Origin of the sequence: Cryobacterium melibiosiphilum, from assembly GCF_003602235.1 — a bacterium.
GTDB classification, from domain to species: domain Bacteria; phylum Actinomycetota; class Actinomycetes; order Actinomycetales; family Microbacteriaceae; genus Cryobacterium; species Cryobacterium melibiosiphilum.
In genome coordinates, this window is the sequence record NZ_QZVS01000071.1 from 1 (window position 1) to 57,418 (window position 57,418).

At 67.3% G+C, this 57,418-nt stretch carries 50 protein-coding genes and 1 rRNA gene; 39 read left to right on the forward strand and 12 right to left on the reverse strand.

Annotation, left to right across the window (positions count from 1 at the left end; all coding sequences use genetic code 11):
* The first annotated feature begins 125 nt into the window (after nt 1-125).
* Nucleotides 126-242 (forward strand): 5S ribosomal RNA (rrf, locus tag D6T64_RS06235).
* A gap of 184 nt (nt 243-426) precedes the next feature.
* Here rrf and D6T64_RS06240 read toward each other — a convergent pair.
* Entirely contained in the window at nt 427-1,041 is a 615-nt protein-coding gene (locus D6T64_RS06240; RefSeq protein ID WP_119973245.1) for a TetR/AcrR family transcriptional regulator, read from the reverse strand.
* A gap of 123 nt (nt 1,042-1,164) precedes the next feature.
* Here D6T64_RS06240 and paaA point away from each other — a divergent pair, with 123 nt between their 5' ends.
* The 17 genes from paaA (at nt 1,165) to D6T64_RS06330 (ending at nt 18,158) form a co-directional block, all read left to right on the forward strand.
* Entirely contained in the window at nt 1,165-2,142 is a 978-nt protein-coding gene (gene paaA, locus D6T64_RS06245) for a 1,2-phenylacetyl-CoA epoxidase subunit PaaA (RefSeq protein ID WP_119973247.1), read from the forward strand.
* Nucleotides 2,139-2,444, forward strand: a complete 306-nt coding sequence (paaB, locus tag D6T64_RS06250; RefSeq protein WP_119973249.1) for a 1,2-phenylacetyl-CoA epoxidase subunit PaaB — start codon at nt 2,139-2,141, stop codon at nt 2,442-2,444. The genes paaA and paaB overlap by 4 nt, the downstream gene beginning before the upstream one ends.
* Complete coding sequence (paaC, locus tag D6T64_RS06255) at nt 2,441-3,190, forward strand: 1,2-phenylacetyl-CoA epoxidase subunit PaaC (protein ID WP_119973251.1); 750 nt, start codon at nt 2,441-2,443, stop codon at nt 3,188-3,190. The genes paaB and paaC overlap by 4 nt, the downstream gene beginning before the upstream one ends.
* Nucleotides 3,187-3,756 (forward strand): 1,2-phenylacetyl-CoA epoxidase subunit PaaD, encoded by a 570-nt coding sequence (gene paaD, locus D6T64_RS06260; protein WP_377012532.1) that lies wholly within the window; start codon nt 3,187-3,189, stop codon nt 3,754-3,756. The genes paaC and paaD overlap by 4 nt, the downstream gene beginning before the upstream one ends.
* Entirely contained in the window at nt 3,753-4,865 is a 1,113-nt protein-coding gene (gene paaE, locus D6T64_RS06265) for a 1,2-phenylacetyl-CoA epoxidase subunit PaaE (RefSeq protein ID WP_233550870.1), read from the forward strand. The genes paaD and paaE overlap by 4 nt, the downstream gene beginning before the upstream one ends.
* 23 nt (nt 4,866-4,888) lie before the next feature.
* On the forward strand, nt 4,889-5,662 hold the full coding sequence (locus D6T64_RS06270; RefSeq protein WP_119973258.1) for an enoyl-CoA hydratase/isomerase family protein: 774 nt from the start codon (nt 4,889-4,891) through the stop codon (nt 5,660-5,662).
* A gap of 76 nt (nt 5,663-5,738) precedes the next feature.
* Nucleotides 5,739-6,476, forward strand: coding sequence for a GAF and ANTAR domain-containing protein (locus D6T64_RS06275; protein ID WP_119973260.1), 738 nt, complete (start codon nt 5,739-5,741; stop codon nt 6,474-6,476).
* Between the two features lie 17 nt (nt 6,477-6,493).
* Nucleotides 6,494-7,219: a GAF and ANTAR domain-containing protein gene (locus D6T64_RS06280; protein ID WP_119973262.1), complete on the forward strand. Its 726-nt coding sequence runs from the start codon at nt 6,494-6,496 to the stop codon at nt 7,217-7,219.
* Between the two features lie 40 nt (nt 7,220-7,259).
* Nucleotides 7,260-7,925, forward strand: a complete 666-nt coding sequence (locus D6T64_RS22560; RefSeq protein WP_158594833.1) for a hypothetical protein — start codon at nt 7,260-7,262, stop codon at nt 7,923-7,925.
* A gap of 191 nt (nt 7,926-8,116) precedes the next feature.
* Entirely contained in the window at nt 8,117-8,812 is a 696-nt protein-coding gene (locus D6T64_RS06295) for a YcnI family copper-binding membrane protein (RefSeq protein WP_119973268.1), read from the forward strand.
* A 4-nt stretch (nt 8,813-8,816) separates the two neighbouring features.
* Complete coding sequence (locus D6T64_RS06300) at nt 8,817-9,479, forward strand: copper resistance CopC family protein (protein ID WP_119973270.1); 663 nt, start codon at nt 8,817-8,819, stop codon at nt 9,477-9,479.
* A 194-nt stretch (nt 9,480-9,673) separates the two neighbouring features.
* Entirely contained in the window at nt 9,674-11,593 is a 1,920-nt protein-coding gene (gene recQ / locus D6T64_RS06305; RefSeq protein ID WP_119973345.1) for a DNA helicase RecQ, read from the forward strand.
* A 388-nt stretch (nt 11,594-11,981) separates the two neighbouring features.
* On the forward strand, nt 11,982-14,081 hold the full coding sequence (locus D6T64_RS06310; protein ID WP_119973272.1) for an acyl-CoA dehydrogenase family protein: 2,100 nt from the start codon (nt 11,982-11,984) through the stop codon (nt 14,079-14,081).
* 245 nt (nt 14,082-14,326) lie between these two features.
* A complete protein-coding gene (locus D6T64_RS06315) occupies nt 14,327-15,289 on the forward strand; it encodes an ABC transporter ATP-binding protein (protein WP_119973274.1) in 963 nt (320 codons plus the stop codon).
* Nucleotides 15,286-16,146 carry an ABC transporter permease gene (locus D6T64_RS06320; RefSeq protein ID WP_119973276.1) on the forward strand — a complete coding sequence of 287 codons (861 nt, stop codon included), beginning with the start codon at nt 15,286-15,288 and terminating at the stop codon, nt 16,144-16,146. The genes D6T64_RS06315 and D6T64_RS06320 overlap by 4 nt, the downstream gene beginning before the upstream one ends.
* Nucleotides 16,147-16,170: 24 nt before the next feature.
* The gene (locus tag D6T64_RS06325; RefSeq protein WP_119973278.1) at nt 16,171-17,475 is read left to right on the forward strand and encodes a sensor histidine kinase; all 1,305 of its coding nucleotides are present in this window, start codon (nt 16,171-16,173) and stop codon (nt 17,473-17,475) included.
* On the forward strand, nt 17,472-18,158 hold the full coding sequence (locus tag D6T64_RS06330) for a response regulator (RefSeq protein ID WP_119973280.1): 687 nt from the start codon (nt 17,472-17,474) through the stop codon (nt 18,156-18,158). The genes D6T64_RS06325 and D6T64_RS06330 overlap by 4 nt, the downstream gene beginning before the upstream one ends.
* A gap of 20 nt (nt 18,159-18,178) precedes the next feature.
* Here the strand turns inward: D6T64_RS06330 and lhgO are convergent, their stop codons facing one another.
* Nucleotides 18,179-19,390, reverse strand: a complete 1,212-nt coding sequence (lhgO, locus tag D6T64_RS06335; RefSeq protein WP_119973282.1) for an L-2-hydroxyglutarate oxidase — start codon at nt 19,388-19,390, stop codon at nt 18,179-18,181.
* 64 nt (nt 19,391-19,454) lie between these two features.
* On the opposite strand from lhgO, the gene pip reads away from it, so the two are divergent.
* The 11 genes from pip (at nt 19,455) to D6T64_RS06390 (ending at nt 34,509) form a co-directional block, all read left to right on the forward strand.
* Nucleotides 19,455-20,417 (forward strand): prolyl aminopeptidase, encoded by a 963-nt coding sequence (pip, locus tag D6T64_RS06340; protein WP_119973284.1) that lies wholly within the window; start codon nt 19,455-19,457, stop codon nt 20,415-20,417.
* Between the two features lie 96 nt (nt 20,418-20,513).
* The gene (locus tag D6T64_RS23420) at nt 20,514-23,993 is read left to right on the forward strand and encodes a DUF4082 domain-containing protein (RefSeq protein WP_119973287.1); all 3,480 of its coding nucleotides are present in this window, start codon (nt 20,514-20,516) and stop codon (nt 23,991-23,993) included.
* A gap of 61 nt (nt 23,994-24,054) precedes the next feature.
* Nucleotides 24,055-25,149: a Gfo/Idh/MocA family protein gene (locus D6T64_RS06350; RefSeq protein WP_233550872.1), complete on the forward strand. Its 1,095-nt coding sequence runs from the start codon at nt 24,055-24,057 to the stop codon at nt 25,147-25,149.
* Nucleotides 25,146-26,144: an NAD-dependent epimerase/dehydratase family protein gene (locus tag D6T64_RS06355; protein WP_119973291.1), complete on the forward strand. Its 999-nt coding sequence runs from the start codon at nt 25,146-25,148 to the stop codon at nt 26,142-26,144. Before D6T64_RS06350 ends, D6T64_RS06355 begins: the two co-directional genes overlap by 4 nt.
* 14 nt (nt 26,145-26,158) lie before the next feature.
* The gene (locus D6T64_RS06360) at nt 26,159-27,292 is read left to right on the forward strand and encodes a DegT/DnrJ/EryC1/StrS family aminotransferase (RefSeq protein WP_119973293.1); all 1,134 of its coding nucleotides are present in this window, start codon (nt 26,159-26,161) and stop codon (nt 27,290-27,292) included.
* A complete protein-coding gene (locus tag D6T64_RS06365) occupies nt 27,285-27,926 on the forward strand; it encodes a NeuD/PglB/VioB family sugar acetyltransferase (RefSeq protein ID WP_119973295.1) in 642 nt (213 codons plus the stop codon). The genes D6T64_RS06360 and D6T64_RS06365 overlap by 8 nt, the downstream gene beginning before the upstream one ends.
* On the forward strand, nt 27,923-29,047 hold the full coding sequence (locus D6T64_RS06370; RefSeq protein WP_119973297.1) for a DegT/DnrJ/EryC1/StrS family aminotransferase: 1,125 nt from the start codon (nt 27,923-27,925) through the stop codon (nt 29,045-29,047). Before D6T64_RS06365 ends, D6T64_RS06370 begins: the two co-directional genes overlap by 4 nt.
* Nucleotides 29,048-29,070: 23 nt before the next feature.
* Nucleotides 29,071-30,282 carry a glycosyltransferase family 4 protein gene (locus tag D6T64_RS06375; RefSeq protein ID WP_119973299.1) on the forward strand — a complete coding sequence of 404 codons (1,212 nt, stop codon included), beginning with the start codon at nt 29,071-29,073 and terminating at the stop codon, nt 30,280-30,282.
* Complete coding sequence (locus D6T64_RS06380; protein WP_119973302.1) at nt 30,279-31,862, forward strand: lipopolysaccharide biosynthesis protein; 1,584 nt, start codon at nt 30,279-30,281, stop codon at nt 31,860-31,862. Before D6T64_RS06375 ends, D6T64_RS06380 begins: the two co-directional genes overlap by 4 nt.
* Entirely contained in the window at nt 31,859-33,301 is a 1,443-nt protein-coding gene (locus D6T64_RS06385; RefSeq protein ID WP_119973304.1) for a glycosyltransferase family 4 protein, read from the forward strand. Before D6T64_RS06380 ends, D6T64_RS06385 begins: the two co-directional genes overlap by 4 nt.
* Nucleotides 33,298-34,509 carry a rhamnosyltransferase WsaF family glycosyltransferase gene (locus tag D6T64_RS06390; RefSeq protein ID WP_119973306.1) on the forward strand — a complete coding sequence of 404 codons (1,212 nt, stop codon included), beginning with the start codon at nt 33,298-33,300 and terminating at the stop codon, nt 34,507-34,509. Before D6T64_RS06385 ends, D6T64_RS06390 begins: the two co-directional genes overlap by 4 nt.
* A 134-nt stretch (nt 34,510-34,643) precedes the next feature.
* Here D6T64_RS06390 and D6T64_RS06395 read toward each other — a convergent pair whose 3' ends face one another.
* The gene (locus D6T64_RS06395; RefSeq protein WP_233550874.1) at nt 34,644-36,005 is read right to left on the reverse strand and encodes a DUF4082 domain-containing protein; all 1,362 of its coding nucleotides are present in this window, start codon (nt 36,003-36,005) and stop codon (nt 34,644-34,646) included.
* A gap of 598 nt (nt 36,006-36,603) precedes the next feature.
* Here D6T64_RS06395 and D6T64_RS06400 point away from each other — a divergent pair.
* Nucleotides 36,604-37,158, forward strand: a complete 555-nt coding sequence (locus D6T64_RS06400) for a hypothetical protein (protein ID WP_147364496.1) — start codon at nt 36,604-36,606, stop codon at nt 37,156-37,158.
* Nucleotides 37,159-37,190: 32 nt separating this feature from the next.
* On the opposite strand, the gene D6T64_RS06405 is transcribed toward D6T64_RS06400, so the two are convergent.
* Genes D6T64_RS06405 through D6T64_RS06440 form a run of 8 tightly spaced genes read right to left on the reverse strand, consistent with a single transcriptional unit; the run spans nt 37,191 to nt 46,594 of the window.
* Nucleotides 37,191-38,078, reverse strand: coding sequence for a glycosyltransferase (locus D6T64_RS06405; RefSeq protein ID WP_158594834.1), 888 nt, complete (start codon nt 38,076-38,078; stop codon nt 37,191-37,193).
* Entirely contained in the window at nt 38,075-38,974 is a 900-nt protein-coding gene (locus D6T64_RS06410; RefSeq protein ID WP_158594835.1) for a glycosyltransferase family 2 protein, read from the reverse strand. Before D6T64_RS06410 ends, D6T64_RS06405 begins: the two co-directional genes overlap by 4 nt.
* Nucleotides 38,971-40,329, reverse strand: a complete 1,359-nt coding sequence (locus D6T64_RS06415; RefSeq protein WP_119973316.1) for an O-antigen ligase family protein — start codon at nt 40,327-40,329, stop codon at nt 38,971-38,973. The genes D6T64_RS06410 and D6T64_RS06415 overlap by 4 nt, the downstream gene beginning before the upstream one ends.
* On the reverse strand, nt 40,326-41,102 hold the full coding sequence (locus D6T64_RS06420) for a hypothetical protein (protein WP_119973318.1): 777 nt from the start codon (nt 41,100-41,102) through the stop codon (nt 40,326-40,328). Before D6T64_RS06420 ends, D6T64_RS06415 begins: the two co-directional genes overlap by 4 nt.
* 3 nt (nt 41,103-41,105) lie before the next feature.
* A complete protein-coding gene (asnB, locus tag D6T64_RS06425; RefSeq protein WP_119973320.1) occupies nt 41,106-42,983 on the reverse strand; it encodes an asparagine synthase (glutamine-hydrolyzing) in 1,878 nt (625 codons plus the stop codon).
* 1 nt (nt 42,984) lies between these two features.
* Nucleotides 42,985-44,442, reverse strand: a complete 1,458-nt coding sequence (locus tag D6T64_RS06430; protein WP_119973322.1) for a glycosyltransferase family 4 protein — start codon at nt 44,440-44,442, stop codon at nt 42,985-42,987.
* The gene (locus D6T64_RS06435) at nt 44,439-45,023 is read right to left on the reverse strand and encodes an acyltransferase (protein WP_119973324.1); all 585 of its coding nucleotides are present in this window, start codon (nt 45,021-45,023) and stop codon (nt 44,439-44,441) included. Before D6T64_RS06435 ends, D6T64_RS06430 begins: the two co-directional genes overlap by 4 nt.
* Nucleotides 45,023-46,594: a sugar transferase gene (locus tag D6T64_RS06440; RefSeq protein ID WP_119973326.1), complete on the reverse strand. Its 1,572-nt coding sequence runs from the start codon at nt 46,592-46,594 to the stop codon at nt 45,023-45,025. The genes D6T64_RS06435 and D6T64_RS06440 overlap by 1 nt, the downstream gene beginning before the upstream one ends.
* A 574-nt stretch (nt 46,595-47,168) precedes the next feature.
* Here D6T64_RS06440 and D6T64_RS06445 point away from each other — a divergent pair.
* From D6T64_RS06445 to D6T64_RS06460, 4 genes are read left to right on the forward strand one after another with little or no spacing between them, the layout of a single operon-like run.
* Nucleotides 47,169-47,741: a hypothetical protein gene (locus D6T64_RS06445; protein WP_158594836.1), complete on the forward strand. Its 573-nt coding sequence runs from the start codon at nt 47,169-47,171 to the stop codon at nt 47,739-47,741.
* A 30-nt stretch (nt 47,742-47,771) separates the two neighbouring features.
* A complete protein-coding gene (locus D6T64_RS06450; RefSeq protein WP_377012501.1) occupies nt 47,772-49,055 on the forward strand; it encodes an MFS transporter in 1,284 nt (427 codons plus the stop codon).
* Nucleotides 49,055-50,119: a TolB-like translocation protein gene (locus tag D6T64_RS06455; protein WP_119973330.1), complete on the forward strand. Its 1,065-nt coding sequence runs from the start codon at nt 49,055-49,057 to the stop codon at nt 50,117-50,119. Before D6T64_RS06450 ends, D6T64_RS06455 begins: the two co-directional genes overlap by 1 nt.
* 55 nt (nt 50,120-50,174) lie before the next feature.
* Nucleotides 50,175-51,221 (forward strand): dipeptidase, encoded by a 1,047-nt coding sequence (locus D6T64_RS06460; protein ID WP_119973332.1) that lies wholly within the window; start codon nt 50,175-50,177, stop codon nt 51,219-51,221.
* Here the strand turns inward: D6T64_RS06460 and D6T64_RS06465 are convergent.
* Nucleotides 51,218-51,958, reverse strand: a complete 741-nt coding sequence (locus D6T64_RS06465; protein WP_119973334.1) for a type 1 glutamine amidotransferase — start codon at nt 51,956-51,958, stop codon at nt 51,218-51,220. The genes D6T64_RS06460 and D6T64_RS06465 overlap by 4 nt on opposite strands.
* A 149-nt stretch (nt 51,959-52,107) precedes the next feature.
* Between D6T64_RS06465 and D6T64_RS06470 the strand changes: the two genes are divergently transcribed.
* The 5 genes from D6T64_RS06470 to D6T64_RS06490 are packed head-to-tail and all read left to right on the forward strand — an operon-like array spanning nt 52,108 to nt 57,238.
* Nucleotides 52,108-53,673, forward strand: a complete 1,566-nt coding sequence (locus D6T64_RS06470; protein WP_158594837.1) for an ABC transporter substrate-binding protein — start codon at nt 52,108-52,110, stop codon at nt 53,671-53,673.
* 23 nt (nt 53,674-53,696) lie between these two features.
* On the forward strand, nt 53,697-54,800 hold the full coding sequence (locus D6T64_RS06475; protein WP_119973339.1) for an ABC transporter permease: 1,104 nt from the start codon (nt 53,697-53,699) through the stop codon (nt 54,798-54,800).
* Entirely contained in the window at nt 54,797-55,666 is an 870-nt protein-coding gene (locus D6T64_RS06480) for an ABC transporter permease (RefSeq protein ID WP_233550875.1), read from the forward strand. Before D6T64_RS06475 ends, D6T64_RS06480 begins: the two co-directional genes overlap by 4 nt.
* Nucleotides 55,663-56,442: an ABC transporter ATP-binding protein gene (locus D6T64_RS06485; RefSeq protein ID WP_119973343.1), complete on the forward strand. Its 780-nt coding sequence runs from the start codon at nt 55,663-55,665 to the stop codon at nt 56,440-56,442. Before D6T64_RS06480 ends, D6T64_RS06485 begins: the two co-directional genes overlap by 4 nt.
* A 1-nt stretch (nt 56,443) precedes the next feature.
* Entirely contained in the window at nt 56,444-57,238 is a 795-nt protein-coding gene (locus tag D6T64_RS06490) for an ABC transporter ATP-binding protein (RefSeq protein WP_233550876.1), read from the forward strand.
* Nucleotides 57,239-57,418 lie beyond the last annotated feature (180 nt).

The following is a 57,418-nucleotide window of genomic DNA, read 5'->3' on the forward strand; positions in this document are numbered from 1 at the left end:
AACACTACAGTTTGAATAAGCTGCATGCGTCCACTATGTGGTTCTCGATGTACGGTCGAGAACAACGCTCCTTGTCAAGGGGAGCTCTATAACTAAAAATATAGATTCGATTCATCGGAAGATGTTTCGGCGGCTATAGCAAGAGGGAAACGCCCGGTCACATTCCGAACCCGGAAGCTAAGACTCTTTGCGCCGATGGTACTGCAGGGGGGACCCTGTGGGAGAGTAGGACACCGCCGGACTTAACTTGAAACACCAGAAAGGCCACCCGCAAGGGTGGCCTTTTTTGGTTTAACCGGCGCACAGATTTCGCNGAAACACCAGAAAGGCCACCCGCAAGGGTGGCCTTTTTTGGTTTAACCGGCGCACAGATTTCGCGAGTGAGCAAAAAATGCACCACCCAAGCCCGGGAAGTGCAAAAAGTGCTCACTCGCGAGAGGTCGACGGGGTGCGAAGGCCGTTGAGCGCGAGGGCGAGCACGTCGTCGGCGAGGTGGGCGGCATCCGCTGGGCCGGTGGGCTGGTACCACTCGGTGAGGGAGTTGACCATGCCGAAGAGCAGGCGGGTCACGGTGGCAGGATCGATGTCGGCTCGGAGCGAGCCCGCGTCGCGGGCGGCGCTGACGAGCAGCGCCACGCTTCGGTCGAACGACTTTCGGCGTGTGAGGGCGTCGCGTTCCGTCGGGCTGTTTCCGCGCACGCGCAGCAACAGCGTGACGTAGGGCAGGCGGTCGGCCAGCATCAGCACCGCTCCGCGGAGCACGTGCGAGAGCCGATCGATGGCTGGCCCGGTCGTGGCGGCCGGCTCGAGGAGCAGCTCTTCGAGGCCGCCGAGGGCGTGGTTGAGCGCGAACTGCAGCAGCTCTTCTTTCGACGAGAAGTGATGGTAAATCGCAGCCTTGGAGAGGTTCAGGCGGGATGCCAGGACTCCCATCGAGGTGGCGTCGTAACCGTGCTCGTTGAAGGCCAGCACCGCGATCTCGAGGATCGCAGCTCGGTCGTAACCCGGTCGCCCGCGCTTGGGGGTGCTCAGATCCGACATGGTCCCTCAGTCTCTTGGTCCGGAACGGGCTCTCGCCCGGCACGGGGTTGCTGCGCCGAGTCCGGCCTGCCTATACTAACTGAACGATCGGTTAGTAAAGCAGTGCGAACCCGGGAGTCAACGATGACAGCATCCGTCGAAGAGCAGCAGTTCACCGACCTGATCGCCGCCGATTCGCGCATCGAACCGCGTGACTGGATGCCCGACGCCTACCGCAAGACCCTGGTGCGGCAGATCTCCCAGCACGCGCACTCCGAAATCATCGGCATGCAGCCCGAGTCCAACTGGATCACCCGCGCTCCAAGCCTGAAGCGCAAGGCGATCCTCATTGCCAAGGTGCAGGACGAAGCCGGCCATGGCCTCTATCTCTACTCCGCCGCACAGACCCTCGGCACGAGCCGGGACGAGATGACGGATGCCCTGATCGCCGGCCGAGCGCGGTACTCGTCGATCTTCAACTATCCGGCGCCGAGTTGGGCCGACATAGGCAGCATCGGCTGGCTGGTCGACGGCGCGGCCATCTGCAACCAGGTGCCGCTCTGCCGGGCGAGCTACGGCCCGTACGGGCGGGCGATGGTGCGCATCTGCAAGGAAGAGTCCTTCCACCAGCGGCAGGGTTTTGAGATCCTGCTCGAGCTCATGCAGGGCACGGCGGCACAGCGCGAGATGGCCCAGGAGTCGGTCAACCGCTGGTACTGGCCCGCCCTGATGATGTTCGGCCCGCCCGACGACGACTCGCCCAACTCGGCCCAGTCAATGAAATGGAAGATCAAACGCCACTCCAACGACGAACTGCGCCAGCGCTTCGTGAACATGCTCGTGCCTCAGGCCGCCGTGCTCGGGGTCACCCTGCCCGACCCCGACCTGCGCTTCAACGAGGCGACCCAGCTATACGACCTCGGCGAGATCGACTGGACCGAGTTTCACGAGGTGCTCGCCGGCCGCGGCCCCGCGAACGCCCAGCGCCTCCAGCGTCGCAGGGACGCCCACGACGACGGCCGCTGGGTGCGCGAAGCCGCCGCAGCGTACGCCCACAAAATGGCCGCCAAACCCGCAACGGACACTGCTGACGCCGACGTTCCGAACGAAGCAGCATCATGACCACGCCCGGCGAGTCCGCATCCGAAACCTGGCCGCTCTGGGAGGTCTTCGTGCGCCCCGGCCGTGGGCTCAGCCACGTGCACGTCGGATCCCTGCACGCGCCCGACGAAGCCCTCGCCGTGCGCAACGCCCGTGACCTGTATACCCGTCGCAGTGAGGGTGTCTCGGTCTGGGTCGTCCCGGCTGCAGCGATCACCACGAGCGACCCCGACGCCAAGGGCGCCTTCTTCGAGTCGCCTGCCGGCAAGGACTATCGCCACGCGAGCCACTACTCCGCCAGTAATGGGGTGAAGCACCTGTGAGCGTCGCATCCGCTGATGTGGCCGAATACGCCACCTGGCTCGGCGACGACTCCCTGATTCTCGCCCAGCGCCTCGGCGAACTCATCTCCCGCGCCCCCGAACTCGAGGAGGACGTGGCCCTCGGCAATATCGCCCTTGACCTGCTGGGCCACGCCCGGTCCCTGCTGCAGTACGCGGGAACGGCTACCGCCCAGAACGAAGACGACCTCGCCTACTGGCGCACAGAACCCGATTTTCGCTCGGCGCACCTGATGGAACAGCCGAACGGCGACTTCGCACACGTGATCGCGCGCCAGCTCGTCAGCGCCCACTACCTGTACGAGCTCTACGCCCGGCTGCAGGCATCCGCCGACCTCACCCTCGCCGCCATCGCCGCGAAGGCCGTGAAAGAGGTCAATTACCACCGCGACCACGCGGCGCAATGGACGCTGCGGCTCGCCCTCGGCACCGACGAGTCCCGGCGGCGCATGGTCGCCGCCCTCAGCGATGTCTGGCCCTACGTCGACGAGCTGTTCCGCGACGAACCATTCATCGACCGCCTCGACGGTATCGCCGCGCGGCCCTCCACCCTGCGCACGGCCTTCGACGCGGCGATCGAGCCGGTGCTCGCCGAGGCCGATCTCGCGGTGCCCCGCGGGTTCACCGCCGCCGGCGGCGGCCGCCGGGGCGTGCACTCCGAGCACCTCGCGTTCGTGCTCGCCGAAATGCAGGTGCTCACCCGCGCCCACCCCGGTGCGAAATGGTGACCACCACGAACCCGCTCGAGAACCGGCCCGCGGCCCTGCTCGAGGCCATCGCGCGGCCGCGGCCGACGGATGCCGCCTCCCGCCGAGCCTGGGCCCTCGCCGCCACGGTCACCGACCCCGAACTGCCGGTGCTGACCATCGAAGACCTCGGCGTGTTGCGCTCGGCGAGCGTCGTCGACGGGCACGTCACCGTCACGCTCACTCCGACCTACAGCGGATGCCCCGCGATGCACGCCATGCAGGCCGACGTTGCGGCCGTCCTGCGCGCGGCCGGGTACGCATCCGTCGTTGTGCGCCTCGTACTCAGCCCGGCCTGGTCCACCGATTGGATGAGCGCGGCCGGCGCGGCGAAATTGCGCGAGTACGGCATCGCCCCGCCCGCCGGCCACGCCGCCGCGCGCCCGTCCGGTCCCGCCGGGCCCCTGAGGGTCAGCCTCTCGGTGAAATGCCCGCGCTGCTCCTCGCTCAACACGAGCGAACTGACGCGGTTCGGGTCGACCTCCTGCAAATCCCTCTGGCAATGCCGCGACTGCCTCGAGCCGTTCGACTATTTCAAGGTGCTGTGACCGTGGTTACGACCCCCACCCGGCACCGCGCCCGATTCCACACGCTGGCCGTCGCCGAGGTGCGCCCGCTCACCGCCGACAGCGTCGAGGTGACCTTCGCCGTGCCGCCGCAGCTCGAGGGCGAGTTCGACTACCTGCCGGGGCAGCACCTCGCCCTGCGCGCGACCATCGACGGCCAGGAGCTGCGCCGCAGTTACTCGATCTGCCGCCCGTGCACCCCGGGAACGATCAGCGTCGCCATCAAACGTGACCTCGGCGGAGTCTTCTCGAGCTGGGCCAACACCGACCTCTGCGCAGGTGACCGGCTCGACGTGATGAGCCCGCAGGGCAGCTTCACCACGGCGCTGCCCACACTCGAGAACACGCACCTTGCCGGGATTGCCGCCGGCTCCGGCATCACGCCGCTGATGGCGCTCGCGCAGACCGTGCTCGCGGCATCCGCCACCTCGCGGTTCACGCTCGTCTACACGAACCGCACCGCCCTCGACGTGATGTTCCTCGACGAGCTCGCCGATCTCAAAGACCGTCACCCCACCCGGCTCGCGCTCTACCACGTGCTTTCCCGCGAACAACGGTCGTCGCAGCTGCTCAGCGGGCGCATCGATGAGGCGAAGCTCCGGCGCATGCTCGACACGATCCTGCGCCCCGGCACGATCGACGAATGGTTTCTGTGTGGGCCGTTCGACCTCGTGCAGCTGTGCCGGGACACCCTCGATGACGTCGGCGTCGCCCGCGCACACGTGCGTTTCGAACTGTTCACCACCGGCGACCCGACCACCATCACCCCACCCCCAGGCCGCCCCGGTCTCGTCTCCGCCGGCGACCAGACCGTGGAGATCGAGTTCACCCTCGACGGCCAGACGGCCACCGTCACCACCCCGGTCAACGCGCGGGAGAGCATTCTGAGCGCAGCCCTGCGCGTGCGACCCGACGTACCCTTCGCCTGCGCGGGCGGAGTCTGCGGCACCTGCCGCGCCAGCCTCATCAGCGGTGACGTCACGATGACCGAGAACTACGCCCTCGAACCCGACGAGATCGCCCGCGGCTACCTGCTCACCTGCCAGTCCCACCCCACCACCGCCCGGGTCAGCGTCAACTACGACGTGTGACCCCTCCTCTCTGAACGGATGCCGTGATCGAACTCACGATAACCAACGACGTCGCCCACGTGGTGCTGAACGCGCCCGCGACCCTGAACGCCCTCGACGCGGCGGGTATCCGCGAACTCACCGAGGCCTACACCGCGGCCGAGGCCGCCGGCGTGCGCGCGCTGGTGCTGCGCGGCGCGGGCCGGGCTTTCTGCGCCGGCCGCGACATCTCGGCAGTCGACCCGCGCACCGACGACGTGCGGGCCTACCTCGGCGGGCTGGTCGCCCCGCTGCTCGAGCTCATGAGCCGGTTTCCCGCGCCGACCTTCGCCGCTGCGCACGGAGCGTGCCTCGGCGTGGGCCTCGGCCTGCTGATTGCGACGGATGTCGTCTACGTCGCCGATACCGCGAAGGTCGGTTCGCCGTTCGCGAACCTCGGCGCGACCCTCGACTCCGGCGGGCATGCTCTGTTCGTGGAACGCCTCGGCGCGCACCGCACCCTCGACCTGATCTACTCCGGCCGCCTGATGACCGGCGCCGAGGCCGTTGCCGGCGGCCTGTTCAGCCAGGTTTTCCCCGCGGTCGAGCTGACGGATGCGACGAACGCCGCCGCGACCCGCGCGGCCGCGGGCGCAACCCGGGCCTTCCTCGCGAGCAAAGCGCTGGTGCACGCGCTGCGCGACGAACGGCTCGGCCTGTGGCAGAGCATGGCGGCGGAGACGGCCGCCCAGGTCGCGCTCGGCGACACCGCGGACTACCGCGAAGGGTTTTCCGCCTTCCAGCAGAAGCGTTCCCCCTCTTTCACGGGCCGCCCCTGATAATCTGGCAGTCGGGCTAATCTGACAGTCGGGCAACGCCCCCGACAGGTTTTCCGGGCGGATCGATAGGCGGGCAATGACGGAACGTTTTCTGGGAGCGGTCGCGGCGTTGACCGCATCCGTCGGCCACGAATCGGCCATGTTCGGGCCGTTCCTCACGGTGCTCCCCGTCGACGGCATCGCCATTTCCACCCTCGGCGATTTTCTCGGTTCCGAGACCGTCTCGGCCAGCGATTCCCTCGCGGTACGGCTCGACGAAATGCAGTTCGATTTCGGTGAAGGCCCCTGCTGGGATGCCATGGCCGGTGCCGAGCCCGTGCTCGAGCCCGATGTTCGGCACCATCCGTCACGGGTCTGGCCGGCTTTTTCGGAGGCCATCCAGGGCGAGAACCTCGGCGCGATTTTCGCGTTCCCGCTGCGCATGGGCCACCTCAAACTCGGCGCAATCGACCTCTACACGGCAAGGCCCGGTGAGCTCAGCGAGCTGCACGTGCGCCAGACGGTCGCGCTGGCAACCGTCGTGAGCAGGCTCGTCCTGCTGCGCGCCTTCCGGCTCGCCTCCGAATTCAACCCGGTCGAAGCGAGCGACCAGCTTTCCCGACGTGCCGTGCACCAGGCCACCGGCATGGTGCTCATCCAATTGCAAATTCCGGCAGCGGATGCCCGTCTCATCATTCAGGGCCACGCATTTTCTGCAGGCCGGTCCATGCTGGAGGTAGCAGAGGACATCATCAACGGAAAACTCAATTTCCTCGATGAGAACGGTGCTGATCACAATGAGAACGGCGCTGATGAGAACGAACAGCGCTCATGAACGAAGCAAGGATTGACATGATTGCCCACACGCGAGAAGACATACTGATCGACACGTTCGCGACCCTGGCCGACACCCTCGTCGCCGGGTATGACGTGGTCGACCTGCTGCAAACGCTGGTCGAGAACTGCCATACCCTCTTTGATATCTCCGCTGCCGGCATCCTCCTGGCCGATGAGGTCGGGGAACTGCACGTGGTTGCGTCGACGAGTGAGGCGAGCCGCCTCGTCGAGATGATGCAGCTGAGCGCCCAGGCGGGCCCCTGTGTCGAGTGCTTCCGCACCGGCCGGGTCGTGTCGCTGCCCAACATCGACGACAGTCCGGTCGCCTGGGTGCGTTTTCGCGACAGCGCCCGGGCCGAGGGCTTCGCGTCCGTCTACGCAATTCCGCTGCGCCTGCGTAAAACCACGATCGGCGCCCTCAACCTGCTGCGGGACAGCCCCGGCGAACTGCGCCAGCAGGACGTGCGCGCCGCGCAGGCCCTCGCCGATGTCGCGACCATCGGCATCCTGCATGAACGCACCGTGCGCGAGAGCAAAACCGTGCGGGACCAGCTCAGCGCCGCGCTGAACTCCCGTGTCGTGATCGAGCAGGCGAAGGGCGTCATCGCCTACACCCACGGCATCCCGATGGACGAGGCCTTCACCGTGCTGCGCAGCTACGCCCGTTCCAACCAGCTGATGCTGTCCGAGGTCGCCGAACGCCTCGTCGACCGCACCCTCACCATCCCCCGGCCCGACTAGGCTGGACCACTACGGTTTCACCACTATTACTCTCACCACTATGACTCTGAAGGCAGGGGGCGACATGACCTCACGCTGGGCGCGTTTCGCTCGCGGCTGGGTCGTTGCCGTTTTCGCGACCCTGGTCGCCGCGCTCTCGCACACCCTCGGCGGCGGCGCCGCCCCCTCGGTGCTCGCCGTGGTCGTCTCCCTCGCCTTCGCCGGCATGATCTGCGTCGGCCTCTCCGGCCGCACCATCTCGGCCGCGCGCCTGACCCTCGCGGTCGTGCTGAGCCAGGTCATCTTCCATACCCTGTTCAGCTTCGGCGGTGCCGGCGGCGCCCTCACGACGGATGCCGCCGCCACGGCCGGACTCCACGGCCACCTGGCCTCCCCCACCGTTTCCGCCGTGCTCCCGGGTGCCGAGGCCGCCGCGCACAGCGGCCACGCCGGCTGGATGATGTGGCTCGCCCACCTCGCCGCGGCTGTCGTCACCGTGCTGGCCCTGCGGCACGGGGAACGCGCGTTCTGGGGGCTGCTCGCGAACGCGCGCTTCGGCATCCGCTCGCTCGCTGCAGTGCGCAGGTCGATGCGCGTGCCGGTGGCCGTGCCGGCCCTGCTGCGCTACGCGCCCATGACCGCGGGCGTGCCCGCACCGCGCGACCTCGGCGTTTTCCTGGTGACCCGGCCGCACCGCGGGCCGCCGGTCTACGCACTCTGCGCCTGATCTGCGCCTAATCCGCGCCCAGGTTCGCGCCCTCACCGGCGCCTGATTTCCACAGTTGCCCGGCCCCGCCGCACCCGCGCGCGCGACGCCGCGTGCGCTGACACCAGACTTTTTCGGCCGTCGCACCGAACACCCAGTAGTGACCGGGCGACGACCCACGCAGCAGCACCCCAAATCAAGGGAAAAAATCCATGAAGCGTTCATCCATCACCCTCGCCGCAGCGGTCGCCGCCGGCGCCTTCCTCGCACTGTCGGCGCCGCTCGCCGCGAGCGCCCACGTCTCGGTCGAGCCCGCCTCCACCGCTGCCGGCTCGTACACCGTGCTCACCTTCTCCAACGCGCACGGCTGCGACGGATCGCCGACCACCGGCATCACCATCGACATCCCCGAAGGCATCGACAGCGTGTCGCCGACCATCAACCCGGGCTGGACCGCCGCGAAGGTCATGGACGGCGACCGTGTCGGCCAGGTCACCTACACGGCCGAGACCCCGCTCGAAGACGGCTACCGCACGACCTTCGCGCTGAGCCTGCAGCTGCCGGCCGACGCCGAGGGCGAGACCCTGGCGTTCCCCGTGCTGCAGAGCTGCGAGATCGGCGAGACCAGCTGGAGCGAGGCCACGGTCGAGGGCGAAGAGGAGCCGGCGCACCCGGCGCCGGTGATCACCGTGACCGAGGCGAGCGCCGACGAGCACGGCCACAGCGACGCAACCGCCGCGAGCACGGATGACCACGCCGACACCGCGACGACCGAGACCACCGCCGCCGGATCTGCCAGCAGCACCTCCGGCGACGTGCTCGCCCGAGTGCTCGGAATCGGCGGCCTCGCCGTCGGTGCCGTCGGCATCGTGCTCGCCGTGACCGCCCGCCGCAAGACGCAGGCCTAGGCCCGTGACGAACGCCACGATGCCGACCGTCCCGGTGCGCCGCCTGCCCGCAGCTCTCGGGGTGATCGGTCTCGTGGCGTTCGCGCTGCTGTCGGGGTGGTCGGCCGCCCCGGCCGCGGCGCACAACTATCTGGTGTCCTCCTCACCCGAAGACGGCGCGGTGGTCACCGAGCAGCCCGGCCTCATCTCGGTCACCACGAACGACGCCCTGCTCGACCTTGACGGCACCGGTGCCGGCAGCGCCATCCAGGTCAGCGGCCCGAGCGACGCTCCCCTTTATTACGGCGACGGATGCGTCTCCGTCGCCGGTGCGACCGCCGAAACCACCGCAGAGCTCGGGCAGGCGGGGGAGTACACCGTGACCTGGCAGGTCGTCTCGACCGATGGGCATCCGATCTCGGACACCCTCACGTTCGACTGGCAGCCAGCCGCGGGGCAAGCGCTCGCCGAGGGTGCTGCGACCGTGCCCGACTGCGGAGCAACCAGCGATTCCGACAGCGCCGCTGACACCGGCGCATCCGCCACGGACTCCGATGCCACGGACTCCGGCGACACCGGCTCCGCAGCGGATGCCGGTCTCGGTGACGCCGCGTGGATCCTCGCGGCGCTCGGCACCGTCGGCATCGTCGTGACCGTCACCGTGCTGGTGCTGCGCCGACGCGCCTGACGACGGTGCCGGCCGGGAGGATGGTCAGCGGCACTGGGTAGGCTTGCGGGGTGAGTTGGAATGGCGAGAGCGTGCGGCAACCGGACAACAGTGAACCCATCGATTCCGGCGCGCCGGACGAGTGGGACGGGCCCGACGATCTCGACGCCCCTGAGGATTTTGATGCGCCGCCGCCGCCCGACTACGGCGGCGGCATGTCGGCGTACGGCTCCGGCAATTCGACCCCCGCGACGGGCCAGGCCGTTCTGACGCGGCCGGCCCAACCGGCCCGGCCCGTGCGCGCGGCGACCGAGAAGTTCGCGACCGCGGCCGAGGCGCTGCACACCGTCTTCGGTTTTGACTCCTTCCGCGGCGACCAGGCCGAGATCATCGACCAGCTCATCGCCGGCAACGACGCGGTGGTGCTCATGCCCACCGGTGGCGGCAAGAGCCTCTGCTACCAGATTCCCGCGCTCGTGCGTCCCGGCACCGGCATTGTGGTGTCGCCGCTGATCGCCCTCATGCAGGACCAGGTCGACGCCCTGACCGCCGTCGGTGTGCGGGCCGAGTTCCTCAACTCCAGTCAGGACTCCCAGACCCGCAACCAGGTCGAGCGCGATTACCTGAACGGCGACCTCGACCTGCTCTACGTCGCCCCCGAGCGGCTCTCCTCCGAGGCCACCAAACGGTTCCTCGAGCGCGGCACCATCGGCCTGTTCGCCATCGACGAAGCGCACTGCGTGTCGCAGTGGGGCCACGACTTTCGCCCGGACTACCTCGCCCTGTCGGAGCTCGCCGACCGCTGGCCCGACGTGCCGCGCATCGCGCTCACCGCCACGGCGACCGACGCCACCCACACGGAGATCACCACCCGGCTGCAGCTCGGCGACGCCAAGCACTTCGTGGCGAGCTTCGACCGTCCCAACATCCAGTACCGCATCGTGGCCAAGAACGAGGTGCGCAAACAGCTGCTCTCCTTCATCAAGACCGAGCACTCCGGCGACGCCGGCATCGTCTACGCGCTCAGCCGCAAGACCGTCGAGCAGACCGCCGAGTTTTTGAAGGCCAACGGCGTCAACGCGCTGCCCTACCACGCGGGCCTCGAGGCCGGTCTGCGGGCCCGCACCCAGAGCCGGTTCCTGCGTGAGGAGGGCGTGGTCATCGTCGCGACGATCGCGTTCGGTATGGGCATCGACAAGCCCGACGTGCGCTTCGTCGCCCACATCGACCTGCCCAAATCGGTCGAGGGCTACTACCAAGAGACCGGTCGCGCCGGCCGCGACGGCGCCCCCGCCAACGCCTGGCTCGCTTACGGCCTGCAAGACGTCGTGCAGCAGCGCCGTATGATCGACCAGTCCGAAGGCGACCTGGCGCACCGCCGCACGCTCTCCGGCCACCTCGACGCCATGCTCGCGCTCTGCGAAACCGTCGACTGCCGCCGCGTCAACCTGCTGCGCTACTTCGGCCAGACCAGCACGCCGTGCGGCAACTGCGACACCTGCCTCAACCCGCCCGAGGCCTGGGACGGCACCATCCCCGCGCAGAAACTGCTCTCCACGATCGTGCGCCTGCTGCGTGAGCGCAACCAGAAGTTCGGCGCCGGCCACCTCATCGACATCCTGCGCGGCAAGGAGACTCCGCGCGCCACCCAGTACAGCCACACCGAGCTGAAGACCTGGGGCATCGGCGCCGACCTTAGCGACCAGCAGTGGCGCGGCGTCGTGCGGCAGATGCTCGCCCAGGGGCTGCTTGCCACGAGCGGTGAATACGGCACCCTCGTGCTGACGGATGCCGCGGCATCCGTTCTCGGCGGAACCCGCTCGGTGCAGCTGCGCACCGAACCCGACCGGCCGCTGCGCCGTACCCCCGCCGCGAAGAGCGCCGCCAAGGCCGGCGTCGCCGAGCTCACCGGCGAGCAGGAGACCCTGTTCCAGGCGCTGCGGGCCTGGCGCTCGGCGCAGTCGAAGGAGCAGGGCGTGCCCGCCTACATCGTCTTCGGCGACGCGACCCTGCTCGCGATCGCCACGGCGCGGCCCGGTTCGCTCGCCGCCCTCGACGGCATCACCGGCATCGGCGCGAAGAAGCTTGAGGCCTACGGCGAGGCCCTCGTTGAGGTTGTCGCCGCCAACGCCTGACGCGCCCCGTCCCCACCCCTTGCGCGGTCCTTCCGCCCGTGCGCGGGTGCTGCGCCGCTGCGCGGTACGTGCGCCAGCGAACGGATGCGTCAGGCTTGAGCTGCGCGGTACCTGCGCCGCTGCGCGGGTGTTGCGCCATCCCCGCAGTGTAGGGATGCGCCTGTGCGCCCTTGCGCCATCGCTCCGGGCGTGTGCCCCCGCGCGCGCCCACCCAGCTCCTTGTGGAGGAACGCCGACAGAATCCCGCAATGATTGTACAGAACCTACAAGACGGATGCCGCGCGCGGCATGCTCCGTTGTAGCCCCGGCACGCACCATTTCGCGCCCAGTGCTCGCGGTCCTAACGTGAGTCGAACATGCCCGCCGCGTGACACAGTTAGGACCAACGATGGTTGATACCGCCCAGCGCCCCGCTTCTTCCCCCGCTTCCGCGACCCCCGAGACCAGTGGCGACACCGGCCCCATCGCCCTGAACAGCGACCTCGCCGCAGCCCACGTCGACGTGGCCGCCCTTGGCCGCCAGCTGCTCGGCACCTGGGCCGATGTGCGCCTCGCCGCCCGCGAGGTTACTGCCCGCCCCGACATGCAGCGCATCGAAGGCCTGTCGATGGCCGACCACCGCTTGCGCGTGCTCGACCAGCTCAAGGTGCTCGCCGCGAACGGCCACGTGCACCGCGCCTTCCCGAAGTACCTCGGCGGCAGCGACGACCACGGCGGCAACATCGCCGGCTTCGAAGAGCTCGTCATTGCCGACCCGAGCCTGCAGATCAAGGGCGGCGTGCAGTGGGGCCTGTTCGGCGCCGCCGTGCTGCACCTCGGCACCAAGCCGCACCACGACAAGTACCTGCCCGGCATCATGGACCTCAGCGTGCCCGGCGCCTTCGCGATGACCGAGATCGGGCACGGCTCCGATGTCGCGAGCATCGGCACCACCGCGACCTTCGACGAGGAAACCTCCGAATTCGTCATCAACACCCCGTTCCGCGCCGCCTGGAAGGACTACCTCGGTAACGCCGCGAAAGACGGCATCGCCGCCGTGCTCTTCGCCCAGCTCATCACGCAGGGTGTCAACCACGGCGTGCACGCCTTCTACCTCCCGATCCGCGACGAGAACAACGAGTTCCTCCCCGGCATCGGTGGCGAGGACGACGGCCTCAAGGGTGGCCTGAACGGCATCGACAACGGCCGGCTGCACTTCGATAACGTGCGCATCCCGCGCGAAAACCTGCTCAACCGCTACGGCGACGTCGCCGCCGACGGCACCTACTCGAGTTCAATCAGCAGCCCCGGTCGCCGCTTCTTCACGATGCTCGGAACCCTGGTGCAGGGTCGAGTGTCGCTCGACGGCGCCGCCACCGCGGCATCCGCCCTCGCCCTCACGATCGCGATCACCTACGGCAGCCAGCGCCGCCAGTTCACCGCCGGCGACGCCGACGAAGAGGTCATCCTCGACTACCAGCGCCACCAGCGCCGTCTGTTTCCGCGGCTGGCTACGACGTACGCGCAGACCTTCGCGCACGACGAGTTCCTCGTCAAGTTCGACGAGGTCTTCAGCGGCAAGGCCGACACCGACGACGACCGGCAGGACCTCGAGACCCTCGCCGCCGCCCTCAAGCCGCTGAGTACCTGGCACGCACTCGACACCCTGCAGGAGGCCCGCGAAGCCTGCGGCGGCGCCGGATTCCTCGCCGAGAACCGCCTCGTCGGCCTGCGCGCCGACCTCGACGTCTACGCCACCTTCGAGGGCGACAACAACGTGCTGCTGCAGCTCGTGGCCAAACGCCTGCTCACCGACTTCAGTCGTAAATTCGCGTCAGCGGATGCCGGCGCCCTTGCCCGCTACGTCGTGCAGCAGGCCGCGGGGCGGGCCTACCACGGTTCCGGCCTCCGAACCCTCGCGCAGACCGTCACCGACTTCGGCTCCACCGCTCGCTCGGTCGGCGCCCTGCGCGACACCAACGTGCAGCGGGAGCTGCTCACCGACCGGGTCGAGACCATGATCGGCGAGGTCGCCGCACACCTGCGCTCGGCCACCAAGATGCCGAAGAAGCAGGCCGCCGCCCTGTTCAACTCGCACCAGAACGAGCTCATCGAAGCGGCCAAGGCGCACGCCGAGCTGCTGCAGTGGGAGGCATTCACCCGGGCCCTCGAGGCGACCGAAGACCCCGGCACCAAGCGGGTGCTGACCTGGCTGCGCGACCTGTTCGGCCTCGGCCTGGTCGAGAAGAACCTGGCCTGGTACCTGATCCACGGCCGGCTGTCGGGTCAGCGGGCGCTCTCGGTCACGGCTTACATCGACCGGCTGATCGCACGCATCCGCCCTCATGCCCAGGACCTCGTCGACGCCTTCGGCTACACGCAGGACCACCTGCGGGCGAGCATCAGCAGCGGCATCGAGCGCGAGCGCCAGGAGGAGGCCCGCGAGTACTACCGCGAGCAGCGCGCCTCGGGAACCGCTCCCCGCGCGGAGAAGCAGGCCAAGAAGTAGTCTCGCTCGACTGATCAATCGTCGCGGCACTCGTTCCAACGAGTGCCGCGAGAGCGAACGAGTGCCGCGACGCCCGGCTGCCGCGCGAACGAGTGCCGCGACGCCCAGCGAGTGCGCGTGGTACTCCGGTACCAGGGGGAGCGGTACGCGCGGTGCCCCAGGAGGACGCGCCGCGGCATCCGTCGCCCATACCGTGTGTTGTAGGGGCATTCCGTGCCCCACACCACAGTGGAATGAGGCAACGGATGATTCAGGCACAGTCCCTGACCAAACGCTACGGGAGCAAGACCGCGGTCGAGTCGATCGACTTCACGGTGCAGCCCGGCAAGGTGACCGGCCTGCTCGGCCCCAACGGCGCCGGCAAGTCGACGACGATGCGCATGGTCGTCGGCCTCGACCAGCCCACGAGTGGGTCTGTGATCGTCAACGGCAAGCCGTACCGCGAGCACAAGGCGCCGCTGCGGGAGGTCGGCGTGCTGCTCGACGCGAAGGCCGTGCACACCGGCCGCAGTGCCCATAACCACCTGCTCGCCCTCGCGGCGACGCACGGCATCCCCGCCAGCCGGGTGCGCGAGGTCATCGAGCTCACCGGCCTGCAGTCCGTCGCCCGCAAGCGCGTCGGTGGCTTCTCGCTCGGCATGGGCCAGCGCCTTGGCATCGCCGTCGCACTGCTCGGCGACCCGGCCACGCTGATCCTCGACGAGCCGGTCAACGGCCTCGATCCCGAAGGTGTCTTGTGGGTGCGCCACCTCACCCGAAGCCTCGCCGCCGAGGGCCGCACCGTCTTGCTGTCCTCACACCTGATGAGCGAGATGGCCCTCACGGCCGACCACCTGATCGTGCTCGGCCGCGGCAAAGTCATCGCCGACGCCCCCGTCGACGACATCATCAACGCATCGACCCGCAGCACGGTGCGCGTGCGCAGCCCCCGAGCCACCGATCTCGCCGCACTCTTCGCCCGGCCGAACGTCACCGTCACCTCCGTCGAACGCGACGTCCTCGAGATCGTCGGCGTCACCGCGGCCGAGATCGGCGACGCCGCCGCCGGCGCCGGCCTGCCACTGCACGAGCTGGCCCCGATCAGCGGGTCCCTCGAAGACGCCTACATGGCCCTCACCCAGGACGAGGTCGAGTACCGCACTGGCGGCGGCACCGCCGAACCCGAACCCGAGCGCTCCCCGAGCGAGCTGCAGGAGGTAGCACGATGAGCACCCTCACCGCCCAGAACCCATCCGCGACGACGGATGCCGCCCCCGGCCTCCCCGCGCCCCTCCCCGCATCCGGTTCCGGCCTGAGCTTCGGCGGAATCCTGCGCTCCGAGTGGATCAAGCTGCGCAGCCTGCGCTCGACCGTCTGGTCCTTTGCCCTGGTCATCGTCGTGTCCCTGGGCATGGCGTTGCTGATGTCGACGCCCACGGCCAGCGTCGACAACATGGTGTTCCCCGAGGAACAGCAGCTCGGCATCGTGCTGAGTGCGACGACGTTCGGCATCTTCTTCGGCCAGATGATCGTCGCCGTTCTCGGAGTGATCTCCGTGACCGGTGAGTATTCCACCGGAATGATCAAGTCCACCCTCACCGCGGTACCCCGGCGGTTGCCGGCCCTCGCCGCCAAGATGATCGTCATGTTCGTCGCGACCTTCATCGTCGGCGTCATCAGTACCGTCGGATCGTATTTCGTCGCGTCGCTGCTGCTCGCCGGCAACGACATCAGCGCCGACCTGTTCGACCCGCTCCTTCTTCAGGGCGTGTTCGGCGGCGCGCTGTACCTCGGCCTGATCGCCGTTTTTGCCCAGGGCATCGGCGCCATCCTGCGCAGCAGCGCCGGCGGCATCGCCCTGGCGCTCGGAATCCTGCTGGTGCTCCCACTCGTGTTGAGCATGATCCCGGGCGAGTGGCCCGACGACGTCGGCCCGTACCTGCTCTCGAACGCCGGTGTGGAAATCTTCATGCAGACCGGGTTCAGCGTGATCGAGGAGTCCTGGCAGAACCTGCTCGTCACCCTCGGCTGGGTCGCCGTCAGCCTCGGCCTCGCCGGGCTGCTGCTCAAGTCGCGCGACGCCTAGGAGCCTGCCGCGTACAGTTTTACCATGAGCAGGCGTATCTTCTCCCCCGGGGGCCCCACGGCACCCGGGGGAGAGGTGCGTGCGGAGCTGCGTTCGGAGCTGCGCCTGCCCACCCCGCCCGGTGTCGCCCGCCGGTTTTGGGCCCGGCACCCCTGGCTGACGGATGTCGGCGTCGTCCTGTCCTATCTGCTGCCGATCCTGCTGCTCACCGGATCCCCGCCGGGAGGCCAGACGGTGCCGGAGCTCGTCAACCAGGGCGTCGTCGTGGTGGTCGTCAGCACCGCCCTGCTCTTTCGACGCCACGCGCCGCTGCTGGTACTCACCGTCTGCGCGGCCGGACTGTTCGTTTCTTACCCTGGATTCAGCCCGGTCGACACGGTTCCCCTGCTCATCGCCCTCTACGCGACGGCCGTCTACCGGGGCGCGGGTAGCGCCTGGATCGGGTTCGGGGCATCCGCTGTGGCCGGCTTCCTCGCCGCCCTCGTGCGCCCCGACGAGCTCGGCGAGGCGTGGATCCAAATCGGGTCGCAGTACGCCGTGACCATGCTGGCCGCCACCCTCATCGGGGTGAACGTCGGCAACCGCAAGCGTTATGTCACCGCGCTGCTCGACCTCGCCGCCCAACTCGCCGAAGAGCGCGACCGCCAGGCGCGCCTCGCCCGCATCGCCGAGCGGGCCCGCATCGCCCGCGAGATGCACGACGTCATCGCCCACAGCCTCTCGGTCATGGTCGCGCTCGCCGACGGCTCCGGCGCCGTCGCTGCGACCGATCCCGAGCGAGCGCAAACCGCCATGCGGGAGGTCGCCGCGACCGGCCGGGCGTCTCTCGCCGAGATGCGCCGCCTGCTGGGCGTGCTCACTGAGCCCGAGCCCGGCTCCGCCCCGTCAACGACGGATGCCCCGCCCGATTCCGCCCCGCCGCTGCGGCCCCAGCCGGGTATCGAACAACTGGCCGAATTGGTGGAATCGTTCCGGGCGGCGGGACTGCCGACGCGGCTCGAGATGGAGGGGCGTAGCCCCGACAACCCGGGCATGCAACTGGCCATCTACCGCATCGTGCAGGAATCCCTCACGAACGTGCTGCGCTATGCCGCGGGTTCAACCCTCGTCATCGCGCGGGTGCGCATGAATGCTGACCGGGTGGAGATCGTCGTCACCGACAACAGCGCGACCCCCACGACGCCGGCATCGCAGGGCTCGGGTCTCGGCCTGATCGGCCTGCAGGAACGGGTCGCCCTCTACGGCGGCACCCTGGCGGCCGGCCCCCGCGAGGGCGCCGGCTGGCAGGTTCGCGCGACCATGACCATCGACCCGGGGGAGCCCACATGACCGCGACGCACCCCACCCCGACGGGTATCCGCGTGCTGCTCGTCGACGACCAGCCGCTGCTGCGGATGGGCTTCCGCATGGTGCTCGATGCCGAGACCGACCTGACCGTGGTCGGCGAGGCCGGTGACGGTGCCGAGGCGATCCGGTTGGCGCACGCCCTGGTGCCCGACGTGATCCTGATGGACGTGCGCATGCCCGGCGTGGACGGCATCGAAGCGACCCGCCGCATCGTTTCGACCGGCTCGGCCTCCCGCATCGTCATCCTCACCACGTTCGACCTCGACGAGTACGCGTTCGGCGGCCTGAGGGCCGGAGCGAGCGGTTTTCTGCTCAAGAACGCCGAACCGAGCGAGCTCGTCGCGGCCATCCGCACGGTCGCCGGCGGCGAAGCATCCGTGTCCCCGCGCGTGACCCGGCGCATGCTTGAACTGTTCGGGTCCCAGCTGCCCTGCCCGGCGACGGATGCCGCCCCCGCGCCCGCCGACCGCCTCGCCGTGCTCACCGAGCGCGAACGCGAAGTGTTCCTCGCGATCGCCGAGGGCCTGTCGAACCCCGAGCTCGCCGCCCGCTTCTTTCTGTCGGAGTCGACGGTGAAGACCCATGTCGGGCGCATCCTGTTCAAGCTCGACTTGCGTGACCGGGTGCAGGCCGTGATCCTCGCCTACGACCTCGGCCTCGCCTGACGCGGCCCGAGGAACGTGGACTACGGCAGCGTCCTCGGGGCGTCCAACCCCAGATCTGCCTGCGCCACGATGTGCCGGGCTATCTCGAGGGCGCTCGTAGCTGCCGGAGACGGCGCGTTGAGCACGTGAACCTGCCGCGGGGCCGTCTGAATCAGGAAGTCGTCCGCGAGGGATCCGTCGGGAAGGATCGCCTGGGCCCGCACGCCGGCCCCGGCCCGCACGATATCGGCCCCGGTCAGCTCGGGAACCAGCCGGGCCAGGCTCGCGGCGAAGAGCCGCTTGGACAGCGAGCGGGCGATTTCCTGCCCGCCGGTGACCACGTTTTTGCCGGCCAGCTTGAGAAAGCCGGGGTAGGTGACCGCGTCGAGGGTGTCGCGCACGTTGATCTGGCCCCACGAGTATCCTTCCCGCGCGAGCGCGAGCACGGCGTTGGGCCCGGCATGAACGGAACCGTCGATCATCCGCGTGAAATGCACACCCAGAAACGGCAGATCCGGGTCGGGCACCGGGTAAATCAGGCCGCGAACCAGGTCGCGCCGGTCGGCCGTGAGCTCGTAGTATTCGCCGCGAAACGGCACGATGCGGGCCTCGGGTCGCAGCCCGGCCAGCTGGGCGATCCGGTCGCTCTGTAGCCCCGCGCAATTGATGAGCAGGTCGGCGGTGACCGAACCGGAATCATGCACCACCGTCACCGACCGATCGGTCACGCGGATGTCCCGGGCCGCCGTGCCGAGAAGCATCTCGGCACCCTGCGCCTCGGCCAGCCGGGCCAGTGTCGTCGACACGGCCGTGTAGTCGATGATGCCGGTGGACTCGACGCGCAGGGCCTCGACCGCGGCCACGTGCGGCTCGAATTCTCGGGCTTCGCTGCCCGACACCAACCGGGCCGCGATCCCGTTGGCCTGCGCACGGTCAGCCAGGGCTCGCAGCCGGGGAATCTCCCGATTGTCCACGGCGACGATGAGCTTGCCCGAGCGCACGTGCGCGATGCCGTTCTCCTCGGCGAAGCGGAACATCGACGTGTTTCCCGCCGTGCACAGGGTCGCTTTGAGTGACCCCGGCTTGTAGTACGGGCCGGCGTGGATGACCCCGGAGTTGTGCCCGGTCTGGTGTGCTGCCCAGCGCTGTTCCTTTTCGATCACGGTGACGTGTGCACCTCGGCGGCTGAGTCGCTCCGCAACGGCTAAACCCACGATGCCGCCGCCAATGATCACAACTCGTGTGAGCGCCATTTTCTCCTCAGGTAGGTCAATCGCGCCGAGCCTAGCGGTCCACCGCAGTCGGTAGAGTGCTTGAATGCGTACTTTTTACCCGGAAATCGAACCCAACGAAACCGGTCTGCTCGAGGTGGGCGACGGCCAGACCCTCTACTGGGAGGCCTCGGGCAATCCACTGGGCAAGCCGGCGGTCTACCTGCACGGCGGTCCCGGCGGGGCATCGAGCGCCAGCCAGCGCCGGGTGTTCGACCCCGAGAAGTACCGCATCATCCTCTTCGACCAGCGCGGCTGCGGCCAGAGCACCCCGCACGCCAGCGACCCGGCGGCCGACCTCGCCGCCAACACGACCTGGCACCTCGTTGCCGACATGGAAACCCTGCGCGAGCACCTCGGCATCGACCGCTGGCTGGTCTGCGGCGGATCCTGGGGCAGCTCCCTCGGCCTCGCCTACGCCGAAACGCACCCCGACAAGGTCACCGAACTCATTGTGCGCGGCATCTTCACGCTTCGCCCGGTGGAACTCGACTGGTTTTATGAGGGGGGCGCCGCCGCGATCTACCCCGACCTGTGGGAGAGCTTCATCGCGCCGGTCCCGGTCGACGAGCGCGGTCACCTCATCGAGGCCTACAGCCGTTTGCTGAACGACCCCGACCAGTTCGTGCGCGAGCGCGCCGGCGTGGCCTGGTCGACCTGGGAATCCTCGACGATCACCCTGTTGCAGGAGCCCGACAAGATCGCCCACTTCACCGAACCGGCCTTCGCAGTGGCTTTCGCCCGCATCGAGAACCACTACTTCACCAACACAGGCTGGTTCGAACCGAACCAGCTGATTCGCGACGCCGGCAAGCTGGCGGATATCCCGGGTGTCATCGTGCAGGGACGGTACGACATGTGCACCCCGGCCTTCACCGCGTGGGAACTGCACAAGAACTGGCCGGAGGCGGAGTTCCACATGATCCCGGATGCCGGTCACGCTTTCGACCAGCCGGGTATCCTCGACGCCATCGTCACCGCGACGGATCGGTTCGCCGAGTCCGCCTAGCGCGAGAATATCGCGGAATAGTCGAAGGGTAGCCGCGCTGGTCGAACCCCCTTAGGGGGGGCGCGGGTGTTTCTGGCGCATGGCACTCTGTGCTCCATGAGAGAAACTCGGTTCCTGCGCAGAGATGTTCGGGGACGCCGCCGCGCGTCCCTGCTCGCCACGGCTCTTTCGATCACCCTGGTTTCGACCACGTTCCTCGTGGCCGTCCCCCAGCCTGCCGGCGCCGTGGAACCGTGCGCGACCGGGTCCAATGCCATCGTCTGTGAGAACAGCAAGACGGGCACCGCTCCCGCGCAGTGGGACATCACCGGGGCCGGGGACCCAAGCATTCAGGGATTTTCCACTGATATCAGCGTCAATCTCGGCCGGCGGATCGATTTCAAGATCGACACGGCCGCGTCCGCCTATACCGTCGAAATTTTCCGTACCGGCTGGTATCAGGGTCTGGGTGCACGGAAAATCGCAACGGTCGTCCCCTCGGCCGCTCTCCCGCAGCGACAGCCCACGTGTATTTCCAGCGCAGCAACCCAGATCTATGACTGCGGCAATTGGGGAGTTTCGGCCTCATGGACCGTCCCCGCCGATGCCGTCTCCGGTGTCTACCTTGCGCGCCTGCGCCGTTCCGATACCGGTGGGTCGAGTCACATCACCTTCGTGGTGCGCGACGATGCGAGCCGCGCGGATGTGGTGTTTCAGACATCGGACACAACCTGGCACGCCTACAACACCTACGGCGGCAGCAGCTTCTATCAGGGTGCGAGTCCTGGTCGCGCCTACAAGCTCAGCTACAACCGGCCGTTCGCGACGCGTGGTTTCGCGGGCGGACGTGACTTCTACTTCTCCAGCGAGTACGCGCAGGTGCGTTTCATGGAGAAGAACGGCTATGACGTCAGCTACCAGAGCGGTATTGATACCGATCGTTTCGGTGCGCTGCTGCTGAATCATAAGACATTTCTCTCCGTCGGTCACGACGAGTACTGGTCCGGCCAACAGCGCGCCAATGTGGAAGCGGCCCGCGACGCAGGCGTGAACCTCCAATTCCTGTCTGGAAACGAAATGTATTGGCGCACGCGCTACGAACCCTCCATCGATGGGAGCAATACAGCGCATCGCACCCTGGTCTCGTACAAAGAGACCTGGAGCTACAACAAGGTCGACCCCTCCGCGGAGTGGACCGGAACGTGGCGTGATCCACGGTTTGCATCGGCCGCGAACGGCGGCGGTAAGCCTGAGAACAGCGTCACGGGCACCCAATACCAGTCCAACTCGTCGGATTTCGCGGTGACAGTCACCGCAGCGGAAGGCAAACTCCGGTTGTGGCGCAATACGGGGCTGAACGCCCTGGCCGCAGGTACAAGCCAGGCGCTGGCCCCGCACACGATCGGCTACGAAGCCAACGAGGATGCTGACAACGGATTTCGCCCGTCCGGCTTGATCCGCCTGTCGACGCAGACCGGTCTGGTGAACGACTACATGTTCGACTTCGGCAACACAACGGCGCGCAGAACCACGACGCATCACCTCACGCAGTACCGTGCGCCCAGCGGAGCGCTGGTCTTCTCGGCGGGAAGTGTGCAGTGGGCTTGGGGCCTGGATGCGACCCATGACGGCAACGGTGCCCCGGCCGACGTGCGCATGCAGCAAGCTCAGGTCAACCTTTTCGCCGACATGGGCGTGCAGCCTCTCACCCTGGATGCGTCGCTCACGGCCGCGGTGCGCAGCACCGACGCCACCGCTCCGACCACGACGCTCACAGCGCCGGCAGCAGGAGCGAGCATCGCCCACGGAACCTCTGTGACCGTGACCGGAACGGCATCAGATGTCGGTGGGGTCGTTGCCGGTGTCGAAGTCTCGACGGACGGCGGCGCGACGTTCCATGCAGCCACCGGGACTACCAGTTGGTCGTACACCTACCTGCAGAAGGGCGCCGACACGCAGACCGTGCAGGCACGGGCGATGGACGACAGCTCCAACCTGGGCGCATCCGTTTCACGCTCGGTCACCAGCACGGCACCGTATACGGCCTTCGGGGCGCTGGCGCCGGGTTCCTCCGACTCTGGGGACACCGCCACCGAGGAGCTGGGACTGCGCTTCACCCCCACGGTGAACGGCGCGATCAGCGGCGTACGGTTCTTCAAGAGCGCCGCAAACACGGGCACCCACACCGGAACGCTCTGGGACAGCGTGGGCAATCGACTCGCCGTCGTCGCTTTCTCGGGCGAGACGGCGTCCGGATGGCAATCCGCGAATTTCTCGGCTCCGGTAGCGGTCACGGCCGGCCAAACGTACACGGTGTCCTACTTCACACCGCGCGGCCACTACGCTGCCGACGAATACTACTGGGCGTACCGCGGTGATGCCATCGGACCGCTCGCCATAGCGGGAGGGTTCGGCGCCTCACCGGCGGGGGTCTACAACTCCAACGGAACCTTCCCCACCAATTCGTTCCGCGGGCAGAACTACTTCGTGGACGCCATCTTCACGCCCGGGACCCCGCCGACCCCGACTCCCACTCCGACTCCGACTCCGACTCCGACTCCGGACGGTTCGATCACCCTGCTCGGCACCGAGATCCCGGTCGTGGCATCCGAGACCGGTGACACGGCCGCGGTCGAGCTGGGCGTGTCTGTCATTCCCTCCGCAAATGGCACCGTATCGGCCATCCGTTTCTACAAAGGGCCCTCAAACACCGGTACCCACACGGGCAGCCTGTGGAGCGCGGCCGGACTGCGGTTGGCAACGGTGACGTTCACCAACGAGACGGCGAGCGGGTGGCAGACCGCCGCGTTGACGACACCGATCGCGCTCGTAGCAGGTCAGAAATACGTGGTGTCATACTTGGCGCCGCAGGGCCGTTACTCCTACACGTCGAACTATTTCCAGGCGGCCAAGACCAGCGGCGCCCTCACCGCTGCCGCGTCGACCAACGGCATGTACCGCTACGGCGCAGGTGGCGGGTTCCCCACGGCCTCGTTCAACGCCACGAATTATTTCGTGGACCTGGTGTTCACCGCTGACGCGTCGACCCCGACTCCGAGCCCAACTCCGACTCCGACTCCGACCCCGACTCCGACCCCGACTCCGACTCCGACCCCGAGGGCGGCAGTGTCCCTGCTGGGCACCGAGACGCCCGCGGTCGTGGCGGCCACCGACACCGCCGCGGTCGAACTGGGAATGTCCTTCACTCCCTCCGTGGCGGGCACAGCAACCGGCATCCGCTTCTATAAAGGCACCGGAAATGCGGGAACGCACACCGGCACGCTCTGGAGTTCGACGGGCGCGAGCCTGGCCACGGTGGTTTTCACCGGTGAGACCGCGACCGGGTGGCAGAGTGCCCAGTTCACCACCCCGGTGAGCCTGATTGCCGGAACGACCTACGTCGTCTCCTATCTGGCGCCGCAAGGGCGCTACTCCTATACCTCGGCGTATTTCGCGACGGCCAAGACGACCGGGCCGCTGACCGCGGCCGCAACCGTCAACGGCCGGTATCGCTACGGGACCGCCGGAGGATTTCCCAGCTCCTCCTTCAACGCAACGAACTATTTCGTCGATGTGAACTTCGTTCCCGCCGCCTAGGGCGTGGAACCAGCACCCGAACGCCGGCCCTCGGGCCGACCGACCAGAAATGAGATCACCCGTGAATTCGAAGCTAAAAATCGCCGTGATCGGCGCCGGCTACTGGGGGCCGAACCTGGCCCGCAACTTCAGTGCCAGCCCGGATTGGGAACTCGTGGCGATCTGTGATCTCGACGCGACTCGTGCCCAGGCGCTCGCCGATCGTGTCGGTGGCGCCCCGGCCGTGTTCACCGATCTGGACGAGCTCCTCGCGCAGGTCGAACTCGATGCCGTCGCCGTCGCCACCCCGGCACGCACGCACAATGGGGTCGTGATGGCCGCCCTGCGAGCCGGCAAGCATGTTCTGGTCGAGAAGCCTCTCGCCGACACCCACGACCGCGGGGTGGCCATGGTGCAGGAAGCGGCCGCCCGCGGTCTCACCCTGATGGCCGACCACACCTACTGCTACACTCCCGCGGTCCTCAAGATCCGTGAACTCATCGCCGAAGGAGCGCTCGGAGACCTGCTCTTCATCGATTCGGTGCGCATCAACCTGGGACTCGTACAACCCGACGTCGACGTGTTCTGGGACCTTGCCCCGCACGACCTGTCGATCATCGACTTCATCATTCCGGGCGGCCTGCGCCCCACCGCGGTCTCCGCCCACGGGGCCGACCCGCTCGGCTCCGGCAAGGCCTGCATCGGCTACCTGACCGTGCCGCTGGCCGGCGACGCCATCGCCCACGTGCACGTCAACTGGCTGAGCCCGACCAAGATTCGACGGATGGTCATCGGCGGCACCCTGCGCACCCTGGTGTGGGACGACCTCAACCCCCAACAGCGACTCAGTATCTACGACCGTGGGGTCGACCTGACCCAGCAAACGGTCGACGGCGTGGATCGCGCTGCGTCGACGGTGTCCTACCGCCTCGGCGACACCTGGTCGCCGGCCCTGCCCGAAACGGAAGCACTGGGCGTGATGGCCGCAGAGTTCGCGGCGAGCATCCGTGACAACCGGCCGGCCCGTACCGACGGTGAAGCGGGCCTGCGCGTCCTCGCGGTCCTCGAGGCGGCCAGTCGAAGCCTGGTCATATCCGGTGCGATGGCGGAGGTCGACACGGCTCCCGTTCCCGCGGACAGCCCGTCCGTCACTCCGTTCGAAGAGGCCCGCCGATGAGCGCCCTGCAGGGAGCAGACGTGCTCGTCACCGGAGGCGCCGGAACCATCGGTTCCACCCTCGTCGACCAGCTGCTCGACGCCGGTGTCGCCCACATCGACGTGCTGGACAACTTCGTGCGCGGTCGAGCCAGCAACCTCACCGCTGCCCTCGCCACTGGTCGGGTCACCGTCGTCGAGGGCGACCTGCGGGACCGTGACCTCGTACACGACGTCACGCGCGGCAAGGACCTCGTCTACCACCAAGCCGCCATTCGTATCACCCAGTGTGCCGAAGAGCCGCGCCTCGCCCTCGAGGTACTCGTCGACGGAACCTTCAACGTGCTCGAGGCCGCACAGGTGCACAAGGTCGACAAGGTCATCTCGGCGTCGAGCGCATCCGTTTACGGCATGGCCGAGCAGTTTCCGACCACCGAACGCCACCACCACCACAACAACGACACCTTCTACGGCGCGGCCAAATCGTTCAACGAGGGGATGCTGCGCAGCTTCCGCTCCATGTACGGCACCGACTATGTGTTGCTGCGTTACTTCAACGTGTATGGCCCCCGAATGGACGTGCACGGGCTCTACACCGAGGTTCTGGTGCGCTGGATGGAACGCATCATGGACGGCGAGCCGCCGCTGATCTTCGGCAGCGGACTGCAGACGATGGACTTCGTGTTCACCGACGACATCGCCCGGGCCAATATCCTCGCCGCGACGAGCGATGTGCGCGAGGGCGTCTACAACGTCGCCAGTGGCACCGAAACCAGCCTGCTGGGCCTCGCCGAGGGCCTGCTGCGGGTGATGGGCTCCGACCTGTCGGTCGAGCACGGACCCGACCGCGCCGTCAACGGGGTGGCTCGCCGCCTCGCCGACACCACGAGCGCCTGGGACGACCTGGGCTTCGCCGCCCGAGTCGGCCTCGATGACGGCTTGCGCAAGCTGGTCGAGTGGTGGATGCCGCTTCGCGAGCAGATCGCCGCCGAGCGTTTCGTGGGGGTCACCCAGTGACGCGTATCAACGTGATGAAGCCTTGGTTCGGCGAGGAAGAAATCCAGGCCGTGAGGGATGTCATCGAGTCGGGGTGGGTGGCCCAAGGCCCCCGGGTCAAGAGCTTCGAGCTCGCCTTCGCCCAGGAGATGCAAGCCGACTTTGCCGTGGCAACGTCCAATTGCACGACGGCGCTGCACTTGGCGCTGATCGTCGCCGGGGTGGTCGCAGGCGACGACGTCGTCGTGCCGTCGTTCTCCTTCATCGCCACAGCCAACGCGCCCACCTATGTGGGGGCTCGCCCCATGTTCGCTGACGTCGACCCGGTCACCGGCAACGTCACGGCGGAGACGATCAGGGTGGCCCTCACCGACCGGACGACCGCTGTCATCGTCGTCGACCAGGGGGGTGTTCCTGTGGACCTGGACCCCATTCGCGCGCTGTGCGACCCTCTGGGCATCGTCGTCATCGAGGACGCCGCCTGCGGTGCCGGATCCCGGTACAAGGGACGGCCTGTCGGGTCCGGCGCCGTGCTCACAGCCTGGTCCTTCCATCCTCGCAAGCTCCTCACCACGGGAGAAGGTGGCATGCTCACCACCTCGAACGAGCAATGGGCGTCCCGGGCCCGACGGCTTCGCGAGCACGCCATGAGCGTGTCCGCGAGTGATCGACAGGACTCGATGCTCGCCCCGGCCGAGGAATATGGCGAGATCGGATTCAACTTCAGGATGACCGACCTGCAGGCTGCCCTCGGTCTGGTGCAACTCCGCCGCCTGCCCGAAATCGTCCGTCGCCGCCAAGCCCTCGCCGCACGCTACACCGAAGAGTTCCGGAACATTCCCGGACTGCGCTGTGTGAGCGACCCCGAATGGGGCACGTCAAACTTCCAGTCCTACTGGGTCGAGGTCGGCGAGGACTATCCGCTCGGCAGGGAGGACCTTCTCCTGCACCTGGCCGAAGTTGGAGTCTCGGCCCGCCGCGGCATCATGTGTGCGCACCTGCAGCCGGCATACGCGGGTAGCTCGTCTCTCAGCGCCGCCCTGCCGGCGTCCGAGCATCTCACCAGCACCACGTTGATTCTGCCGCTGTACCACCAGCTCGACGAAACACAGCAGGCCACCGTCATCGACGCGGTGCTCGCTCCGCTCGCGGTGGTCGGTCATGGTTGACGTGCTGCTGGTCGCGGCCAGCGGGCTGGCACGGGAGGCTCTCTCGGTGCTGCGGCGCTCCGGCGAATACACCCCGATCGGCTTTCTTGACGACGACCCCAAGCTGTGGGGCACGACCCTGGACGGGCTGGGTGTTCTCGGGGGGACGGACCTCGTGGTGAAATATCCGCGGGCGGGTCTGGTGATTTGCGCCGGGAGTGGGTCCGCGCGGGCTGCGATCGCGGCCCGTCTCGAACGAACCGGCCGGAGCACGCAGGACTACATCCGCGTGATCGATCCCAGCGTCGTCGTTCCGGGGGATTGCGTCGTGGGGGCGGGAAGCATCCTCCTCGCGGGTGTCGTTCTGACCACGAGCGTGGAGATCGGTCGTCACGTGGTCGTCATGCCGAACGTCACGCTCACGCACGACGTCTTCGTCGAGTCGTACGCCACCCTGTGCGCCGGTGTCGCCCTGGGAGGCCATGCCTCGATCGGGGAGGGCGCATACCTCGGCATGAACGCGAGCGTGCGGGAAAGAATCCGAGTCGGCACGTACGCGGTACTGGGAATGGGAGCCGTGCTGACGCAGGGACTGCCCGCAGAAGAAACGTGGGTGGGCGTTCCTGCCCGCCGTCTGGAGGAAGCACGAGTATGAGGGTTCCATTCATTGATCTGGCCGCACAGCAGGCTGAGATCGCGCAGGAAGTTCTTCCCGTGTGGGAGATGTTGCTCACCACCGCGGGCTTCATCGGGGGGGAGCAGGTCGACGGATTCGAGCGCGAGTATGCCGATTTCATCGGCGTCGACTACTGCGTCGGCGTCGGCAACGGTACCGATGCGGTCGAGCTGGCCTTGCGGGCGGCGGGCGTGTGTCCGGGCGACGAAGTCATCATTCCCGTGAACACGTTCATTGCCACGGCCGAGGCTGTCTCGCGCATCGGTGCCGTCCCGGTCTTTGTCGACGTCGACGTCGACTACCTCCTCATCGATCCAGCCGCCGTCGAAGACGCGATCACCGCGCGCACCCGGGCCATCGTGCCGGTGCATCTCTACGGGCAGACCGCTCCCATGGAAGAGCTCAACTCGATCGCCGAGAGGTATGGGCTGGAGATCGTCGAGGACGCCGCCCAGTCGCAGGGAGCATCCTGCAGGGTCGGTCGGGCTGGATCGCTGGGCCGGGTCGCCGCGACGAGCTTCTACCCAGGCAAGAACCTCGGGGCGGCCGGTGACGCCGGTGCCGTGCTGACAAACGACCCGGAGGTCGCGAAATTCGTGCGGAATCTCGGTGCCCACGGCAGCTCGATTAAATACGTCCACGATCGGGTCGGTATCAACTCGCGCCTCGATGCCGTCCAGGCGCCGGTGCTGCGCGCCAAGCTGCGGCGTTTGGATGCGTGGAATGCCGCGCGTCGGGTTGCAGCCTCCCGCTACACCGAGCTCCTCGCGGACGTGCCCGAGGTGCGTGTGCCCCTGGTGCGACCGGGCAATGAGGATGTCTGGCATCTCTACGTCGTTCAGGTTGAGGAACGCGACCGTGTGCTCGCGGAGCTGGGTGCCGCCGGCATCGGTGCCGCGATTCACTACCCGACGCCATTGCACCTCACGGCCGCCTACTCCGGCCTTGGCTACCGCGCAGGCGAGTTCCCCGTTGCGGAATCGGCGGCCAAGCGCATCCTGTCACTCCCGATGTTCCCGCACCTGACGGCCGACCTGCAGGCTGTGGTCGTGGCCGAGCTCATCACGGCCACGGCCAGGGTCACGGTCGGAGCACGGTGATAGGAGAAGAATCGTCGCTCCGGGTGCTGGTGCATCTGAACTCCCTCCAGCTCGGCGGAACGCAGATCAATGCGGTTGACCTCGCGGCCGAGATGCGCGGTCGCGGGGTCGAGTCAATCCTGGTGGGCGCACGGGACACCATTCCCGATGGCCCCTCGATGATTGAGATCGCCGCCGCGCGCGACATGGAAATCCTCCTGTACGACCCCGCGCCATCCATCTTCACCCGCGCACGCCAGCTCAGCGCCCTCGCCCGCAGGCACGGTGTCGATGTCGTGCACGTCTACGGATCCTGGGGAGGGGGAGCACGGCCGGCCTACTGGGGGCCGTGCAGGTTCGCCCGAACGCCGTGGGTACAGACGGTCTACGAGATGAGCGTGTCAGCCAAGATGTTCCGACACATGCCGATGATCGTGGGAACGGGCTATCAGCGCGACGAACAGCATGATCGCCCGGGCCGCACCATCCTCATCAGTCCCCCCGTTGATCTGATCGAGAATCACCCGGATGTGCGGGCAGGCACGGATTTTCGTGGCGACAATCGCCTCGATGCCGCCCCGCTCCTGGTCATCGTCAGCCGGCTCGATGTGAGCATGAAGTCGGTACCCATCAACGTCGCCATCGACGCGATGCGCGTGCTCGCCCGGACGGGCGCCAACCTCGCGATCGTCGGCACCGGGGACAATGTGGCCGCGATCCAGTCACGAGCGGATGACGTCAACAACGAGGCAGGCAGACTCGCCGTCCGGCTGGTCGGGGCGCTGGCCGATCCTCGACCGGCCTATGCCGCCGCCGACATCGTTCTGGGAATGGGGGGCTCGGCCGCACGGGCGCTGGCCTTCGCTAAGCCGCTCGTCGTGCAGGGCGAGGCCGGCTGGTCACAGGTGTTCGACTCGTCGTCCGCAGAGAGCCTCGCGCGGAGCAGTTTCTGGAGTCCCGATAGTGTTCCTGATCCGGCGGCGCGGCTGGTGGCGATGATTACGCCGCTCCTCTCTGATCCCGACAGACGCGCGGAACTGGGCGGCTTCGGCCGGTCGTTCGCCGAGGAACGTTTTGGCCTCACCGCGATGGCTGACAGGCTCATTGCCTTCTACCGAACTGTTCAGAGCGACTACACGAGCCGTGACTGGTTTGCCGATCTTCCGATCGAGGGCCGAATGCTCTCCGCGAAGTTCGCGCGAATTGGTCGTCACGCGCTCGGCTTCCCGGGGGCCTCCCCAGAGGGTGCGCGGTGACCGGCGAGCAGACGGGGAGCGGCCAGACCGGACTCTCCACCGACCTGCCCGCCCCTTCCCTCCGGAGCGAGGACGAGGCGGGTGAGATCGAGCCCCAGATCGACGTCGGGCGCACTGCCGCTGCCGGAGTCCTGTGGATCACGATTCAGAAGTGGGTGATCCGAGTCCTCAGTGTCGTGACGATCGCGGTGCTCACGCGGCTGCTCACACCCGAGGAATTCGGTACCGTGGCGGCAGCACTGACGGTGCTGCCGTTTTTCTTCCTCCTCGCCGACCTGGGATTCGCCGCCTACATCGTTCAGGTCGAGAAGACCGACCGGCGAATGCTGAGCACCGCTTTTTGGTTTTCGATGACGGCGGGCATCCTCTTGTGCGGATGCGTGGCTCTCCTGTCCCCGCTGCTGGGCGCCATTTTTGCGGCCCCCGGCGTCGTGCCGGTTCTGCAGATCCTGTCGGTCTGGGTCATCATCACGGCGGTTGGTTCCGTCCCGATGGCACTCCTGCGCCGCGATATGCGCTTTGCGACGATCGCGGCTCAGGGGGCGGCGGCGGCCATAGTCGCGCAAATTGCCGCGATCGTCATGGCGTTCTCCGGCCTGGGCATCTGGGCCCTCGTCGCACAGACGCTCGTGGCCGCTGCCCTCTCGACACTGCTGGCGTGGGCAACGGTCAGGTGGCACCCGTCCTGGGCCTTCTCCCGCACGGACTGTGTCCGAATGGCGCGCTTTGGCGGGCAGGTGCTCGGCGTGGAGTTCGTCGCGATGCTTCGAGCCTGGGGCGAGGCCGCCGTGATCTCTGCAACCCTCGGCCTTGCGGCCCTGGGACTCATGAGTATCGCCCAGCGCATCGTGCAAATCGTGCAGGATCTGACCGGCAGCGCCATTGTTCCCGTCACGAACGTCGCCTTTGCCAAGATTCGCGATTCGGCTGCGAGATTGCGGGACGCCTATCGGCGTGCACTCGAAGTCACCTATGCCGTGCTCTCGCTCCCGCTCACCATCGTCGCCGTCGCAGCGCCGCTGATGATCCCGATCCTTTTCGGCGACGGCTGGGAGCAGAGCTATCAGGTTGCGCAGGTCCTCGCGCTCGCCGGTACGCTCGCGGTTGGCGCGTGGCTTGATCACGGGTTGTTCTATGGAATGGGCAGACCCGGAAAATGGTTCATCTACGCCCTGATCATCGACCTGCTGACATTTGCGACCACGGTTTTCGCGGTGCGCTGGGGACTGGTCTCCATCGCCGTCGGATTCCTGTGCGTCGCGACCGTGGCGACCGTCGTCCGCTGGTTCCTCGTTGCTCGTGCGCTGCAGACGACGGTGCGCTCCATCGCTCGGCCGTTTGTCTATCTGGTGACCGTCGTCGGATGCATGGGAGCAGCCGGACTCGCGTGCACGTACTGGACCGCGGAACTTCCCCCGTTGCTCGCTCTCGGCCTGATCGTGGCTGTCATGTTCACGGTCCACCTGGGAATCACCCTGCTCATGGCCAAGCCGGCCATCCGCGAAGTGCTCAGGATCGTGCGTCGGTTCGGGAACGGTTCACGCCGTGGTTTTCGTGCACGGCTGGGAGTCCGGCCATGACCGCCGAACGGGGGCTGACTCGAGCGGCCGCACACGCCAGCGCGCTGGCGCTGGGCGTCGTCACGCGGGCGACCGGAATGCTGCCGCCCCGACTTCGGTACGGATACGTGTACCCGCTCACCCGAGCTCTTCTTCATCAGCCGTTGCCCGCGGTGCAGGCCCTCGGCGCTGGTCTGAAAGCGGAACCGGCCACGACGCCCGCCCCGGCTGGGGATCTCACCTGTGTTCTCGGCGTGAGTGCGCTGGACATCGGAGGCATCGGTTCCGTGGTCGAGCTGCTCGCCGCGGGACTGCCCGCGCGCGGCGTGACACCGGCCGTGGTCTGTCTGGGTGACGGCATGCGGGCCCAGCGACTCCGTGAGATGGGGGTCCAGGTGCGTACGGTCGTCGACCGTGCATCAGCCCTGAGCGCCTTCGCCGAGCTCGGCCCGGATGTCATCCAGCTCCACGACGCACCGTCCTTTGTTGTGGCTGCTGCTCGGGACAGCGGGGTGCCCCTCGTCTCCGTGCTGCACAACACTGAGATTCACTACTCTCGGACGCGCTGGCGCCGGTTCTCGGAACTGCTGGAGCACTCGGTCGCCGCTGTCGCGGTCAGCGAGCTTGTGCGTTCTTTCCACGTCGGTCATGTAGCGGTGGCTCTTCGGTCCCGGATCACGGTGATCCCGAATGCCGCACACGGGTCGGGTCTCCTCGCACCTCAGCAGCGTCGAGACGCGCGAGAGCTCGTTGAGCGAGCCGTCGGCGGCCGGTTTGGCGATGACGTTGTTTTCGTATGCCTGGCGCGGTACGACGCCCAGAAGAACATCGCCGGAACAGTGGCATCGTTCTTGGCCTGCGTTGCCTCGGGTGTGCCAGCGCAGCTGGTGATCGCCGGTGATCCTTCCGACTGGGTCGAGTTCAGGCGAGCCGACGCGATCCGGCGGGGCAGCCGTGATGCTGATCGTGTGCACTTGCTCGCGACATCCGACGGACAGACCTTGATTGCTGCTGCTGACGCGTTCCTGCTCAACTCCTACTTCGAGGGCTGGCCTGTCGCCGCGACCGAAGCGTGGGCCGCCGGGCTGCCCTTGATCCTGAGCGACGTCGGCGGGGCTCGTGAACTCGTCGGGCGCGATCCCCAGCGTTCGGTGCTGGTTTCCAACGCCACCGGCAACGCGAGCGACGTGACGGATGCCCGTGTCGAACGGTCCAGGTGGAGCGCGAAACGCCAACAAAATTCGGCCGAACTCAGCGAGGCGATTCAGCGGGTCGTGGATACCGTGCATCGCGAACGCGATGTGCCGGTGGCGCCGCGCGACGCATCCGCCGGCGTCGCCGCAACGCTCGATGAGCATGCGCGCCTGCTCCGGGACACTGCAGCAATCAACACCCCCGACGAAGCGGCCCAACCGGGTCGATTCTCGGGGGATCAACGAGGAGGAACGGTCAGAATATGAACCACCGTGCGGAGCTCATTGGAAAGACCCGCCGAGCATTGGCTGTCGGCCCGTCCGGCATCGCGCAGCGCATCGCGCAGCGCGCCTACCGGGGGACCGGCGCCGCCGATCTCGGATTCAATCTCGATCTGGACGATCTCCTCGTCGACGTCCCCGCTCAACTGCCCGTGCCCGCGATACGTCCCGGGCCGGGTCGGCCGCTGCGGATCGGCTGGGTGGCCACGCCGCCCGCACCCGGGTCGGGTGGGCACACCACTCTCTTTCGACTGATCGAGGCGCTCGAAGCGGCCGGGCATCAGTGCGTGCTGTTCCTGTACGACAAGCACGGTCTTGATGAAGCCAGACTGACATCGGTCATACGGGAGAATTGGCCGGGAGTTCGCGCCGAGGTCCGCGACGCGCGTGCCGGCATTGAGCACGTGGACGCGGTCATCGCCACGGCCTGGGAGTCAGCGCACGTGATCGTCAAATACGCTCGGTCGCCGATGCGCCGGCTTTACTTCATCCAGGACTACGAGCCGTTCTTCTATGGGCACGGCGCTGAATCGGCATTCGCGGCGATGACCTACCAGCTGCCGTTCCGGCGGATTGTTCTGGGGGAGATGCTCGACGGAATGATCCGCGAGCAAACCGGGCTCAGCAGCGATGTCGTACCGTTCGGCTGCGACTCGTCTGTCTATCACCTGCCCGCTGCGGGGACCGTGCGCAGCGGTATCGTCTTCTACTGTCGACCAGAAACCCCGCGCCGCGGATACCTGCTCGCGTGTATCGCGCTCGCCGTATTCCACCAGCGACACCCCGACCAGGAAATCCACGTCTATGGAGCTGTGCCGCGTGGGCTCAAGGTGCCGTTCACCTTCCATGGGCGCATGGACGCAGCCGAACTGAACGACCTGTACGGGCGCACGATAGCGGGACTCGCGATGTCCTTCACCAACATCACCCTCGTGGCGGAGGAGATGCTGGCTGCCGGGAATATCCCCGTCGTCAACGACGTCCCCCTTGCCCGTCTGACACTGCCCAATCCCCACGTTCTGTGGGCAGAGTCGACCGCTGCTGCACTGGCCGGCGCCCTCAGCGCCGCGGTGACCGCCAGCGACCCCACTGGGCAAGCCTCTGCTGCCGCGTCATCCGTCGTCGGGCGGTCATGGAAGCCGACCCAGGATGCCGTCGTCCGGATCATCGTCGAGGAGGTAACCGGAACCTGAGAACAGGGGAACCCCTTAAAGCACTGATCCCGATACAGCACTGATCCCGATACAGCACTGATCCCGACCCTGATGAGGGTCGGGATCAGTGCTTGACTACCTGTCAGTGTGAACGATGATCAGAGCCTCGCGGGCTAGGGCATCGGTACCGTTGCGCCGGTATTCTGCCAGACGTTTCCGCTCCACTGGCTGCCGTTTCCGTTGTAATACGCGGTTGCTGCTCCGTAGAAGCCGCACTTCGGTGCCATTTCAGTACCAAAGGTGTTGCCCAGAATCCGCACGCCGACAGCCCGAATGGAGTTGTCAGTCCCCGCATAGAGGCAAAAACCGCCGCCGTTGAAGAGGTTGCCCTGAACGAGGGCGTTCTCGGTTGTTCCTCCCTGGCTGTAGAGAGCCAACGCTGCGGAGAAGTTACCCTGGAGTCCCGCGTCGAGACGGTTGTTCGTGATGGTGATGTTCTTCGCGTTGATGGCCAGGATCGGCTCGTTGTGGCTTCCGCCATTGCCGGGATCGCCGTACACGGGCATGTTGTGAATCCAGGAGTTCTTGATTACGACGTTCGTGTCGGTGTACGCCCCTTTTCCCCAGCCGTGGATGTTGCAGCCGTCACAGGTGTAATCACTGACCGAGATTCCGGGTCGGTCGGTGTCGGGATGAGAGACACCCGGTCCGGCGATCTCGACGCGCTGAATCAGAGTCCCGGTCGAGCCGCGGTCGACGATAATTCGTCCGTTCACCTTGGAATTCTTGATGACCACGTTTGGTGCGCTGACGTGAACGTCTCCGCTGATGTTGCGTCCGCTGATGACCGTTCCCGCAGTGGTGATGTTCAAACCGCCGGACGACGTCAACGCTGTACCCGCAGGTACCCCGGTCGTGGCGGCACTGGGCCAGCCGCTCGGTGCTGGCGCCGGTGATGGTGCGGGCGTCGGCGTGGGTGCGGGCGTCGGAGTGGGTGCCGGCGTCGGCGTGGGCGCCGGTGTCGGCGTCACGGCCGACGGCTGGAAGGCGACGTCCACGAAGTAGTTCGTCGACTTGAAGCTGGAGGACGGGAACCCACCGGTCGAACCATACTTGTACACCCCGTTACTTCCCGCACGAGCGGTCAGTGAGCCGGCGGTCTTCGCGTTGGCGAAGTAGTTGGTGGTGTAGGCGTAGTTGCCGCGCGGGGCCAGGTAGGACACGATATAGCGTTTCCCTGCCGTCAGGGCGACGGGGGTGGCGAGGGTTGCCCCCTGCCATCCGCTCGCGGTTTCACCCGTGAAAGTCACCGATGCGAGCTTGGTGCCCGACGAGGACCACAGATTGCCCTTGTGCGTTCCCGTGTTCGAGGCTCCCTTGTAGAACCGGATTCCGGTGGCCGATCCGGCAACGGAGGGCACGAATGAGACGCCCAATTCCACTGCGGCGGGATCATCGGTGGCCGAGGCAACGGCCGGCGTTTCGGAACCGAACAATCCGGCTGATCCGGCCGGAACGGCTGCGTGCGGTGCCACGGCCGGAAGTGCTGACGCAAAGGGCGCCCCGGCCAGAGCCAGCCCCGTGGCTGTAATAATTGCGATGAGCGACGTGCGTCGCCAGGATGGCCTGGTGCGCTTCGCTGTTTCTATCTTCAAGACTAACTACCTCCTGTCGTCGACGGCCAGTAGCCCGTCGACGCGCCCTCTGGGCTGTTTATCGGCACCGGAAGTCTCCACTGCCAGTGCGCACGACTGTACCCCGTTTGGGGGGTAGAACCTAGAGTCTGTGTAAATCCGTTCGATTTTTGGTTATAATGCACGCGCCTGTATAAGTAGCGGGTTAAACGACGGCCGTTTCGTGTCGTGTGCGGCCCTCTCTGAATTGCGACCAGTGGCATTCACGCTCTCTGGACAGTTGCCGTCAGAAATTGACTGGTCAACCCCTTTTTATCCACGCGCGGTGCCCATATCATACTCACGAGCGAATGACTCACCCGCCCAATTCGTGGGACGGACCCGGCCAACATACCCAGTTCCAGAAGGCGACAGCGTGATAATCAACCGATTGCTCCGATCATGGCTTCGACGCTGGTACATCGCGGCAGGATTCGCCGTTCTGACGCTCGGAGCAGTCGTGCTGGCGACGCAGGCCGAGGGCGTTTATTCGACCCGGGTCAACCTGGTGTTTCTGGCGCCGACCGATCTGACCGGGAATTCGCTCAGTGACACCTCGGACAGCCTCATCAACTTTGCCGCCCTGGTCGAGCGCGAATACAACGGAAACGTCAATACCGCACGATTCTCGAATTCCACGGCCACGCTGTACGGCGCCGGGGTTCGCGAGGGACATGCGGTCACCTTGCTCAACAGCGGTGGACAGTGGAAAGACTCCTTCAGAAACCCGGTACTGAGCGTGGAGGTCGTGGGCGGTAGCGACAAGGACGTCCGTCAGGAACTGGAACAGGTCATCAGCGACATCAATGCGCTCGCCGAGTCCAAACAGGTTCAGGCATCCGTCAGTGCTGTCAACCAAATCACCACCCTGACCAGCCCGCAGGCGCCCGTCATGGAGTACGCGGACGGAAGTCGTACCCGAGCGGTCGGCGCCATTGTCCTGCTCGGCCTGGGGATTGGCGGCGTCGCAACGTCCCTCTTCGATCGTGTCGTGTCCCGTCCGAGCCGAGTCTAGATCGGCACCCACGCGGTCGGTCACGCGGTCGGTCACGCGCGGGAGCTGTTGTCGCGCTCCCAACGGACTGAGCCCGGACGGAACCGTGCCTGCACGCGTGCGGTGGCTATCAGAGCCACGTAGAGGGCGATGTCGAAAGCCCGTGTCGGCTCACGCCGCAGTAGTCCCAGAAGATCATCGAGTTGTGCCCGTTGGCTTCCGGATATCGCCTGCGGGCCGGGTGCCGTGCCCAGGCGCGGGGCGGTCACGACATCGCTCTGGGTTCGATAGGTGCGCTTGAGTACCTTGAGCAGGTCGGCAGCGTGGCGCGGTGTGCGAACGATGACCGGGTCGGTTGCCACGATGACACGTTCGTGCAGAGCAATCAGCTGGTCGATGAACAGGTCGTCCGACACGATGTCGGGAAATTCCTCGAACCGCGCTCGGCCGGCTTCCGAGAGTGCATAGGTGCCGGCACCCCAGAGCACGTTGTGGATCGACGGCAGCTGGGCACGCACGCGGTACCAACGCCGCACCAGCCACGCTGCATCCGTCGACTCAAAGCTGATGGGTGGCCGGCTCGCCAGGGCGCCGCCGGGCTGCAGGCTGCGCACCACCTCCACTGCCGCTGCCGCGGTCATGACGACGTCGGCGTCGAGGTAGATGCGAGGGCCGATGACGGCGGCGCGGTCACCGGCTCGAAGGGCCGCAGCCTTTGAGGCCACCGCGAGTTCGAGCACGGTGACTCCGGCGTGACGGCGGGCGATGTCGGCCGTGTCATCGACACAGCCGTTGCAGACCACGATGACCTGCACGTCACCGCTCTGCACGACTGGCAGTAGGGCATCGAGGCACCGGGCGATCACGGCAGATTCGTTGTGGGCGGCGATCACGATTGCGGCGTGCGGAAGCCGCGGCTCGGAGCCTGTCAGAGCACTCATACGATACCTCCGGGCAGCGCGGCGCGCGCGGGCGCCGAGAAGAGCGCACGCAGGGTGGCCCGCGATTCCGGGCGACGCAACCTCAGCGCGTTGTGAATGACAGCCACGCCGAAAAAGAGAAGGCTGGACGGCTGCCCGTGCCATTTTTGGAAGTAGCGCACCTTGTTGACGGCGAGGAGCGCGTCAAGGGCAGGTCCGCTCCCGGAGCCGGCGCCGCGATGGTGGACGATCGCGGTCGGTGCGAATTCGATCGTGTAGCCCCGGGCGCGAATGCGGCGGGCGTAGTCCGTCTCCTCCGAATAGAGAAAGAATCTCTCGGAGTCCCACGGACCGATTGCCTCGACGACGCTCGTGCGCACGAGAAGGGCGGCGCCCGTGGCCCACTCCACGGGCCGGGCGCTAGCGTAGTCCGCCGGCAGCCGTACCATCTCCGCGAGCCACGGCGGCCGGGTGGGCCAGTGGTCACCGAAGAGCGCTTCACCGAGTGAGCGCAGGGTCGTCGGCTCCCGTCGCAAGGATGGCTGGGGCTTGCCGGAATCATCGAGAACGAGCGGAACGGATGCTGCCGCTCCCCGTTTCGAGCACCCCTCGACGAGGCGCAGCAGCGCATTCGCCCCCAGGCTGAGGTCAGGGTTGAGGAAGACCGTGAAGTGCGAATCGGGAGCGTTGCGGACTCCTACGTTGAGTCCGCCGGAGTACCCGAGGTTGGAACCAGCATCAACGAAACAAACGTTGTCGGGGCTGCCGCACGCCGCCGCAAGACCGGGATCGCTGGAATTGTCCACGACGATCGCTTGCCAGGTCAACCCGCCAGCCGCCGCCGGCAGGGTCGCGAGCAGTTTCGGAAGATCAGCGGCGCTCTGGTACGCCACTACGATAATTGCGAGATCGATCATGGGCGGATGCGCTCCTGCTCGGATAGTTCCACGTGGGCGTGGGCGGCGGGGAGGTTCTCTCGCGCCAGCCGCCAGTAGGCCCCGCATAATCCGAGGACCAGAAATATTGTCCCGGCGGACTGCGGGAAGGACAGCGCGTCGAAGAGGAAAAGCAGGGTGGCGCCGGCGATCACGGACCCCGCGAGGGCGAAACCCAGGTCGTGCGCGCGGGTGTCGGCGAGTGTGCGGCCCGCGCGGATGACCCCGACGACGGCGGTCAGACAGATCAGCAGGAACGCGCACACGCCGAGTATCCCGGTTTCCAGAATGAGCAGGAAATACTGGTTATCAAGGATTCGGTACTGCGGGAGGAAAGTGCCGAATCCGCGCCCCAGAATGGGGTTGACGGCGAAGAGCTGAGTGAAGACGCCGAGGCTGTCGGCGCGGGACGCTGCGCTCGGGTCCTCGAAAATCGCAAGAAACATATAGCGCATGTTGGTGATCACCCGGGGCGCTGCGGCGTAGACGAGCGCCAGCAACACTATGGCGGAGAGGGCGAGCCGCCAGCGAATCGTGCGCGACCACGTCGGGATAAGGATCACAACGCCCGCTACTATTCCGATCACGGCCGACCGCGAACCCGACAGCGTGAGCCCGAGCAGGATCAGACCGACCGGGAGCCACCGGGACAGGAACGGTCGGTCTCCCCTGCGGAGCGCGAGCGTCAATGCTAGGGGAAAGGCCATTGCGAGCACGAGCGTGTATTCCAAGGGATGAATGGACGTACCGGCTGCTCGGACCAGGCCCCCGCGTGTTTCCACCGATGCGTAGTCCATGCTGGCTTGCAGCCCGGGGATGGAGATGACATCGATCATCGGCAGCCGAGTTATGAACTGGGTCACGCCCAAAATTGCCAGCAGTGTTCCGGCGACCACGAACCGCCGAAGCAGGGTGACGAGCCGGTCCATCGAAGGGACGCCGTCGTGGGCGAGCAGCAGGATTCCCGCCCAGGCGATCAGTCGGATGAGCCCGGTGTCCGCAATCGTTAGTTCCTGCGGCGGGAGCGGGCGCGTCATCGCCACGATGTAGCTGGCCAGTGAGACGAAAAGAAACAACACGACGGCGAAACGCACCGGGCGGGCGCCCGGCGTCTCGCGGTCCGTTCCCTGGACCTGGTTCACCGTCCACAGAATCGCGGCACCGAGCCCGAAGAGCACGCCGACAGAACCGGCCGACCCCAGATCGCTGATCACGCGATTGGACGGGATGGCATAGAGCACGATGAGGTACACCGTCAGCAGCGTGACGGCATCGGGAACGAACCGGTCGGTGCCGGGGAGACGCGCTCGTCGACGCAGCTCCCAGCGATTTCTCATCGGTGTACGGGCTCTGCCGGTGGGCGAGCAGACTTGGAACGAGTTGGGGTAATGGCGCCGGCGGATGCGGGGGGACCGGTCGGTCCGGCCACTGCCGCGGTGTGCGTCGTGGCTGTCAGCGCGGCTGCTTCGGTGGGGACGGCACCGACCAGGGCGACGGACGGCAATCCGTCACCATCTCGGCGTGCGCGCACCCGGCCATCCCGATAGGCGGCGAGCAGCAGCGTCGCGATGAGCCCGGCTGCCGCGGCGGCGCCTATGGCCTGCACTCGATTGCGAAAGTTCACGGTTGGTTTCTCGTCAACTGACAGAGGCTCGAGTGTGATCCGTGCCGGGGCGGGCACAGACAGGCCCGTCTGGAGCGAGGACAGCGCGCCGGGGGCAGCGTTCACCGCTGCCTCCGTCACAGCGAGGGCGTCGGCAGCCGTGGGAGCTGTGCCCTCGACCAGCAGGATTGGCCCGCTGGTCGCGGAGTCGGCCATCGCGGTGAATGCTGCATCGGGGTAGGACGCTTCGATCGGCTTCGCGACCTCATCGGCGTTGATCTTGCGCGTGAGTACGTCAAGTGCCTGACCCAGACCGCCCAGGTACAGGAAGGGGTTGCCACCCTGCACGACCGTCGCCGGTGGCAGCATGACGAGGCTGGTGCGCGCGACGTAGCTCACCGGCACGGTCGTGAAGAGGCCGTAGCAGACACCGCCCGTCACGAGAACGCCCAGCAGGACGAGCAGCCAGCGCCGAAAAACGATGTGTGTGAGATCGCGCAGGTTCATGGATCAGTCCCTCTGGTTCGAAATGGTGCGAGCGGATGAGTGGGTTCCGAAGAAGGTTTCGTGCCAGACCTCGAGGCACATCAGCGTCCAGATGCGGTTCTCCTCGTTGAACCGACCACTGTCGTGGCGTTCGAGCAGCTCGCGAACGGCGGTGCGATCCAGGGTCTGGCCGACGAAGGAGTCTGCTCCGGTGAGCCGGTCCCACATCGAGTCGCGCAGTCCCGACCGGAACCAGTCGCCGAGCGGCACCCGAAAGCCCACCTTGCGCCGATCGACGACTTCGGCCGGCAGATAGCGGCGCGCGACCTCTTTGAGCACCCATTTGGTGGTGCCGCCGCGCACCTTGACCGAGGACGGCAGGCGGAAGGCCAGGTCGACGAGGCGGTGGTCGAGCAGCGGCGGGCGCAGCTCCAGGGACGCGGCCATCGACATCCGGTCGCCGCGTTCGAGCAGATTGTCCGGCAGCCAGCCGTCGAGGTCGGCCAGGAGCATCTCGCGAATGACGTCGCGGCCGGAGCCGTTGTTGCCGAGGCTCAGCTCGCGCGTCGGCAGCGACCCGAGCAGGGAACGACGCTCCTGCTGGGTGAAGGGCGCGAACCAGGTGCGGTACTGCTCGGCGGTGGTGTCGGCGCCCGCGGCGCGCAGGGCGATGCGGGCGCGCGCCAGGGAGGCGGGAAGCCGGTGTTCGAGGGCGCTGACGCCCCAGCCGCGCAGCCCGGCGGGTAGTGCGCTCGCCGCGGACACGGCCCGGGCGGCCCGGTACTTGGGATACCCGGCGAAGAGCTCGTCGCCGCCCTCACCCGACAGGATCACACGCACCGATTGGCCGGCGGTTTGCGCCAGGCGGTAGACGGCGATGTCGGCCGGTTCGGAGATGGGCGCATCGCGGTGCCAGGTCAGCTCGGGCCAGAGCGACTCGAAATCGCGCGCATCCACGTGCACCTCGTGGTGGTCGGTGCCGACGTGTTCACTGACGCGGCGGGCCCAGGGCAGCTCGTCGGTCGTGGGGTTGCCGAAACCGGCCGCGAAGGTCTGCACTCGGCGGTCGGGGCGCAGGGCGGCGATTTTCGCGACGATGAGGCTGCTGTCGACCCCACCGGACAGGTAGGCCCCGACGGGCACGTCCGCGACCAGGGCCGAGTCGACGGCTTCGGTGACGGCCTCATCCACGGCGTCGATGGCGGCGGCCGGTGTCCATTGCCCGCGCGTGTCGGCGGCCGGCGGCTGCCAATAGCGCGTCAGGCGGATGCTGCCCTCGGGGGTGATGGTGGCCCGGTGTGCCGGGGGGAGTTTCTTGACGCCCTCGAACAGGGTGTCGGGGGAGGGGACGGAACGGCCGGACAGGTAGGCGTCGAGGCTCAGCAGGTCCACGCACGGCTGCGCATTTTCGGCCGCGAGCACCGCCTTGATCTCGGACCCGAACGTCACCTGCTGCGGAGAAACCGTGTAGTACAGGGGCAGCACCCCGAGCCGGTCCCGCACGAGGTGCGTGGTGCCGAGGGTCCTGTCGTGGAGCGCGAAGGCGAACTGGCCGACGAGGTTCTCGATCCAGCCGAGGCCGTGCCGGCTGACGCCGGCGAGGATCACCTCGGTGTCCCCGTCGGTGCGAAACGGGTAGGTGAGGCTGGCCCGCAGGGCACGGTAGTTGAAGATCTCACCGTTGAAGGTGATGATCCAGCGGCCGTCGGCGCTCTGCATCGGCTGCGCTGACCCGCCGAGGTCGATGATCGACAGGCGGGTGTGTGCGAACCCCACCCCGGGGGCCTGCCAGAAGCCGTGTGCGTCGGGGCCGCGGTGGGCGAGGGTGCGCGCCATCGCGGCGAGCACCCCGGGGTCGATCGGTGCCTGGTCGAAGCGCAGAATGCCGGCGATGCCGCACATCTCAGCTGCCGACCGTCTGGCCGGCGGATGCCGTGGGCGAGGTTGCCGACGGCGGCGTCAGCACGATCGGCGCTCTCACCGCCACCCGGTTCGGGCGACCGCGGGTGAGCAGAAACTCCTCGTAGGTGTCGGCGTCCTCGAGGTCGACGAACCGTTCATTCGGGGAGCCGGCCGTCTCGTGGGGAGCGCCGGGCGGCAGCATCCGCTCGGCGAACGGCCAGGCGGCGAGCCGGGAGATGCTCGGGCGGTGGCCCAGCACTCGGTCGTAGACGCCGATGTACTGCTGCGCCTGGTGCTGCCAGTCGAGTTCGGTGGCGACGCGGTCGCGAGCGGCGCGCCCCAGGCGGGCCCGTTCTCCCGGGTCGTCGAGCAGTCGTTCGATGGCGTCGGCGAACGCGCCGATGTCGCCGGTCGGCACGTAGATGGCCGCGTCACCGCCGGAGATGCGCGTCTCGGCGAGGTCGAACGAGACGGAGGGCAGGGCGAAGGCCATGTATTCCATGGTCTTGTTCATCGTGGAAACGTCGTTGAGGGGCGTGCGCTGGTCGGGTCCCACCCCGATGTCGGCGGCGCTCAGGTAATTCGCGATGACGTCGGGGCCGACCCGGCCGGTGAAGTGCACGTTCCGGTCGAGACCGCGGGCGATCGCCTCGGCCTTGAGCGCCTCGAGGCAGTCGCCGAAGCCCATGATGACCGCGCGCAGGTCGGTGCGGCCGCGCCGGGTGACGAGCTCATCGACGACGTCGAGCACCTTGTCGACGTCATCCTGGGGGCCCATGATGCCGAGGTAGGCCAGGAGCGGTCCGGTGTGGGCGGCCGCGTCGGCGTCGGGGTGGATCGGCCGCATGACCCGGGTGTCGGGTCCGCTGCGCACGACGGTCACGTCGTCCGTAGCCAGGTGCCCCCGGCGCAGGGCGATGCCCCGGTACGAGGCGTTGGTCGAGATGACGTGGTCGGCCACTCGAAAGGTCATCCGCTCGAGCCACAGCAGCGTGCGGTACTGGAATTTCGCGGCCGTGCCGCGGGGCCGGCCGAACCGGGAGAGGAAGAGTTCGGGGTTGAGGTCGTGGTGATCGAAGATGAAACGCACTCCCTTGGCCTTCCATAGCCAGGCCAGCAGCCAATAGGTGTCCGGCGGGTTGCAGGCTTGGATGACGTCGAAGCCGTGATCGCGGTGCACCCGCAGGGACAGAGCCGCGGTTCGCAGCCAGGAGTAAGCGAACTCGACGGCAAACCCTGCCGCCCCGGTAGCCTCGGGGGCGGGTTTGTACTTGTAGATGTGCACGCCGTCGATGGTCTGTCGGGCCGGGTCGCCGGGTCCTTTCGGACAGATCACCGAGACCGAATAGCCTTGGTCGCGGAGGGCCTGGCACTCAAGCCAGACCCGACGGTCCAGGGGCACGGGCAGGTTCTGCACGATGATGAGAACACGGGTGCGGGGCGGTGTTGAGTCGATCATGAGAGCGTGAGGATCCCTTCTCGTTCCGAATACTGCTCGCCGGTCGCGGGGCACACGAAGTGCCCCGGCTCGGTTTCATGCAGGGCGACACCGGTGCGGCCCACCCAGCCGATGCGGCGCGCCGGTGTCCCCGCGACGAGGCCGAAGTCGGGTACGTCGCGGGTGACCACGGCGCCGGCGGCGACCATCGCCCAGCGTCCGATCGTGATCGGGGCAATGCACACGGCGCGGGCGCCGATCGACGCTCCGGTGCGCACCGTGACGCCGACCATCTCCCAGTCGTCCTCCGTCTTGCGGGTGCCGTCGACGTTGATCGCCCGCGGAAACAGATCGTTGGTGAACACGGCCGCCGGGCCGACGAAGACACCGTCCTCAAGCAGCGCCGGCTCATAGATGAGGGCGTAGTTCTGCACCTTGCAGTTCTTGCCGAGGATGACTCCCGGGCCGATGTAGGATCCGCGACCGAGCACGCAGCCCGGGCCAATGCGGGCGTACTCCCGAACCTGGGACAGGTGCCAGATCAGACTGCCTGGGCCGATGACGGCGCTCGGGTCGATGTCGGCGGTGACCGCGATACTCATTAATATGCCCCCACAGGGTTCAGGACGACCTTGAAGGTGCGCCAGATGATCATCAGGTCGCCGGCGAGCGACCAGTTTTCGACGTAGTACAGGTCGAGTCGGACACTTTCTTCCCAACTCAGGTCGGAACGACCGTTGATCTGCCACATGCCGGTGAGTCCCGGCTTGATGTACAGGCGACGGTGCACGTGGTTCTCGTAGCTGCGCACCTCGTCGGGCAGCGGCGGGCGGGGGCCGACCAAGCTCATGTCGCCCACCAGCACGTTCCACAATTGGGGAAGTTCGTCGAGGGAGTGCTTGCGCAACACCCGGCCGATGCGGGTGACCCGCGGGTCATCCTTGAGCTTGAACAACAGCCCGGAGCCCTCGTTCTGTTCGCGCAGCTTCGCCAGGTTCTCTTCGGCGTTGTTCTCCATGGATCGGAACTTGAGCATGCGAAAGGTGTGGCCGTCGCGGCCGACCCGTTCCTGGGGAAACAGCACCGGCCCGGGACTGGTCAGCCGAATCAAGAGCGCGATCGCGGTCAGCAGCGGCAGCAGCAGCACGAGTGACACGCCGCAGGCGACCACGTCGAGTGCTCGCTTCAGAACGTGCTTGCCGCCCTCAAATTGCGGGATCTCCACGTGAATCAGCGGGAGGCCTTCAACCGGGCGAAAATGGATGCGAGGCCCGGCGACATCCGTCAATCTGCTGGAAAGCACCAGCTCGGCGGTGGTGCGCTCGAGCTCCCAGGCCAGGGAACGAATGTAGGTGCTGCCGCCGCGCGGGTGGCCGGCCACGATGACGGTGTCGACGCCGAGGTTCGCGGCCGCGCCGGCGGCGTGTGCGAGATCGGCGACGATGGGCACGCTGCGGTCGCCGACGGCAAGCCTCTGATTGGCGTGCGGATCGGCCGGAGCCTCGTCGAGGGCGGCGCCCACGATGCGGTACGCGGCGCCCGATTTCTCGTCCATCTGGCCGACGACGTATTCCACGTCGTCGCGGTTGCCCACCACGATCGCCCGTGCCAGGTAGTGGCCGAATTGCCGCTGGTGCAGCAGCCACTTGCGCCACAGCCAGCGTTCCAGGGTCAGGGCGAGCACTCCCAGCGGGAAGGCGATGAGAAAATAGACGCGTGAGCTCTCCACCTGCAGCACCAGGAAGGTGATGGCGAGCAGGCCGAAGGCCAGTGCGCTCGCGTTGATGACGCGTTTATATTCGGTCGACCCCACTCCCACCACTCGGGGCCCGCGGGTGTGGAAGGTTCCGAGGGTTGTGATCCACGTCGCGGCGACGCAGATCGGGATGAGCCAGTGCGCTTCGGGCAGGGTTGCCACCGGGGCGGCGGTATCGATCGACACCACGGCGAGCAGGGCGACAGCGACAGTTCCGATGATGACGCTCACGTCGGTCAAACGAAGCTTGTGGCGATAGCGCGCCGCCCAGATTCGACCTGCCGAGGGGGTATCGGTTGACCGTACCCGCGCCGTACTGATCGGTTCGGCGATCGGGTCGGCGATGACGCGCGGGCGAGGCCGCCGCCCGAGGGGCAGGGCGCTCACGCTGGGCAGCAGCGGCTGCGGGTCACTCATCGCTCACCTCGGCTTCAGCGGGATGGGCCCGGTGGGCAGTGGCGGAATGGGCGCCGTGGGCATGGGACAGGGGGTCACCGGGTGGGCGTCGGGCAAGAATTATCGTCACAGTCAGTCCCTGCAGTTCGGGTTACAGGAGTGGGCGGGTGACCCGATGACTGTGCGCGGCACGCTCACCAGGGGCTTTTCGTCAAGATGACCATTTCTCAATCGGCCACGAGCAGACCATACCCGGCGCTCTGCCGGCACGATGCTCCCTGTTCGGGGGTCACCCCTTCGGGCTGGAGTCAGGCATCCTCGAGGTATGCTCACGTCCGTGAGCGGGGGGCGCGTCAGGAAAACATGCCGAGGCGTGGCCCGCAACGCCCGGTGAAGGCCGGTGCGCGAGACCCCGAACGGGAGACGTTGTATGCCGAACTCCGCTCCAGCCGCCGATCCACCTGCCACGTACCGACCGCACGCCCCCAGATGGGCCCTCGGGGGCAGCGTCCTCGTCATCGCGTGCGTTGCCGTCGCGGTCGGATCCGGGTCAGGGCGCACCGAGCCGTCGGGAGATGGACCCGCCCTGGCCGCCGTGGCCGAGCCCTCGCCACGCCCGGCGCGTCCGCCCGCCGAGCCCGAAGCCCCCGAGGTCTCGCCCGACCCATCGGTCACCGTACCCAGTGCGGCCCCCGCCCCGCCGGCAGTGTCGATTCCGGTGGCCCCGGTGGCGGCCGGGCCGGGCATCGAGGTACTGCCGCTCGCCGAGGAGACGACCGGGCTGCCTGCGTCTGAGGCGTTGCCAGACCTGCTTCAGGACCCGGAACCCGTCGATGCGGAAGCCGCCGGCCGGCTGGTCGCGGGGCTGCCCGCCGTGATCAGCCCGCTCCCCGACTCCGCGGTGACCGCCTCATCGGTGAGCGCCTCCGACGAGACCGTCACCGCGAGCCTGGCGGCGACAACATCCGCTGTCGGAATGAAGGTCCTGGCCCACTACGTGGCGGCGTTCGGCGCCGTCGGTCTCAGCGGGACCCCGGCAACCACGTCGGGCGACGCCACCGTGCAGACCTTTTACCGCGGCAACGATTCGGTGATCGTCACGATCGAGTCCGCGGCGGACGGCCTCACCGCCTATACCCTCCGAGGACTTTTCTCCGCTGGCGCCTAGCGCCCAGCGAGCACCTACCGAACGGATTCCGTGTACATCTCCTTTTCAGACCGTGCCCGATTGACGGATGTTCCCTCCCCGACCACCGGAAAGACCGGCGCCAAGGTCTCCGCGACCGTCATCGCCCTCGGTGTGGTCAGCATGCTCACCGACATCTCGTCGGAGTCGGTCTCGGCCATCCTGCCGCTCTATCTCACGAGCGTCCTCGGGCTCTCGACCATCGCTTTCGGCTTCATCGACGGTCTGTACCAGGGCGTGAGCGCCGTGGTGCGCATTGCCGGCGGTTACGCGGCTGATCGCACCGAGCAGCCGAAATGGATCGCCTTCTTCGGCTACGGCGTGTCGGCGCTCGCCCGCGTCGGACTTCTGGTCGGCACCGGCTTTGGGGTGATCGCCGCGGTCGTGACGGTGGACCGGTTGGGTAAAGGAGTGCGCACTGCTCCGAGAGACGCCCTGATCACCGCCTCTTCGCTGCCCGAAAACCTGGGTCGCTCTTTCGGGGTGCACCGCATGCTCGACACGATCGGGGCCGCTATCGGCCCCCTGCTGGCGTTTCTCGTGCTCTTCTTCATCCCGAGCGGCTACAGCGTGATTTTTGTGATTTCGTTGGCGTTCGCCCTGCTCGGGCTTGTCATCCTCGGCCTGCTCGTACCGAATGTGAGTCGCCGCGCACCCGCAGTGGTTACCGCCGAGGCCGGGCCCGCGGCATCCGTCGCCCGGCCGCGGTTTCGCTGGCGCCATCTGAACGACCCGCGACTACGGAGGCTCCTGGTCGTGGCCGGCATCTTCGGCCTGCTCACCGTGGGGGACGGCTTCATCTATCTGGTCTTACAGGCCCGCAGCTCGTTCGCGGCGGCCTGGTTTCCGTTGCTCTACGTCGGCACTAACCTGGCCTTCCTGGTCTGCGCCGTGCCGCTCGGCCGGCTGGCCGACCGGTTTGGCCGGCTGCGGGTGTTCATCATCGGCCATGGCGCCCTGCTCGCCGCCTATGTCTGTGCGGCGCTGCCGACCACCGGAGCGCTCGCGACGGTCGGCTGCCTCGTGCTCCTCGGCCTGTTCTATGCGGCCTCGGACGGGGTGCTCGCGGCGCTCGCCGCCCAATACACCCCGGCGGGAAGCACCGCGAGCGGAATCGCCGCCGCCCAGACCGTCGTGGCGATCGCCCGGCTGGTGGCGTCGACCGGGTTCGGATTTCTCTGGTTCGCCCTGGGCCGGGAGACGGCCGTGCTGATCGTGGCCGCGCTGTTGGCCGTGGCGATTCCGGCGGCGGCACTGCTCTTGCGGCCGTATCTTGCCCGGCCCCGGGTGTCCTGATGACGGGTAGCGGCACGGCCGGCCTGACCGGACGCACGCGGTGGGTGCTCGTTTCTGCCGCGGCCGTCCTGCTGTTCGGGGGAGCCGCCATCTTCGGAATCGGGGCTTTCGCGGACTATCAGGGCCAGCAGGCACAGTCCAGCGAGGTAGTGACGGCCGAAGCGGGCTCGGCCGGCATCGCCGCCGTCGCCGGCAGCGATGCGGACGCCCCCCGCATCGTCTTTCGCAACACCGCCCTCGGCGAGGGCTACGGCGTGGTCGCCGCGGTGCCTCTGACCGATCCGTCGGGCCCACGGGTGCTGAGCGACGTGTCGTGCGACCGGGTCTACGCCACCAACACCTATGAGATGTGCCTGCGCGTCAACCGCGGGGTGGTGACCACCTTCACCGCGGACCTGCTCGATGCCCGGGGCGCGCTGGTCAAGTCCTGGCCGTTGCCCGGAATCCCGAGCCGCACCCGCATCAGCGCCGATTCAGAGTTGGTGTCGTTCAGCGCCTTCATCACCGGCGAGACCTACGCCTCGGTCGGGTTCGCGATCAACACCCAGATCGCCGAGGTCGACGGTGCAGACTCGGGCACCCTCGAAGATTTCGCCCTGACCGTGGCCGGCAGCCGGGTCACCGCCGCCGATCGCAACATCTGGGGTGTGACGTTCACGAGTGATCCCAACGTGTTCTATGCGACCGCGGACTCGGGTGGTCGCACCTGGCTGGTGCAGGGCGATCGTGCCGCCCGCACCCTGGTCGCCGTGCGGGACGGGGTCGAGTGCCCCTCGGTCTCGCCGGACGGCACGCACCTCGCCTACAAGAAGGTCGTGTCCACGACGCCCACGACCACCTGGACCGTCGCGGTGCTCGACCTCGCCACGAACGAGGAGGTCGTGCTGCCGGAACCGAGCAACGTGGACGACCAGGTCGAGTGGCTCGACGACTCCACCGTGATCTACGGGGTGCTGCGAGCGGATGACTCGGGCGACAGCGACGTCTGGGCCGCCCCCCGAGACGGTTCGAGCGCGCCTCGCCTGCTGATCGAGCACGCCTGGTCGCCCGCCGTCATCCGCTGACCGGCCCGGCACGCACCAACGTCGTAGGCTGGCCGTAAACACAGGGGGAGATCTCATGACGCTGCAGAACTTGATTCCGGTGATCGACGGGCACAACGACCTGGCCTGGGCATGCCGCGACAAGCGCGACTACTCCGTGGCCGACCTCGACTCGGAGCCCCACTCCGCGCTCAGCCTGCTGCAAACGGATGTCCCCAAGCTGCGTCGCGGGGGAGTGCAGGGCCAGTTCTGGTCGGTCTGGGTGCACACCGATCTCGAGGGTGCCGACTCGGTGCAGGCCACGCTGGAGCAGATCGACTTCGTGCACCGCATGGTCGAGGCCTACCCCGACGATTTTCAGTGGGCGGTGACCGCCGACGACGTCGACCGGGCGCAGGCCACCGGCCACGTCGCCTCGCTGATCGGCGTCGAGGGCGGCAACCAGATGAACAACTCCCTCGCGGTTCTGCGCGAATTCGCCCGGGCGGGCGTGCGCTACATGACGCTCACCTGGAACTCGTCGACCGAGTGGGCCGACGCGGCCGTGGGCGCCGTGTTGCACGACGGCATCAATGATCGGGGCCGCGAGGTCATCACCGAGATGAACCGCATCGGCATGATCGTGGACCTCTCGCACGTCTCGGCGGCCACGATGAGTGACGCCCTCGATGCGAGCACTCTGCCGCTCATCTTCAGCCACTCCTCCTGTTTCGCCCTCAACCCGCACCCGCGCAACGCTCCCGACGAGATCCTTGCCCGGCTCGCCGCCAATGGCGGAGTGCAGATGATCACCTTCGTGCCCTCGTTCATCTCGGCGGACTTTCGTGCCTGGCAGGACGCGGGCTCGATCGGCGAGCCGCCGGCGGTGACGGTCGCCGACGTGGCCGACCACGTCGAGCACGCTCGGCGGGTCGCCGGTATCGACCACATCGGCATCGGCGGCGATTTCGACGGCAGCCCGGAGATGCCGGTGGGCCTCACGACCGTGGCCGATTACCCCAACCTGTTCGCGGAGCTGTCGGCTCGCGGGTGGGAGCGGGACGACCTGCTGAAACTCGGCTATCAGAACGTGCTGCGCGTCTTGCGGGCCAACGACGACAACTACCGGAGCTTTCTGGCCTAGAAGCGGAGCGGGCCCCTACCGGAGCTGGCCGACACCCGGGCGGTTTCGCGCACCACGGCGGCGAAATTGTCGGCGAGCCCACGGCAGACCTGGAGGCTATTGGGCTCTTCTGAATCTGCCCGGGCGATGAGGGTGGCGAGAACGAAACCGTCGGCGGCGACGGCATCCGCTTGCCACGTGCTGACCCGGGAGGCGGCGATCTCGGGGTGGAACTGCACGCCCCAGGCACGGTCGCCCACGCGGAAGGCCTGGATCGGGCACCGCTCGCTCGAGGCCAGCAGCACAGCCCCCGGAGGGAGAGCGGTGACGGCATCCCGATGATTCTGGATGGCGTGGAACGAGGCCGGCGCGTGCTGGAACACCGCGTCGTGCGCGGCGGTCTCGGTGAGGGTGATGCGGGTCGCGCCGCGTTCCGGCGCGCCGTGGTCGGCGGCGACCGTGCCGCCGGCGACGAGGGCGAGCACCTGTGCGCCGAGGCAGATTCCGAGCGTGGGCAGGCCCCGGCCCAGGGCCTCGGCGGCCAGCGCCCGTTCCGCGGGCAGCCAGGCGGCGTGCGCATCGTCGGAGGGCATGAAGCCGCCGCCGAGCAGCAGCAGACCGTCGAACCCGTCGAGGGAAGCGGGCAGGCCGACCGAGCCGTGCACGACATCCGTCGCTACGTTGTTCTCGTTCAGCCAGCCCTCGAAGCGCCCGAGCCCGGTGGCCGGTGCGTTCTGAACGACTAGAATTCTGCTCATTCCGAGCTCCCTGCGTACATGTGGACTGCGAATCAGATGCGTATCTCTGCGTTTATGCGTTCGAATTATTCTCGAAATCTAGAACCAGTTAACTAGAGAAAATCGATCTTGGGGGACCAATGGGTACGCATCTCGCACATCTCACCGGTATGAAAAAACGAACGATTGCGGCAGTCTCTGCTGGTGCCGCGCTGACCCTGATCCTGGCAGGGTGCGCCGCGACCGAGAGTGACCCGGCGGCCGAGCAGACCACTCTGGTCGTAGACAGCACCTTCGCTCTCAGCAGCATGGACCCGGCCCGCGCCTTCGAGGCCACCGGAACCATGGTCAACCACAACGTCTACGAGACCGCGCTCACCTTCGCCGGGTCCGACCTCTCGACCCTCGTTCCGCAGGTCGCCGACTACACGATCTCCGACGACAACCGCCTCGTGACCCTCACCCTCACCGGGGACAGCACCTTTTCGGACGGCACCGCGGTGACCGCCGACGACGTGGTCTTCTCCTACCAGCGCCTGCAGGGCGTGCTCGGTAACCCGTCGTTCCTTCTCGATGGCGTCACGGTGACCAAGGTCGACGACCAGACCGTAGAGCTGCTGAGCGAGACCGACAACCCGCAGCTCCCCTTCATCCTGCCCAACCCGGCGCTGTCGATTCTGCAGCAGTCCGCGGTGGTCGACAACGGGGGCACCCTCGACGAGACGGATGCCGCGGAAACGTTTTTGACCAGCACCTCCGTGGGCTCCGGGCCCTACATGTACGACACCGTCGCGGTGACCACGGCGATCAGCCTCGTGAAGAACCCGAGCTACGCCGGCGAGGAACCCTACTACGACCGCATCGTGATCAACAACGTGGGCGCCGACACCCAGCGCATCAACCTGGAGGGCGGGCAGACCGATATCGCCCTCAACATCTCCTCGGATGAGGCCGAGCAGGTCGACACCAACGACTTCTCGGTGACGACGGGCGCGTCGGCGGCCACCTACTACCTGTGGCTGAACACCGACGATGCCTTCGGCGGGGTGGCCGCCGACGTGAACTTCGTGAAGGCCATGCGCCACGCCATCGACTACGACAGCATCCTCGACGTGGTCGGCCTCGGTTCCCAGCAGCCCGGCGGCGTGGTTCCGCTGCAGTTCGCCGGCTCGCTCGAGAGCGACGAGAACAACACCTACGACCCTGACCTCGCCGAAGACCTGCTCGCCGAGAGCGGCTATGCCGGCGAGATCGTCAACGTGCTCTACTCGAGCGAGAACGCCTTCGCCGCCAACGTCACCCAGATCGTGCAGGCCAACGCGGCCGCGATCGGCGTGACCATCGAACTCAACCCGCAGACCGCGGCCAACACCCTCGACCTGTTCCGCGGCGGCGAATACCAGGCCGGGCTGGCCAACTGGGGCGCCGACTTCCCCGACGCCGCCAACTACCTCGTCTTCGCCCCCGAGGGCAACATCGGGGCGCGCACCGCCTGGAACTTCGGCGACGGCGCGACGGCCGACCAGATCCAGCCTCTCGCGGCGGCGGCCGCGGCGGCCTCCGGTGATGACGATCGGGCGGATGCCTACATCGCCTTCCAGGAAGCGCTGAACGACTACGGGCCCTACATTCCGCTCTTCCAGCCGGCGGAGATCGTGATCGGTGACGTGGCGCTGACCGGCATCGCCTCGAACGCCCTGTGGGCGATCGACTTCAGTACCGTCGCCGGCAGCTAGCGAACGACCAGCGGCCCCCACCCATGGCACTGACAACAACCGATGCGAGAGTACCCGGCGGGGCGCCGGCGGCGGAAACCGGGGCGCCCCGGCCGCCCCGCCGCCAGCATCCGCTGCTGCGCTACATCTCGTTGCGGTTCGGCATCAGCATCCTGCTGGTGTGGGGGGTCACGGTGGTCACCTTTGTGGTCACCAACCTCGTGCCGACCGACCCGGTCAACGCGGTGCTCGGCGAGCAGGCCGCGAACAACCCCGAGATCGTCGCGGCACTGCGCACCGAGATGGGACTCGACGAGCCCCTGATCGTGCAGTACTGGCTCTACCTGACCCGGCTCCTGGCCTTCGACATGGGCGTGTCGGCCCAGACCCGCAGTCCGGTCGCCGACGACCTGGCCCGGGCGTTTCCGGCGACGCTCGAACTCGCCCTGTTCGTGCTGCTGTTCTCAACGGTCATCGGCGTCGGGCTGGGCATGCTGGCGGCGCTGCGCCACCAGACGGCGGTGGACAAGACGATTCGGGTGCTGAGCCTGTTCGGAATCTCGCTTCCGGTGTTCTGGATCGCCATGCTCATCTACTACGTGTTCTTCTACCAGCTGCACTGGGCGCCGGGCTCGGGCCGCCTCGACTCGGCACTGGTTCCCCCGCCCCTGGTCACCGGCATGTACACGATCGACAGCCTCGTCGCCGGTCAGCCCGACCTGTTCTGGAACGCCCTCTCGCATCTCGTGCTGCCCGCCGTCGTGCTCACCCTCTTCACGATCGGCACGCTGGTTCGGTTCTCGCGGTCGGCGATCCTCGACGTGGTGCGGCACGACTACGTTCAGGCCGCCCGGGCCAAGGGGCTGCCCCACCGGATCGTCGTCGTGCGCTACATCCTGCGCGGCGCGTCGCTGCCGATCCTGACCATGAGCGGCCTGACCTTCGGGTCGCTGCTCTCGGGGGCCGTACTCACCGAGAGCGTCTTCTCCTGGCACGGCCTCGGCCAGTACGCCTACATGGCGGCGATCAGCCTCGACCTGCAGGCGATCATGGGGGTCGGGCTGCTCATTGGCGTGGTCTACATTTTCACCAACTTCGCGGTGGACCTGCTCTGCGGCCTGATCGACCCGAGAGTGAGGGTGCAGTGAGCAACACTCGTGTGACGGTGCCCGGCCGAAAGCGGCTGATGCGGGTGCCGGACGCCTGGAAAAATCCGCTCGCCATCAGCGGAACGGTGATCGTGGTGCTCTGGCTCCTCGTCACCGTCTTCGCTCCCTGGCTGGCTCCCTTCGACCCGCTCGCCCAAGAGTCAGCTCGGCTGCTGGCGCCGAACGGCACCAACTGGTTCGGCACGGATGCCCTCGGCCGCGACGTCTTCTCGCGCGTCATCGCCGGCACCCGCACCTCGATCCCGGTCGCGATGATCCTCGTGGTCATCTCGCTGCTCTTCGGCACCGTCCTCGGTGCGGTCGCCGGTTTCCTCGGCACGGCCGTCGACGAGGTGATCATGCGGGTGACGGATGTCGTGCTCGCCTTTCCGTCGATCATCCTGGCCATGGTCATCGCGGCCGCCCTCGGTCCGAGCCTGATGAACGCCGTGATCGCGCTGCTGCTTGTGAGCTGGCCGCAGTACACCCGTATCTCCCGGTCGCTCGTGATCAGCCTGCGCAGCAGCGAGTTCGTGATCGCCGGGCGCCTGATGGGCAGCGGCGTGTTCACCTCGCTCCGGCGCGATATCGCACCGAACGTCGCTTCGCCGATGCTCGTTCTCGCCGCGGCCGACTTCGGCAGCGCCATCCTGCTGCTCTCGGGACTGTCCTTCCTCGGCCTCGGTGCCGTGCCGCCGGCACCGGAGTGGGGCTCGATGGTCTCCGACGGCACGTCCAACTTCTCGGCCTGGTGGATCGCCGCGTTTCCCGGGCTCGCCATTTTCACCATCGTGGTCGGGGTGAACTTCATGGGTGACGCCATGCGGGACGCCCTCGACCCCCGCTCGAACGGACGGCTGTCATGACCGGCATCAGCATCCGCAATCTGAGACTCGAGTTGGGCGGCAAGAAACTGCTCGACGGCGTCACACTGGATGCCGCGGGTGGGCAGATCACGGGCCTGGCCGGGGAATCGGGGTCAGGCAAGACCCTCACCGGCATGGCGCTGCTGGGCCTGCTTCCCGAGGGATCCCAGCTCTCCGGCCAGATTCTCTACGCCGGCACCGACCTCGTCACGAAGAGCCAGAAGCAGCTCAACCAGTACCGCGGCACCGAGATCGCCCTGGTGTTCCAAGATCCGGCGGCCAGCATGCATCCGATGATCAGTATCGGCGAGCAACTGACCGACCATATGCGTTACCACCTCAAACTCTCCCGCAAGCAGGCCCTGGCCCGGGCGGTGCAGCTCCTGCAACGGGTCAAGGTGCCCGACCCCGAGCAGGCGCTCACGAAATACCCGCACCAGTTCAGCGGCGGACAGCTGCAACGCATCGCGATTGCCGGCGCGATCGCCTGCGAGCCGAAGATCTTGATCGCCGACGAGCCGACCACGGCGCTCGACGTCACGGTTCAGGCCGGCATCATGCACCTGCTGCGTGAGCTGTGCGACTCGCTCGGCCTCACGATTGTGCTGATCACCCACGACCTCGGGGTGATGTCGGGCCTCGCGGACAATATCGCGGTGATGCGCAACGGTCGGGTCATTGAATTCGGGTCGCGATTCGACGTGATCCGCAACCCGCAACAGGAGTACACCCGGTCGCTGATCGAGTCCCTGCCCAACTTTCAGAAAGGTGATTAGGGTGGCGAGAACGGCCGACGGACTCGTGTTGGACCAGGTCTCAGCGACCCATCATCAGCGCGGAGGTGGCACCCTGACCGCCGTCGATGCGGTCTCGCTCACGGTGGCACCCGGCGAGGTCGTGGGGCTCGTCGGTGAGTCCGGCTGCGGCAAGTCGACCCTTGCGAAGCTGATTTGCGGCCTCCAGCCCGGGTTCACCGGAGCGGCAAGCTTCAACGGCATCCCGATTCGGCCGCTGACCCTGGCCCGCCGGCCGAGCGAACTGTTGCGCATCCAGATGGTGTTCCAAAACCCCTACGCCTCGCTCAATCCCAGGCGCCGGGTCGGTGCGCAGATCGAGGACGCGCGGCGCATCAATCCGGGCACCGCGGCATCCGTCGTCGACCTGCTCGACCAGGTGGAGCTGCCGGCGACGGCAGCGAACTCGTTTCCGCACCAGTTCAGCGGCGGACAGCGGCAGCGCATCGCCATTGCGCGGGCCGTCGCAACCGGGCCGACGCTGCTGATCGGAGACGAGCCGATCGCGTCGCTCGACGCCTCCTTGCAATCGAAGATCGCCCGGTTGATGCGCGAGCTCGCGCGCGAGGTGGGCGCTTCGCTGCTGTTCATCAGTCACGACCTCTCGGTGGTGCGGCTGATTGCCGACCGGGTCGTCGTGATGAACCGGGGCCGCGTCGTCGAATCGGGCGTCACCGAGGAGCTGTGGGCGAACCCGACGGATGCCTGCACCCGCCGCCTGCTGGACTCGATCCCGATCGCCGACGGCCTCGGCCGACTGCCGCACTTCGAGGGCTGACCGGATCTATTGACGGCGACGCCGGCGTTGGTGAAGGCGACGATCCGAACCTAGAAAGGGATGTCCGCGTCGGGCGAGAGGGGGAGGGCCATGAGTTCGTCCCAGGTGAGGTGGCGGGGTTCGAGTGCTTGTTCTTCGGCGTTGAGTTGGGCTTTGGTTTTGGGGCGGACGGGAACAGGG

What these genes read in the sequence shown, in the direction of transcription:
- D6T64_RS06295 (WP_119973268.1), top strand. Translation starts at nt 8,117, where the DNA reads ATGAAGCGTTCATCCATCACCCTCGCCGCAGCGGTCGCCGCCGGCGCC.
- paaA (WP_119973247.1), top strand. Translation starts at nt 1,165, where the DNA reads ATGACAGCATCCGTCGAAGAGCAGCAGTTCACCGACCTGATCGCCGCC.
- D6T64_RS22560 (WP_158594833.1), top strand. Translation starts at nt 7,260, where the DNA reads ATGACTCTGAAGGCAGGGGGCGACATGACCTCACGCTGGGCGCGTTTC.
- D6T64_RS06485 (WP_119973343.1), top strand. Translation starts at nt 55,663, where the DNA reads ATGACCGGCATCAGCATCCGCAATCTGAGACTCGAGTTGGGCGGCAAG.
- D6T64_RS06240 (WP_119973245.1), bottom strand. Translation starts at nt 1,041, where the DNA reads ATGTCGGATCTGAGCACCCCCAAGCGCGGGCGACCGGGTTACGACCGA.
- D6T64_RS06355 (WP_119973291.1), top strand. Translation starts at nt 25,146, where the DNA reads ATGAGCGCCCTGCAGGGAGCAGACGTGCTCGTCACCGGAGGCGCCGGA.
- D6T64_RS06415 (WP_119973316.1), bottom strand. Translation starts at nt 40,329, where the DNA reads ATGAGAAATCGCTGGGAGCTGCGTCGACGAGCGCGTCTCCCCGGCACC.
- D6T64_RS06410 (WP_158594835.1), bottom strand. Translation starts at nt 38,974, where the DNA reads ATGATCGATCTCGCAATTATCGTAGTGGCGTACCAGAGCGCCGCTGAT.
- D6T64_RS06390 (WP_119973306.1), top strand. Translation starts at nt 33,298, where the DNA reads ATGAACCACCGTGCGGAGCTCATTGGAAAGACCCGCCGAGCATTGGCT.
- lhgO (WP_119973282.1), bottom strand. Translation starts at nt 19,390, where the DNA reads ATGGCGCTCACACGAGTTGTGATCATTGGCGGCGGCATCGTGGGTTTA.
- asnB (WP_119973320.1), bottom strand. Translation starts at nt 42,983, where the DNA reads ATGTGCGGCATCGCCGGCATTCTGCGCTTCGACCAGGCACCGATCGAC.
- D6T64_RS06275 (WP_119973260.1), top strand. Translation starts at nt 5,739, where the DNA reads ATGACGGAACGTTTTCTGGGAGCGGTCGCGGCGTTGACCGCATCCGTC.
- D6T64_RS06320 (WP_119973276.1), top strand. Translation starts at nt 15,286, where the DNA reads ATGAGCACCCTCACCGCCCAGAACCCATCCGCGACGACGGATGCCGCC.
- D6T64_RS06440 (WP_119973326.1), bottom strand. Translation starts at nt 46,594, where the DNA reads ATGAGTGACCCGCAGCCGCTGCTGCCCAGCGTGAGCGCCCTGCCCCTC.
- D6T64_RS06430 (WP_119973322.1), bottom strand. Translation starts at nt 44,442, where the DNA reads ATGATCGACTCAACACCGCCCCGCACCCGTGTTCTCATCATCGTGCAG.
- D6T64_RS06435 (WP_119973324.1), bottom strand. Translation starts at nt 45,023, where the DNA reads ATGAGTATCGCGGTCACCGCCGACATCGACCCGAGCGCCGTCATCGGC.
- recQ (WP_119973345.1), top strand. Translation starts at nt 9,674, where the DNA reads ATGTCGGCGTACGGCTCCGGCAATTCGACCCCCGCGACGGGCCAGGCC.
- D6T64_RS06420 (WP_119973318.1), bottom strand. Translation starts at nt 41,102, where the DNA reads ATGAACCTGCGCGATCTCACACACATCGTTTTTCGGCGCTGGCTGCTC.
- D6T64_RS06365 (WP_119973295.1), top strand. Translation starts at nt 27,285, where the DNA reads ATGGTTGACGTGCTGCTGGTCGCGGCCAGCGGGCTGGCACGGGAGGCT.
- D6T64_RS23420 (WP_119973287.1), top strand. Translation starts at nt 20,514, where the DNA reads ATGAGAGAAACTCGGTTCCTGCGCAGAGATGTTCGGGGACGCCGCCGC.
- D6T64_RS06325 (WP_119973278.1), top strand. Translation starts at nt 16,171, where the DNA reads ATGAGCAGGCGTATCTTCTCCCCCGGGGGCCCCACGGCACCCGGGGGA.
- D6T64_RS06315 (WP_119973274.1), top strand. Translation starts at nt 14,327, where the DNA reads ATGATTCAGGCACAGTCCCTGACCAAACGCTACGGGAGCAAGACCGCG.
- D6T64_RS06330 (WP_119973280.1), top strand. Translation starts at nt 17,472, where the DNA reads ATGACCGCGACGCACCCCACCCCGACGGGTATCCGCGTGCTGCTCGTC.
- D6T64_RS06465 (WP_119973334.1), bottom strand. Translation starts at nt 51,958, where the DNA reads ATGAGCAGAATTCTAGTCGTTCAGAACGCACCGGCCACCGGGCTCGGG.
- D6T64_RS06385 (WP_119973304.1), top strand. Translation starts at nt 31,859, where the DNA reads ATGACCGCCGAACGGGGGCTGACTCGAGCGGCCGCACACGCCAGCGCG.
- paaB (WP_119973249.1), top strand. Translation starts at nt 2,139, where the DNA reads ATGACCACGCCCGGCGAGTCCGCATCCGAAACCTGGCCGCTCTGGGAG.
- D6T64_RS06280 (WP_119973262.1), top strand. Translation starts at nt 6,494, where the DNA reads ATGATTGCCCACACGCGAGAAGACATACTGATCGACACGTTCGCGACC.
- D6T64_RS06360 (WP_119973293.1), top strand. Translation starts at nt 26,159, where the DNA reads ATGAAGCCTTGGTTCGGCGAGGAAGAAATCCAGGCCGTGAGGGATGTC.
- D6T64_RS06370 (WP_119973297.1), top strand. Translation starts at nt 27,923, where the DNA reads ATGAGGGTTCCATTCATTGATCTGGCCGCACAGCAGGCTGAGATCGCG.
- D6T64_RS06460 (WP_119973332.1), top strand. Translation starts at nt 50,175, where the DNA reads ATGACGCTGCAGAACTTGATTCCGGTGATCGACGGGCACAACGACCTG.
- D6T64_RS06470 (WP_158594837.1), top strand. Translation starts at nt 52,108, where the DNA reads ATGAAAAAACGAACGATTGCGGCAGTCTCTGCTGGTGCCGCGCTGACC.
- D6T64_RS06405 (WP_158594834.1), bottom strand. Translation starts at nt 38,078, where the DNA reads ATGAGTGCTCTGACAGGCTCCGAGCCGCGGCTTCCGCACGCCGCAATC.
- D6T64_RS06310 (WP_119973272.1), top strand. Translation starts at nt 11,982, where the DNA reads ATGGTTGATACCGCCCAGCGCCCCGCTTCTTCCCCCGCTTCCGCGACC.
- D6T64_RS06455 (WP_119973330.1), top strand. Translation starts at nt 49,055, where the DNA reads ATGACGGGTAGCGGCACGGCCGGCCTGACCGGACGCACGCGGTGGGTG.
- pip (WP_119973284.1), top strand. Translation starts at nt 19,455, where the DNA reads ATGCGTACTTTTTACCCGGAAATCGAACCCAACGAAACCGGTCTGCTC.
- D6T64_RS06475 (WP_119973339.1), top strand. Translation starts at nt 53,697, where the DNA reads ATGGCACTGACAACAACCGATGCGAGAGTACCCGGCGGGGCGCCGGCG.